Origin of the sequence: Leptospira wolffii serovar Khorat str. Khorat-H2, from assembly GCF_000306115.2 — a bacterium.
GTDB classification, from domain to species: Bacteria; Spirochaetota; Leptospiria; order Leptospirales; family Leptospiraceae; genus Leptospira_B; species Leptospira_B wolffii.
This window is the reverse complement of the sequence record NZ_AKWX02000004.1, coordinates 115344-173014: the sequence shown is the minus strand read 5'-3', so window position 1 is coordinate 173014 and position 57671 is coordinate 115344. Positions and strand designations below refer to the sequence as shown.

52 protein-coding genes and 2 tRNA genes (1 of these 54 only partly in view) are annotated in these 57671 nt (G+C 46.7%); 24 read left to right on the top strand and 30 right to left on the bottom strand.

Annotated features, from left to right (window positions below; genetic code table 11):
• On the top strand, positions 1–165 hold the end of the coding sequence (locus tag LEP1GSC061_RS00845) for a sigma-54-dependent Fis family transcriptional regulator (RefSeq protein WP_016543995.1). 1656 nt of this gene lie to the left of the window's left edge; the window shows 165 of its 1821 coding nt (coding positions 1657–1821); its start codon lies beyond the left edge, outside the window; the stop codon is at positions 163–165.
• Here the strand turns inward: LEP1GSC061_RS00845 and LEP1GSC061_RS00840 are convergent.
• The 4 genes from LEP1GSC061_RS00840 to purU all read right to left on the bottom strand — a co-directional run bounded on the left by LEP1GSC061_RS00840 (position 162) and on the right by purU (position 4684).
• The gene (locus tag LEP1GSC061_RS00840; RefSeq protein ID WP_040507520.1) at positions 162–1370 is read right to left on the bottom strand and encodes a CapA family protein; all 1209 of its coding nucleotides are present in this window, start codon (positions 1368–1370) and stop codon (positions 162–164) included. The two genes, LEP1GSC061_RS00845 and LEP1GSC061_RS00840, sit on opposite strands and share 4 nt — an antisense overlap.
• 579 nt (positions 1371–1949) lie before the next feature.
• Positions 1950–2198 carry a hypothetical protein gene (locus tag LEP1GSC061_RS00830; RefSeq protein ID WP_040507518.1) on the bottom strand — a complete coding sequence of 83 codons (249 nt, stop codon included), beginning with the start codon at positions 2196–2198 and terminating at the stop codon, positions 1950–1952.
• Positions 2199–2305: 107 nt separating this feature from the next.
• Positions 2306–3715, bottom strand: a complete 1410-nt coding sequence (locus LEP1GSC061_RS00825; RefSeq protein ID WP_040507516.1) for an SLC13 family permease — start codon at positions 3713–3715, stop codon at positions 2306–2308.
• Positions 3716–3820: 105 nt separating this feature from the next.
• Positions 3821–4684 carry a formyltetrahydrofolate deformylase gene (gene purU / locus LEP1GSC061_RS00820; RefSeq protein ID WP_016543345.1) on the bottom strand — a complete coding sequence of 288 codons (864 nt, stop codon included), beginning with the start codon at positions 4682–4684 and terminating at the stop codon, positions 3821–3823.
• Positions 4685–4919: 235 nt separating this feature from the next.
• On the opposite strand from purU, the gene LEP1GSC061_RS00810 reads away from it, so the two are divergent.
• The 4 genes from LEP1GSC061_RS00810 (at position 4920) to LEP1GSC061_RS00795 (ending at position 7584) form a co-directional block, all read left to right on the top strand.
• The gene (locus tag LEP1GSC061_RS00810; protein ID WP_016543533.1) at positions 4920–5327 is read left to right on the top strand and encodes an Hsp20/alpha crystallin family protein; all 408 of its coding nucleotides are present in this window, start codon (positions 4920–4922) and stop codon (positions 5325–5327) included.
• Between the two features lie 11 nt (positions 5328–5338).
• Positions 5339–5731 (top strand): Hsp20/alpha crystallin family protein, encoded by a 393-nt coding sequence (locus LEP1GSC061_RS00805; RefSeq protein WP_016544005.1) that lies wholly within the window; start codon positions 5339–5341, stop codon positions 5729–5731.
• Positions 5732–5824: 93 nt separating this feature from the next.
• A complete protein-coding gene (locus LEP1GSC061_RS00800) occupies positions 5825–6166 on the top strand; it encodes a DMT family protein (protein WP_016543899.1) in 342 nt (113 codons plus the stop codon).
• Between the two features lie 266 nt (positions 6167–6432).
• Positions 6433–7584 (top strand): integrase core domain-containing protein, encoded by a 1152-nt coding sequence (locus LEP1GSC061_RS00795; RefSeq protein ID WP_415751817.1) that lies wholly within the window; start codon positions 6433–6435, stop codon positions 7582–7584.
• 238 nt (positions 7585–7822) lie between these two features.
• Here the strand turns inward: LEP1GSC061_RS00795 and LEP1GSC061_RS00790 are convergent, their stop codons facing one another.
• The 12 genes from LEP1GSC061_RS00790 to LEP1GSC061_RS00735 form a co-directional block, all read right to left on the bottom strand.
• Positions 7823–8419 (bottom strand): SCO family protein, encoded by a 597-nt coding sequence (locus tag LEP1GSC061_RS00790; protein WP_016543614.1) that lies wholly within the window; start codon positions 8417–8419, stop codon positions 7823–7825.
• A 24-nt stretch (positions 8420–8443) separates the two neighbouring features.
• Positions 8444–9472, bottom strand: a complete 1029-nt coding sequence (locus tag LEP1GSC061_RS00785; RefSeq protein ID WP_016543699.1) for a multicopper oxidase domain-containing protein — start codon at positions 9470–9472, stop codon at positions 8444–8446.
• Between the two features lie 13 nt (positions 9473–9485).
• On the bottom strand, positions 9486–9800 hold the full coding sequence (locus LEP1GSC061_RS00780) for a PLDc N-terminal domain-containing protein (protein ID WP_016543556.1): 315 nt from the start codon (positions 9798–9800) through the stop codon (positions 9486–9488).
• Positions 9801–9845: 45 nt separating this feature from the next.
• Positions 9846–11849 (bottom strand): right-handed parallel beta-helix repeat-containing protein, encoded by a 2004-nt coding sequence (locus LEP1GSC061_RS00775; protein ID WP_016543477.1) that lies wholly within the window; start codon positions 11847–11849, stop codon positions 9846–9848.
• Between the two features lie 168 nt (positions 11850–12017).
• Positions 12018–13487 (bottom strand): Na+/H+ antiporter NhaC, encoded by a 1470-nt coding sequence (gene nhaC / locus LEP1GSC061_RS00770; protein WP_016543690.1) that lies wholly within the window; start codon positions 13485–13487, stop codon positions 12018–12020.
• Positions 13484–14383, bottom strand: a complete 900-nt coding sequence (locus LEP1GSC061_RS00765) for an RluA family pseudouridine synthase (RefSeq protein ID WP_040507851.1) — start codon at positions 14381–14383, stop codon at positions 13484–13486. The genes nhaC and LEP1GSC061_RS00765 overlap by 4 nt, the downstream gene beginning before the upstream one ends.
• Before the next feature lie 64 nt (positions 14384–14447).
• Positions 14448–15662 carry a PilZ domain-containing protein gene (locus LEP1GSC061_RS00760; RefSeq protein ID WP_016544034.1) on the bottom strand — a complete coding sequence of 405 codons (1215 nt, stop codon included), beginning with the start codon at positions 15660–15662 and terminating at the stop codon, positions 14448–14450.
• Between the two features lie 232 nt (positions 15663–15894).
• Positions 15895–18192 carry an alpha-hydroxy-acid oxidizing protein gene (locus LEP1GSC061_RS00755; RefSeq protein WP_332248689.1) on the bottom strand — a complete coding sequence of 766 codons (2298 nt, stop codon included), beginning with the start codon at positions 18190–18192 and terminating at the stop codon, positions 15895–15897.
• Positions 18168–19322, bottom strand: a complete 1155-nt coding sequence (gene mnmA / locus LEP1GSC061_RS00750; protein ID WP_016543359.1) for a tRNA 2-thiouridine(34) synthase MnmA — start codon at positions 19320–19322, stop codon at positions 18168–18170. Before mnmA ends, LEP1GSC061_RS00755 begins: the two co-directional genes overlap by 25 nt.
• Positions 19319–20335, bottom strand: coding sequence for a pepsin/retropepsin-like aspartic protease family protein (locus LEP1GSC061_RS00745; protein WP_016543566.1), 1017 nt, complete (start codon positions 20333–20335; stop codon positions 19319–19321). Before LEP1GSC061_RS00745 ends, mnmA begins: the two co-directional genes overlap by 4 nt.
• A 138-nt stretch (positions 20336–20473) precedes the next feature.
• Positions 20474–20704, bottom strand: a complete 231-nt coding sequence (locus tag LEP1GSC061_RS00740; RefSeq protein WP_016544052.1) for a hypothetical protein — start codon at positions 20702–20704, stop codon at positions 20474–20476.
• Between the two features lie 66 nt (positions 20705–20770).
• The gene (locus tag LEP1GSC061_RS00735; RefSeq protein ID WP_016544070.1) at positions 20771–21835 is read right to left on the bottom strand and encodes a sensor domain-containing diguanylate cyclase; all 1065 of its coding nucleotides are present in this window, start codon (positions 21833–21835) and stop codon (positions 20771–20773) included.
• Between the two features lie 199 nt (positions 21836–22034).
• Between LEP1GSC061_RS00735 and LEP1GSC061_RS00730 the strand changes: the two genes are divergently transcribed.
• Positions 22035–22107: transfer RNA gene (locus tag LEP1GSC061_RS00730), tRNA-Met, on the top strand.
• 123 nt (positions 22108–22230) lie between these two features.
• Here LEP1GSC061_RS00730 and proC read toward each other — a convergent pair.
• Genes proC through LEP1GSC061_RS00715 form a run of 3 tightly spaced genes read right to left on the bottom strand, consistent with a single transcriptional unit; the run spans position 22231 to position 24399 of the window.
• Complete coding sequence (proC, locus tag LEP1GSC061_RS00725; RefSeq protein ID WP_016544086.1) at positions 22231–23013, bottom strand: pyrroline-5-carboxylate reductase; 783 nt, start codon at positions 23011–23013, stop codon at positions 22231–22233.
• The gene (locus LEP1GSC061_RS00720) at positions 23010–23675 is read right to left on the bottom strand and encodes a YggS family pyridoxal phosphate-dependent enzyme (protein WP_040507511.1); all 666 of its coding nucleotides are present in this window, start codon (positions 23673–23675) and stop codon (positions 23010–23012) included. Before LEP1GSC061_RS00720 ends, proC begins: the two co-directional genes overlap by 4 nt.
• A gap of 25 nt (positions 23676–23700) precedes the next feature.
• A complete protein-coding gene (locus LEP1GSC061_RS00715) occupies positions 23701–24399 on the bottom strand; it encodes a hypothetical protein (RefSeq protein ID WP_016543877.1) in 699 nt (232 codons plus the stop codon).
• A gap of 115 nt (positions 24400–24514) precedes the next feature.
• Here LEP1GSC061_RS00715 and LEP1GSC061_RS00710 point away from each other — a divergent pair, with 115 nt between their 5' ends.
• The gene (locus LEP1GSC061_RS00710; RefSeq protein WP_135701571.1) at positions 24515–25240 is read left to right on the top strand and encodes a flagellar filament outer layer protein FlaA; all 726 of its coding nucleotides are present in this window, start codon (positions 24515–24517) and stop codon (positions 25238–25240) included.
• Here the strand turns inward: LEP1GSC061_RS00710 and LEP1GSC061_RS00705 are convergent.
• Positions 25212–25829 (bottom strand): HAD family hydrolase, encoded by a 618-nt coding sequence (locus LEP1GSC061_RS00705; protein ID WP_016543731.1) that lies wholly within the window; start codon positions 25827–25829, stop codon positions 25212–25214. The genes LEP1GSC061_RS00710 and LEP1GSC061_RS00705 overlap by 29 nt on opposite strands.
• A gap of 6 nt (positions 25830–25835) precedes the next feature.
• Between LEP1GSC061_RS00705 and LEP1GSC061_RS00700 the strand changes: the two genes are divergently transcribed.
• Positions 25836–27068 carry a 3-deoxy-D-manno-octulosonic acid transferase gene (locus tag LEP1GSC061_RS00700; RefSeq protein ID WP_016543580.1) on the top strand — a complete coding sequence of 411 codons (1233 nt, stop codon included), beginning with the start codon at positions 25836–25838 and terminating at the stop codon, positions 27066–27068.
• 252 nt (positions 27069–27320) lie between these two features.
• On the top strand, positions 27321–29219 hold the full coding sequence (nadE, locus tag LEP1GSC061_RS00695; protein WP_016543465.1) for an NAD(+) synthase: 1899 nt from the start codon (positions 27321–27323) through the stop codon (positions 29217–29219).
• 5 nt (positions 29220–29224) lie between these two features.
• On the opposite strand, the gene LEP1GSC061_RS00690 is transcribed toward nadE, so the two are convergent.
• Positions 29225–29935, bottom strand: a complete 711-nt coding sequence (locus LEP1GSC061_RS00690; RefSeq protein ID WP_016543407.1) for an LIC_20245 family lipoprotein — start codon at positions 29933–29935, stop codon at positions 29225–29227.
• A 124-nt stretch (positions 29936–30059) separates the two neighbouring features.
• Between LEP1GSC061_RS00690 and LEP1GSC061_RS00685 the strand changes: the two genes are divergently transcribed.
• The 6 genes from LEP1GSC061_RS00685 to recJ all read left to right on the top strand — a co-directional run bounded on the left by LEP1GSC061_RS00685 (position 30060) and on the right by recJ (position 35441).
• Positions 30060–30719 carry an LIC11073 family putative lipoprotein gene (locus LEP1GSC061_RS00685; RefSeq protein ID WP_040507846.1) on the top strand — a complete coding sequence of 220 codons (660 nt, stop codon included), beginning with the start codon at positions 30060–30062 and terminating at the stop codon, positions 30717–30719.
• Positions 30716–31465, top strand: a complete 750-nt coding sequence (gene rsmI, locus LEP1GSC061_RS00680) for a 16S rRNA (cytidine(1402)-2'-O)-methyltransferase (protein WP_016543742.1) — start codon at positions 30716–30718, stop codon at positions 31463–31465. The genes LEP1GSC061_RS00685 and rsmI overlap by 4 nt, the downstream gene beginning before the upstream one ends.
• A 12-nt stretch (positions 31466–31477) precedes the next feature.
• A complete protein-coding gene (locus LEP1GSC061_RS00675; protein ID WP_016543917.1) occupies positions 31478–31801 on the top strand; it encodes a flagellar biosynthesis anti-sigma factor FlgM in 324 nt (107 codons plus the stop codon).
• A 90-nt stretch (positions 31802–31891) separates the two neighbouring features.
• Positions 31892–33061, top strand: a complete 1170-nt coding sequence (locus LEP1GSC061_RS00670; RefSeq protein ID WP_016543874.1) for an iron-containing alcohol dehydrogenase — start codon at positions 31892–31894, stop codon at positions 33059–33061.
• Positions 33062–33214: 153 nt separating this feature from the next.
• Positions 33215–33535, top strand: a complete 321-nt coding sequence (locus tag LEP1GSC061_RS00665) for a bactofilin family protein (RefSeq protein WP_016543958.1) — start codon at positions 33215–33217, stop codon at positions 33533–33535.
• A 1-nt stretch (position 33536) separates the two neighbouring features.
• A complete protein-coding gene (gene recJ, locus LEP1GSC061_RS00660) occupies positions 33537–35441 on the top strand; it encodes a single-stranded-DNA-specific exonuclease RecJ (protein WP_016543360.1) in 1905 nt (634 codons plus the stop codon).
• 5 nt (positions 35442–35446) lie between these two features.
• On the opposite strand, the gene pcnB is transcribed toward recJ, so the two are convergent.
• Positions 35447–36913, bottom strand: coding sequence for a polynucleotide adenylyltransferase PcnB (pcnB, locus tag LEP1GSC061_RS00655; protein WP_016543644.1), 1467 nt, complete (start codon positions 36911–36913; stop codon positions 35447–35449).
• 59 nt (positions 36914–36972) lie between these two features.
• Between pcnB and LEP1GSC061_RS00650 the strand changes: the two genes are divergently transcribed.
• A complete protein-coding gene (locus tag LEP1GSC061_RS00650) occupies positions 36973–37989 on the top strand; it encodes a M23 family metallopeptidase (protein WP_016543459.1) in 1017 nt (338 codons plus the stop codon).
• A gap of 65 nt (positions 37990–38054) precedes the next feature.
• Positions 38055–39029 (top strand): prolipoprotein diacylglyceryl transferase, encoded by a 975-nt coding sequence (locus tag LEP1GSC061_RS00645; RefSeq protein ID WP_016544027.1) that lies wholly within the window; start codon positions 38055–38057, stop codon positions 39027–39029.
• A 71-nt stretch (positions 39030–39100) separates the two neighbouring features.
• Here LEP1GSC061_RS00645 and LEP1GSC061_RS00640 read toward each other — a convergent pair whose 3' ends face one another.
• Complete coding sequence (locus LEP1GSC061_RS00640; protein ID WP_040507844.1) at positions 39101–40510, bottom strand: protein-disulfide reductase DsbD family protein; 1410 nt, start codon at positions 40508–40510, stop codon at positions 39101–39103.
• A 238-nt stretch (positions 40511–40748) separates the two neighbouring features.
• Positions 40749–42695: an alginate export family protein gene (locus LEP1GSC061_RS00635; protein ID WP_016543736.1), complete on the bottom strand. Its 1947-nt coding sequence runs from the start codon at positions 42693–42695 to the stop codon at positions 40749–40751.
• A 266-nt stretch (positions 42696–42961) separates the two neighbouring features.
• On the opposite strand from LEP1GSC061_RS00635, the gene LEP1GSC061_RS00630 reads away from it, so the two are divergent.
• Complete coding sequence (locus LEP1GSC061_RS00630; protein ID WP_016543880.1) at positions 42962–43720, top strand: hypothetical protein; 759 nt, start codon at positions 42962–42964, stop codon at positions 43718–43720.
• 177 nt (positions 43721–43897) lie between these two features.
• Here LEP1GSC061_RS00630 and glnA read toward each other — a convergent pair whose 3' ends face one another.
• Positions 43898–45319 carry a type I glutamate--ammonia ligase gene (glnA, locus tag LEP1GSC061_RS00625; RefSeq protein WP_016543323.1) on the bottom strand — a complete coding sequence of 474 codons (1422 nt, stop codon included), beginning with the start codon at positions 45317–45319 and terminating at the stop codon, positions 43898–43900.
• A 319-nt stretch (positions 45320–45638) separates the two neighbouring features.
• Here glnA and LEP1GSC061_RS00620 point away from each other — a divergent pair, with 319 nt between their 5' ends.
• From LEP1GSC061_RS00620 to LEP1GSC061_RS00610, 3 genes are all read left to right on the top strand, one after another.
• On the top strand, positions 45639–46868 hold the full coding sequence (locus tag LEP1GSC061_RS00620; protein WP_016543389.1) for a hypothetical protein: 1230 nt from the start codon (positions 45639–45641) through the stop codon (positions 46866–46868).
• A gap of 124 nt (positions 46869–46992) precedes the next feature.
• A tRNA-Met gene (locus LEP1GSC061_RS00615) sits at positions 46993–47066 on the top strand.
• Positions 47067–47090: 24 nt separating this feature from the next.
• Positions 47091–47381 (top strand): Cys-rich protein, encoded by a 291-nt coding sequence (locus LEP1GSC061_RS00610; protein WP_016543438.1) that lies wholly within the window; start codon positions 47091–47093, stop codon positions 47379–47381.
• 4 nt (positions 47382–47385) lie between these two features.
• Here LEP1GSC061_RS00610 and thiH read toward each other — a convergent pair whose 3' ends face one another.
• From thiH to LEP1GSC061_RS00595, 3 genes are read right to left on the bottom strand one after another with little or no spacing between them, the layout of a single operon-like run.
• On the bottom strand, positions 47386–48531 hold the full coding sequence (gene thiH / locus LEP1GSC061_RS00605; RefSeq protein ID WP_016544090.1) for a 2-iminoacetate synthase ThiH: 1146 nt from the start codon (positions 48529–48531) through the stop codon (positions 47386–47388).
• The gene (locus LEP1GSC061_RS00600; RefSeq protein ID WP_016543558.1) at positions 48531–49334 is read right to left on the bottom strand and encodes a thiazole synthase; all 804 of its coding nucleotides are present in this window, start codon (positions 49332–49334) and stop codon (positions 48531–48533) included. The genes thiH and LEP1GSC061_RS00600 overlap by 1 nt, the downstream gene beginning before the upstream one ends.
• Positions 49335–49343: 9 nt before the next feature.
• The gene (locus LEP1GSC061_RS00595; protein ID WP_016543889.1) at positions 49344–52127 is read right to left on the bottom strand and encodes a chromosome segregation SMC family protein; all 2784 of its coding nucleotides are present in this window, start codon (positions 52125–52127) and stop codon (positions 49344–49346) included.
• 77 nt (positions 52128–52204) lie between these two features.
• On the opposite strand from LEP1GSC061_RS00595, the gene LEP1GSC061_RS00590 reads away from it, so the two are divergent.
• Positions 52205–54028 (top strand): motility associated factor glycosyltransferase family protein, encoded by a 1824-nt coding sequence (locus LEP1GSC061_RS00590; RefSeq protein WP_016543660.1) that lies wholly within the window; start codon positions 52205–52207, stop codon positions 54026–54028.
• 5 nt (positions 54029–54033) lie between these two features.
• On the top strand, positions 54034–55083 hold the full coding sequence (locus LEP1GSC061_RS00585; RefSeq protein WP_016543626.1) for a serine/threonine protein kinase: 1050 nt from the start codon (positions 54034–54036) through the stop codon (positions 55081–55083).
• A 26-nt stretch (positions 55084–55109) separates the two neighbouring features.
• Here LEP1GSC061_RS00585 and LEP1GSC061_RS00580 read toward each other — a convergent pair whose 3' ends face one another.
• Both LEP1GSC061_RS00580 and LEP1GSC061_RS00575 read right to left on the bottom strand, forming a co-directional pair.
• A complete protein-coding gene (locus tag LEP1GSC061_RS00580; protein WP_156844468.1) occupies positions 55110–55922 on the bottom strand; it encodes a TrmH family RNA methyltransferase in 813 nt (270 codons plus the stop codon).
• A gap of 28 nt (positions 55923–55950) precedes the next feature.
• Positions 55951–57009, bottom strand: a complete 1059-nt coding sequence (locus LEP1GSC061_RS00575; protein WP_156844467.1) for a hypothetical protein — start codon at positions 57007–57009, stop codon at positions 55951–55953.
• Between the two features lie 428 nt (positions 57010–57437).
• Here LEP1GSC061_RS00575 and LEP1GSC061_RS00570 point away from each other — a divergent pair, with 428 nt between their 5' ends.
• Positions 57438–57647 carry a hypothetical protein gene (locus tag LEP1GSC061_RS00570; RefSeq protein WP_040507506.1) on the top strand — a complete coding sequence of 70 codons (210 nt, stop codon included), beginning with the start codon at positions 57438–57440 and terminating at the stop codon, positions 57645–57647.
• Positions 57648–57671 lie beyond the last annotated feature (24 nt).

The following is a 57671-nucleotide window of genomic DNA, read 5'->3' as shown; positions in this document are numbered from 1 at the left end:
GCAACAAAATCCTGGGAGAAAAAAGCGATTCTGGAAGCCCTGGAAAAAGAAAATTACATAATCAGCAAGGCCGCAAAGAATTTGGGGATGGGAAGAAACACCTTATATAGAAAACTGAGAAAATATTCGATCGAACTTCCGAAATTCGGGTTAAAGGACGTTTAGTCCAGATCGATCCAGCCCCTTTCCCCTTCTATACGGATCTTAGTACCTAAATCCTGGGACAAAACCGCTATCTCATGTAAAAAGTTCTTAGCTTCCTCCCCCTTCAAAGGACGTACTAAATGATCTTCGTTTTGGAATTTTCCGAAGATAGGAACAAGTTCCGCTTTTAGAAGATTGCCTCGCTTGATATGTAAGATAACGATTATGTTATGATTCAAGTAAGCGTTTCTACTTCCGAAAATCAGATTTCCAAGAGAATAAAACACGAGAGTGTTTCCGATTCTTTCGATTCCTTGGGGAATATGCGGATGGTGGCCTATAATCACCTTCATCCCGTGATCGGACAGGCTCTTAGCGGTCTTTCTTTGTTCCGGGGTAGGAAAAGGAGAATATTCCACACCCCAATGCAATGAAAGAATTTTGAAAGGGCTTTCTTTAAAAAAAGCGGGAGACTTTTTCGAAGACTTTTTTCCGTTCTTGGTAGAATTTAAAATCGCATTCTCGGATTGAAATCGTTTCCCGAGTAAGTCCAGATCCAAGGGCATGACTCCAGGCTTGAGACTTGCATAATGGGATCTTCCCTCGGCGACATTGGTCGCAGAATAGACTCTTAGGGAAGTATTCTTTCCATCCCAGGTCCAAGGACGAAACGCAGCTTCCAAATTCTTGCCCGCGCCTATATGGGAAATATTTCTTTGGGAAAGGAAACGCAAAGTCTCCTCTAATCCCTCCGGTCCATGATCCATTGCATGGTTATTTCCCAAGGAAACGAGATCCACCCCCAGGAAAGACATGGATTCCAAATCGGATTCCTTGGCTTGAAAAACGTAAGCCTTGCCTTGGTCCCAAGCCTTCTCGGAAATTACTGGAGTCTCTAAATTCAATACTCTTAAATCCGCTTCCAGGAAAAGCTCTTGCAGTCCCTTTACGGGAGCTAGCTCGCCCTTGGATTTGATCGTATCTCGGATGCCCCAATTAAACATCACATCCCCGCCGAATAGAATCTTAACGATTTCAGGATCTTCTTCTTTACCTAAGAGTTTATCGATTTGGGATTCGATTTTTCCGACGAGTGCGGATCCCATATTCTGAGAAGAATCCGGTTTTTTTTCCGATATGCCCGCACAGCTAAATCCAAGGCCATTTAAGAATAATAATAGAGCAACTATTTGGAATGAAATCGGCGAGCTTCGAAAAAACCTCATGATTGGAGGACAGTATCGGAGCTTAGCTATAATTCGGAAATAAAATACTTACCTGTTCTTCTAAAACTCGCCCCCTCCTGAAATCGTATTTTTGCGCTCTTCATGAATTCAAGATGGTCCTGTAGAATTGACACCGGATCTATAATTTTCAGAAATTTACCGCCTCCTACGATTTGAGCCCAAGGGATCCCGGCATCAAAACTCACGAATTTACAGGAATGGCTTACGGCAAGCCCCAAGAAATGTAGATTTGTAAGGTTCTTAGAAAGAGAGAACCTCAAATCCGGAAAAATGGAAAGATTCGAAATAGAAATATCACCAACCTAAGTTGCGAAAGGAGTTCTCTTGCCTTCTCCTCGGAACCGGGACCGTTCGGATATTTTGGGCTTCCGAAAATACGAACAAATCCGTTTTTCGTAATTGGACAAGTAGCCCATGCCTCGGAAGATCTCTCTAAAAACCATTCCCAGGCGGCCTCATGGAATTCGTGATTCGAGTCCGTCAAAGCGATCAGCACATTTACATCCAAAAGGTATCCCATCGGTCCTTGGCTATATTTGTTAGAATTGAATCTTTGACCTATATTCTGATTTCTTTACGTATAGAATTTACCAAGTCGTCGCTGACCCGCATCCCGCCACGGGAAATCACAGGCCAGCCATACGAATCTTTATGCCAATCGAAGTCCACTTTTCGAAAGGCAAGTTTGACTTCTAAAGAATTTACCAAGGAGGTAAGAACCAATCCGGAAAAAGGAATCCCTTCTTCTTCAGCTAAAGCATTCGCTTTTTTGAATAATGTTTCCGGTATTTCCAAAACTGTTTTCATATTCCGAACCTTATTCAATCCATCGAAATTCTGAAGGATAATTTTTCGAAAATCAGGCGCGTTACCCGGAAAAGTGATTCCGGATAATTTATGTTTTTATAAAATATTCAACTAAAGAGAAGGAAACCCAAAAGAACCAAGATGAGCCCGAGAATTCCGATCTTCACTCCCACCTTTGCCATATCTCGGATCTCGAATCCCCCCACTGCATAGGCGACTGCATTCGGAGGAGTGGAAACCGGTAAGGACATAGCGAGAGAAGCTCCCAAGGCGGAACCTAAAACCAATTGTATCGCATAGGAAGAGTTCCCGGGTTGCAAAAGAGCGGCAACCGGTAATGCCAAAGGAACAAGCAAATTCGCAGTGGCCGTATTAGAAAGGAAGGTAGAAAGAAAAAGACCGATAGAGAAAAAGATCCCTAACACCCAAACGCTTTCTCCGGGACCCGTATTGGACCCGATGATTTCTCCGAACCAGATTCCCGCCCCGCTTTTTTCGATTCCGGTCCCTAAAGCGATTCCGCCCGCGACTAAAATCAAAACGTCCCATTCTAATGATCTCAAATCTTCGGATCCCAAGATCCCCAAAGAAGTGAATAATAATAGAGGAACTAGAGCTACAACTCCCGCCGGAATTCCATGCCAGGATTCGCTCAACCAAAGAAGAACCGTGAAAAAGAATCCGAACAAAACGAATCTCAGCTTCTTCTTAGAAACGGAATCTTCTGCGGAACCGTAATGTAGCGATATACTCAAACCCTCGGAAGCGGGAAAGGCCTTCAGTAGCCAAAACCAAGCAGCCGCAAGAAGTAACAGCAATAACGGAACGGCTACAAGCATCCAGGTTCCGAAAGAAAGAAATTCTCCATATCCCTGGTTCTTTAAATTGGCGAAAGCGATTACGTTTGGAGGAGAACCTATGGGAGTTCCGATTCCTCCCAAATTGGCAGCGAAAGGAATTCCTATCAATACGGCCTTGCGAAATTTTTCCTCCGAGTCCAGAGCGGATAAGAGAGGAAATACCAGCGCGATCATGAGGGAGGCGGTGGCAGTATTGCTCATCCAGAGAGAAATGGTCGCCGTAATGCACATGAGACCTAATAGAACGAACTGGGGCTTGGTTCCGAAATAAGGAAGTACCCGGTTTGCCAACCAGCGATCCACTCCTACTTTCACGCAAGCCTTTGCCAAAGCAAAACTTCCTAAGAATAGAATGACCGCCGAATCCGCTAAGGAAGAAAGAAAGATTCCGGGAACAGGATTCTTTCCGGGTCCTGGGTGATAAGGTCGAAGAATCTCCCATTTGCCCGGATTCGAAAAAAGGAGTATCTCTGCAAGAATGATGAGAATGGAGGTTGCATGCCCGGGAATGATTTCGAAGATCCAAAAGCCTGCGGCTAAAAAGAAGATGAAAAACATCCCTCCCACAGGAGGGGGCAAATATCCGAAAAAGGAAAGCAAAAGAGGAATGGAGGAAAGAAGCAAGGCAACGGGAAGGCGGATTCTTTTAAAACTCATGGGATTTCGAAACGATCGGAAATGATTAAAAGGCACTTAGATTCGGATTCGGTCAATCGGAATCGTTCGTCGATGGGTAAGGGAAATAAAAAATGAAAACCGGGATCATTCAAATATCACCGTACGATTTTGGAATACCATGACTCTGGATTCCAAAAGAAGGCGTAAAGCCTTGGCCAAAACCACTTTTTCCAAGTCTCTACCGTACAAAACCAAACGTTCCGGAGAATAACTATGATCCACATGGCTCACGTCCTGGACTAGAATGGGTCCTTCGTCCAAACTTTCGGTGACCATATGAGCCGTGCCACCGATGATCTTCACTCCCCTTTTGTAAGCCTGCTCGTACGGCTTTGCTCCTACGAAAGCGGGCAAAAAAGAATGATGGATATTCAGGATCCGATTCTCCCATTTCCGGACGAATTCCGGAGTAAGGATACGCATGTATTTAGCAAGAACGATCCAATCCGGTTTCAGTTCCGCAATCTTTTCGTTCAAGAGAGACTCGTGTTCCTCCCGATCCATGCCTTCGCTTGGAATGCAGTAAAATGGAATCCCGAAATCTCGGACGAGGTCTCCTAATACCTCGTGATTGGAAATCACTCCGGAAAGCTCCATAGGGAGTTCTCCATATCTCCAGCGCAGAAGAATATCTCCCAAACAATGGGGCTCTTTGGTGGCAAGTACTACGACTCTCGCCCTTTCCGGACGGGAGAGTCTGAGCTCGGCATCGGCAGGAAGTACCTTTCGTAGTTCGATAAAAAGATTCTCATCCGATTCTCCCCTGGGACAGGAATACTCGGTTCTCATGAAGAATACCTTCTCCAGAGGTTCTACGAATTCCTGATTACTCAAGATATTAGCTCCGATTTTGGCCAAGAACCCAGTAATTCGATGAATGAGGCCGGGTTCGTCCTTACACCGAATGAGTAGAATTTTCGTAGGATTTTTCGTTTCTTCCGATTCCAAGAATGCGCTCCGCAGTTCCAAAAGACTGGAAGAAACCCTACTTGTCCGATTCTTTTTTTGTCGGAAAGCCTAGGTTTTTAAGCCAGTTCTTCGGCCGATTCTCCTCGGAACATCAAAATCCCCCTCCCTGGCACTCGATAAAAAAGAGTGCTAAATTTTCAAAAAAGAGATTGAACTTTTTATCCTTTTTGGCACTCTATATATACGAGTGCCAAAAAGCAATGGAGGCAAAATCATGAGAAAGCACGACTTATTCAGCCAAGTTTTCGGACTACAACACCGGATTCATAATCTCTTCGATCCGATTTGGGAGGGGGGACATTCGTATCCGGCCCTAAACGTATATGCCGACTCGGATCATATCACGGTTACTGCCGAGATCCCTGGACTAGCTCCCGAGGACCTGGAAATTACGGTCGCCCATAACATTCTTACCATCGCGGGAGAATGGAAGGATTCCAAAACCGAACATCCTAGACGACAAGAAAGAGCTAGAGGAAATTTCAAAAGACAGTTGGAACTCCCCGTGGCGGTGGATTCCGAAAAAGTGCAAGCCAAGGTCCAAGATGGAGTACTAACACTCCGCTTGCCCGTGCAAGAGAGCGAGAAGCCTAGAAAGATCCGAATCGAAGCCAAGGCCTAAGGAGATTGAAGATGAGCACAACAGAATTATTGAATAAAGAGACGAATACGGAAACCACTAAGGAGAATAGGACTTCCAAACCTCTCTATACTCCGGCAACTGATTTATATTCGAACGAAGAAGAACATGTACTACGCATCGATCTTCCGGGAGTCAAAGAATCCGATCTGGAAATCTCCCTAGAGAAGAACGAACTGAGGATATCCGCTAAGACCACAGTTCCGGAAGTGCAAGGAGAACTCAGGTATTCCGAATACAGAGCCGGTGATTACAGAAGGAACTTCGTATTGTCCGAATCCGTGGAAGAGGATGGAATCTCGGCGGTATTGAAAAACGGAGTATTGGAGCTGAAGCTCCCTCGCAAAAAACCCCAGACCAAAAAAATCGAAGTGAAATCCGCTTAAAAGGCAATCGCAACAACCTTATCGATCCTAACCGGAGAAGAAGTTCTCCGGTTTTTTTTTGCCCTAAATCCCGAGGCTGGATTCTCTGGTCTTATGAGGACATTCGCTTTACTGACCCTATCCAATCTGTTCATGACCTTCGCTTGGTACGGGCATTTGAAATTCTTCAAGGATTTCCCATTATGGAAGACCATCCTCATCTCCTGGGGAATCGCTCTATTCGAGTATTGTCTTATGGTTCCAGCCAATCGGATCGGCTATGCGGAGGATGAACTGAGCGGCTTTCAGTTGAAAATTCTCCAGGAAGTCATCACGATCACGGTATTCATCGGCTTTGCCGTCCTGGTGTTAAGAGAAAGACTGAAATGGAACCACGCAGTTAGTTTCTTTCTTATCCTTCTCGCGGTCGCATTCGCTTTCTATGATAAAGATTGAAATCGAATTTAATCCGACCAAAATCATAGAGAGATCGCAAACATCCCCCCTAGCGCGCTTCACGAAGCAGTAGGTAGAGTGTAATTTTATTCAGGAAGGCCGCAGCCCGGCCGGCATCCCAACCAATCGTGAAAATTCTGAACGGAAATTCCGTTCCTCCGACCAGAACAGACGAGCCCCCGCCCGGGTACAAACCGGAGACATGGGTAACAAAATAGACCGGGAACATAGGTAACACTAAACGTATGCAAAGGAGGGCTAATCCTTTGCCGTGGAAAGAGGTGTCACCTATGGACGAGAAAGTAAAATTCATTGCAGCAGTCTGCGATGGTAATGTATCGATGAGTTCTCTTTGTGAGACATTTGGTATAAGTAGGAAGACCGGTTACAAATGGCTGGACCGTTACCGTAAAGAAGGTCCTGAAGGATTATTAGATAAAAATCGAGCTCCACATTCAAATCCGAATCAAGTGGGCTTTGCCGAAGAAAGGATGATCATAGGAATTCGTAAAGATCATCCAACCTGGGGGCCTCGAAAGCTTCTTGCGTTTCTGGAAAATTCTCATCCGGAGTTGGACTGGCCTGCTGCAAGCACGATAGGAATCATTCTGCAAAAAAGAGGTTTAGTAAAATCTAAAAAGAAACGGCAGGGAATGGCAAGATACTCTGAACCTTTCAAGGGGTATGATCATGCAAACGCAGTATGGTGTGCAGATTTCAAAGGAGATTTTAAGTTAAAGGATGGGATTCGTTGTTACCCGTTAACGATTTCAGACGGATATAGCCGCTTCTTACTCTGTTGCAAGGGTTTATCCGGAACAAGAACATATGAAACTAAAAAGGAATTCGAGAGATGTTTTAGGGAATATGGACTTCCTAATGCAATACGAACAGACAACGGGATCCCTTTTGCAGCAGGATTAGGAATTTCGCTACTTTCTACTTGGTGGATCAAATTAGGAATCTTACCCGAACGTATCCAGCCGGGCAAGCCACAGGAGAACGGAAGGCATGAGAGAATGCACAGGACCCTAAAGGCAGAAGCTGTTTATCCAATCCGTTCGAATATGAAGCAGCAGCAAAAATCTTTTGATAGGTTTAGGAAAGAATACAATAACGAACGTCCTCACGAAGCCTTAGGGCAAAAGACACCATCTCATTTTTATAAGGCATCTACAAGATCATTTCCGAATCGTATACCGGAGATTTCTTACCCTGGTCACTTCGAGGTCCGGAAGGTGGATGATGGGAATTTTTATTGGAAGAATAAAAGGTTCTTTGTTACTAAAAGTTTAGGGGGCGAGTATATAGGCTTCGAGCCAGTGGAGGATGGTATTTGGACAATTTATTTTAGCTTTGTTAAAATAGGAATATTTGATGAAAAAAGACAGAAGGTCTCTAGGATATTAAAAGTGTAACCCATGTCTCCGGTCTAAACTGTTACCTATGTTCCCGGACGTACAGAGTTTGGGTGGAGGGGGCGGGCTTAGTGGGAGAAAGGGACGGATTTCGCTATATCAGAAAAATCTAACTATTGCAAACAAAAAAGTATGCGTAGTATTCATGTAGGAACTGTCAATTTATTGACCAAATGATAGATTATTGAACGGAAATCCCGTTTCGATTAGAGTTAGCGAGTGCCCGCCCTTTTCCTATCTACAAAACTTTTCGGATCTCCTCGGCCAATTCTTCTCCCTTGATCCCTGTCGGAAATGCTTTTAAAATCCGCCCTTCCCTATCCACTAAATAAATGAAAAGACTATGATCGACTCCGTAACCGTCGGGAGCGTTAGGAGCCTGGACCTTTCTGGAAAAACTACCGAATCCTTTCTGGAGTCCTTCGATTTCCTCTTTCGTTCCGGTCAATGCCTCTAGATCCTTCCCGGGAAACCTCTCCACATATTTGCGCAAGACCTCCGGAGTATCCCTCTCAGGATCCACGGTTATAAAAATTGGCTTCGCATTTTGAGCATCATTTCCCAAAAGACTGAAAGCCTTTTCGATATCCGTTAAAGCCATGGGGCACATATCCGGGCAATGAGAGAATCCGAAATAAAGCACGAATATATTTCCGGGCAATTCTCCCAAACGAACGTCTTTGCCCGAGGTATCCTTTAAGACCGCGGTTTTCCATTCCGGCACCGGGTCCGAAGAGGCAAAATTTCCGTCTTGAGAGAATTTACGACCGAAATATCCGGCGACGAGGCCTAAAACCAAAATCCCCACGGGGAAAACGTATTTATTCAATTTCATAAATTATAATATTAGAACCACTTCTTAAACACCCACGATCCAACCCATGGCCCCTCTGTCCGCCATATGAGTCTGGTGGGGATGGAACATATATCTGCCGCGCTTGGTCAGAGTAAATTCTATAATTACCCTCTCCGTCTGTCCTAATGTAACCACATCCGTATGTTCGTCCGGAGTCAGTTTCGTTCCGGTTCGATATACGTCGAATGTCTGGGAATGAAGATGGAAGGATGCGATCGGATCGTATTCCGTCATATTCGCTATATACAAGCGAACCTTCTTACCCACCGGAACCTTGATCGGAAAGCGATCGTAAAAGCCTGCGATTCCGTTCCAAGCATAGATATCGTTTCTACCGACCTCTTTCAGATCCCAGCCGGCAAGTATAAGCATGAATTCCAATGCAGGAGGTCTGCCTCCGGGAGGATCCACTATGAATCCTCCGTAAAGCCCCTTCGCCATATGACTCGCCAAAGGAGGAACATGACAATGATAAGGATGGAAACCTATCGGACCCGCTTGGATCTTGTAAGTCTTTTCTGCTCCCGGAGCGATCGGTTCCCAACCGTCCTGCTGCGGATCATGGGTCCCGTGAAAATGAACGGAGTGAGGATGAGAAGAATGGTTTCTGAAAAGAATCTCCATATTCTGCCCTAGCCTCGCTCGTAGTACTTTTCCCGGAACGATCCCATCGAAAGTCCAAGCATTCATTACCGTTTCATGAGCCACGGTTAAAGGCATCTCTATGATATTCATTTCGGTTTGAAACGAATTTCCGGGAGGAGCCTGGGGAATGGAAGAATGCAGTTCCATGCGGGAAAGAAAGGATGCATCCGTATACATAGGAGGATGCACCATACTTCCGTAGGAGTTCCCTCCGATGGCTCCGGGAAGACGAACCGAAAGATTCGCGCCCTGTGCGGGAGCTTGAGGGAAGGTCCTACAAATCTCCCCTCCTTTTTTATCGGAGGAGACGAAGCCGGCAAGCCCGGTCCCGGCGGCAATCCCGGCTCCCCCTATTCCCAACCAGCGAAGGAAATCCTTCCGATTCATTTTTAACTCCCGATTAGAAACGGGCGATCGTAGAAATTACGAGCGTCAGCGCTAATAAACCTATACCTCCGTAAACCAAGCTAGTCTTGGCCCAGGAAGGAATCTTGGAACCCCCGGCGATATGATAGGCTCCCGCTCCGATCAAGGGAACAAGAACGATCGCCGCCGCCCAAAGACTGCCTTGTTTCGGGGTCACATCGTCCCTTTTGGAAAGGTCGATCAATGCCAAAGGCGCCCAAAGAGCGAAAAGGATATAGAAGATATAATATCCGTAAAAATTGAATAGAAGAGTGAAGAAACCCGGTTCTAAAATCTGAGTAGTTGCCATAAATAAACTCCTTAAATAAATTCTAATGTTCTATTCTGAGCCGGATCAACCGGCTCCCACGTTTCCTACGATCGTAAGTCCCAAATAAAGGATAAATGCGATCGAGACTCCAAAACCCGCAAAGACTACGGTAAAGCGTAGATATTTCGGATAGGAGGATTTACCGGAAAGCAGATACGCTCCTCCCCCCAGATAAGGGACGAGAGCCACAAACGCCAACCAAAGGTATTTTCCAAGGCTAGCCTGCGATTTGGATGCCAGGTCGTAAATACTCAAGCTCACAAGGCAGACGTAAAGTAGCATAGGAAGCAAATATCCCAACCAGCGGAAGAGAACGATTTGGATATCCAACGGTTTAGGAACCGAGAATCCTCCGAGAACGTCCCCGAATTTCGGTTTTCTCTCCGCGAGAATCTTCTCCGCTTCCTTAGGCAAAGCGACCTTATTCAAGTCCAAACCGAAATCCTCGAAAGGATGAAGCGCAGGTTTAATCGGGGCCCCGACTCCGCCGGGCATGTTTTCCTGTGCAAGAGGAATGGGTTGGCTCTTCCAATCACCCGAAGGATAATTTCCGTGGGTCGCATCCACCATCAAAGAGAGAGCGTTCAAAGCGGTAAATATCTCTCCCCCCATCGGCAAACGGAGTCCGGAACCGCATGAATTCGTTTTTTCTAATAAAGGAGGAACCGAAGTCTGGAATTTGTTTCCGGAGAAACAGTTACCCACAGCGATCGGACCCGCCTGAGTCAGGTCTCCGAAACCGGAAGAATGTACCAAATTCCCTTCGATCACGTTTTGGTGGGAGAACCAGAAATTCTCGTCCAAATTCGGGAAGATCGCGATTCCGTAATTATCATGACCGATCACTACGTTATTCTTGATGATATTTCGGAGTCCCCCTGCGATCAATATTCCGGTTCCGTAAGAAGGATATTCCAGAGGTTTGATCGGAGCGGTTAAATTATTATTATCGTAGATCAGGTTTCCTACGATCGTAGTTTCCCTTTCCGGAGGGAGAAGTTCTCTATCCAAGGAATTCGGCCCCAATCCCACGACATTGTTTCTCCAAATGGAGCTAATGATATATAACTCTCCACCGGCATTGGTTCCGGAATACCCGAGAGCGCTATTTTCCGAAATCAGATCGTAGAGAATGGCCTTACAAGGATAACATTGCCCCACGTATACTCCGGCATCCGGAGAACCGGACGCATAAGAATGTTCTAATACTCCGTTTACTGAGTCAAAGGAGTAGATTCCGTAGTCTCCGTTATTATACGCGGTTAGATAGGAACCGCGGTAACCTTTTACACCCGTCCAAAAGAAACCGTTCAATGTGGAGTTTCTAGCGGTCATATTCTCGACCGCTACCCCGTCCGCCCCGACTACGATGATTCCGTTTCCTCTTTGGAATTGCCCGTCTAAGATGACCTTATTTCTATCCGTTCCTCGGATCACTAGTGAAGGAGTCGTAACCACGACCTCCTCGTAATAGACGCCTTCGTCCACAAGAACCAGGTCTCCGGGAGAAGCTGCATCCACAGCGTTTTGGATGGTAGGATAAACTTGAGGAACCTTGCGAGTGACTCCGGAGAATTTATCGGTGGTTTTCCAGTTCTTCCCGGCTCTGGCGGCAGGGTTATAGGCAGCGTTACCCACGACTATATCGCCCACCATTCCGTTCTTTCCGTCGGGAGAAGCGTGGAAACTACAGTAGTAAGGAAATACTCCTTCCTTAGGATAACTGATCTTGATCTTGGAACCCCTAGGCATTACGATATTTCCGTAGGCTTTTTCGGTGGACCAGGACTTATCTACCGCAATCGCGTTATGCGGATTTGCTCCGGAGTTCACGAACTCGATCGTTCCCCCCACAGGAATTTTTTGCATAGGTGGAGAGAAGGCGTTATCTATCATGACCACATGCGCAAACCCGTCCGGCTCGTTTTCCTTGCTCCCGCAGGAAAAGGCCAGACTCCCGATCATCACTCCCAATGCCAGGAGACCTAGCAAGGAAACGTATCTCTTGAATATTTGGAATCTCGGCATCGGAGTCCTCTTATTTTGAACGTATATATCGAACCGGGAAATCGCTTTCCCAAAATGTGAGCTTTTGCTCACTTTTATCCTATTTTCGCATAGTTCAGAAGAAGCACAAATCTTTTTTTAAAACATATTCTTCTAACGAATGTTATGGAAACCGAAGTAGCTTCCAGCTTAAGAACCGAACCCTTCTTCCGACGGTTTGTCCGAAAGTCCATCCGATCTTCCCGCGATTCCCCAACCCGTAGCACCCGAAATTAAAGAGAAGACGGGAGAAAGTAAATTTAAAAACGCGTAAGGAAGATAAACGGCGGTAGGAACTCCTAGTGCCGCAGCCATAAACGCTCCGCAGGAATTCCAGGGAACCAAAGCCGAGGTCATAGTTCCGGAATCTTCCAGGCTACGGGAGAGATTTCTAGGATCCATACCTCGTCTGTGATAGGCTTCCTTGAACATCTTCCCCGGCACTACGATGGCCAAATATTGGTCTGCACAAAGCAAATTCACGCCGAGACAGGTAAATACCGTGCTTGCGATAAGCGAAGACCGCCCTCCCACCCACTTCAAGATGGAATCTGCGATGCTTTTCGTCATGCCTCCTCCCTCCATAGTACCCGCGTAAAACATGGCGGAGAGAATCAACCATACAGTCGGAAGCATCGAGGACATCCCACCCCTGGAAAGAAGACCGTCGACGATAGGTTCTCCTGTTTTCAATTTCGTTCCTTCCGAAGCGGCGCTGACTAGAATCTTGAATGCGGAGGTAACCGATTCTCTCCATTCCCCCGAAACGGAATAAAGATTGGACTGTGTGAAAAGCGCACAGATTCCACCGGTCACTATGCCGATGAAGATGGAAGGAATCGCGGAAACCCTCATATAGATCATACAGAAAGTGATCAAAGGAGGAAGTAGTAATATCCAGGAGATCGCGAATTCCGAACGTAAAACGGAAATGACGGGAGAAACTGCGGAAGAAGTTCCTTTCCATTCCGTTCCCATTCCTAAAAAACCGAAGGCGATGAGACAGATGCCGAAAGCAGGCAAGGTAGTTCTAGCCATATTACGAATATGCGATAATAGAGAAACTCCGGTGATCGAAGACGCAAGATTCGTGGTCTCCGAAAATGGAGAAAGTTTATCTCCGAAGTAAGCTCCGGATACGATGGCTCCCGCCACCATCCCCAAAGGAAGTCCGAGTCCCGCGCCCACTCCTACTAGGGCAACTCCCATGGTTCCCACAGTGGACCAGGAACTACCCGTAGCTAAAGAAACCACTGAAGAAAGAATAATCGCCGAAGGAAGAAAAATCTCAGGCTTCAATAATTCCAGCCCCCAAACGATCAAAGCGGGAACGATCCCGGAACGGATCCAAACTCCGATCAATGCTCCGATCAAGAGTAGAATCACGATCGGTTGCAGCACGTTCCTCATGGAATCCAAAACGGTTTCTTCGATTCGTATCCACGCGATTCCTCTAAGTCTGGAAATCCCCGCAGAGATCGCACCCGCGGTAAATAGAAGAATTTGAGCGGGACCTTCAGCGATGCCTCCTCCGAATAGTAGTCCGGCACTCGTCAAAGAAACGATCAAAAAGAAAAGAGGAACTAAGGAAAGCCAGAGGCCCGGTTCTGTACGACTCATACAGGGAAATCCTCCGAAAGAGGACTTCGGATCCGGATTCTTTTTCCCCGGAAAGGATGCAGAAAAGAAATAGAACTGGAATGCAATGCCTGTCTAGACATTCCTAATAGGGAATCCAGGTCCGGCTCCTTTCCTTCTATAAAATCCAAGAACACTTTTTCGTCGGACCCGTACATCTTGTCCCCTAACAAAGGAAATCCTAAAGAATAGAGAGTGGCTCGTATTTGGTGCAATCTCCCTGTTTGCGGACGGCATAACACTTTAGAGTAAGATCGTCCCTTTATACTACCGACTCCGATTTTACGAAATCGAGTATTGCAAGACTCCGACTCCGTTTCTTCTCCCGGTTCCGGGCCTTTTTGCGAATCGAAAAGGAACCTTCTCTTTTTTCGGATTGCGGAATGAGGATCCGATGTGAGTATCCCGCGGGCGGAAAGTCTCTTCGGAAACTCTCCCCAGACAAAGGCTATATAAGACTTATGCACCGTGCGCTTGGCGAATTGTTCCGACAAAAGGGAGGCGGCCTCCTTATCCTTTCCGAAGATCACAAGCCCGGAAGTTTCCCGGTCCAATCGATGTATGAGATAGGGTCTGGCAAAGCGAGGATCCGACTCGATCAGATCGACTAAATTATTTTTTCTATATCTTCCCGCCGCGTGAACCGGCAGGTCTCCCGGTTTTTCCACTGCGAAGTATCTTTCGTCTTCGTATAGAATCCGAAAATCGGTCCGCACGGGAGGCTCTGCGATTTCTTCGGGCAAATAGACGATCTCCTCCCCTTCTCTCAGAATATGAGAAGGCTTAGGCTTTTTTCCTTGAACTAGAATTTTACCTTCTTCTAATATTCTTCTCCAATGCGAACGGGATTGATAGGTGAAACGACCCGCAAGAAAAATATCGATCCGAAGCCCGGCTTCTTCCCTCGAAATTTTGGTCCTAAGATCGGAGAATTCCTTGGTCTTATCCAGTCTCTTCTTCTCCTCCGACGTCTTCCCCGAAACCCATATCCGGAATTTCCTCTTGGATCGCCTCTTGCGGCTCAGAATGAGCGATCGGCTCGGAAGATTCGATACTGGTTTCCGGAGCCTGTGCCCCTTCTCCCGGACCGAGTCTCGCATCCATGAATTGGGTCAGAATCTGTTCTTCCCTTTCGTTCAGGTTGAAGAATTGACAACCGATCCGAAACATCTTATCGGTATTCGTAATATTCCGTATCGCAGCTCGGAAGGTCCCCTTTAACTCTCCGTTCAATTGTAAGTCGAATAGTAGAACCTCTCCCACGGCAAAACTTCGTGAGAAGAATATGGACTGAGGATGGAAAAAACCGAGACCGTTTCTACTGATATCTTCCGCCTGGCATTTTTCCTTGGATTCCTGGAAGAATCCGGAAGCGATCACATCCCTGGAAATCGCCGCGGCAAACAAAGTGATCTTATTATAATCTTCCGTATCCAAAGACCGATCCGAAAGTACCTGCACATACCCGAGAGGGGTATAATTCTTGTATCGAATGAGGACGGAAATTTCGGAAATGAAACGCGACTCCACTTTGTTCAAGGAAATAAGTTTCAGATATTCCTCTACAGGAACGAAATCGGAACCGGATCCTCCCGAACTCCTATCCAATCGGTTCGTGATAAAAATGGACTGCTCGAAATTGTACATGATCCGAAGACGGTTATCCATTCTGTCGGAAAAATACACCAGGGAATCCGGATAGGTTTCTTTCATTTTTTTTGCATGCTTCTGGAGAATGGTCTCCACCCCCTTGTCTACGAAGCCGAGGGATCTGCGAAGATGCAATTGATTGATGATATTAGTGAGAATGATGGGCTCGGAATTCTGCCCGTCCAGATCCACGCGCCCTTGGGACCTCTGCGCCTCGGAGACCTTGACCGCCTGGACCCTCAGCAATTCCATTCCGTTACTCGGATTTCTCTGGGTAACGGTAAATACGCCGTGAAAGAAATGATTATTGTGGGTGAGAAATAGAATCCTGGTTTTTTCTCCTTCCGATTTTCCGGGAACGGAGACTAGAAGATAGAGACCGTCTTTGATTCCTACGACTTTTATAGGATAGGATCTGCCTTTGATCTCCACCGAAACGGGTAGTCTGGCAAATAAAGTCTGGAGGATTTTTGAAAGAGCGTCTGTTTCCTTAACGGTCTTATCCAAGCGTCCCTCCTCCGAATGATAGGCCGTTTCGGCGCTGTCCGAGTTTAACGCATCCCTACTTTAGGGAAAGGAAAAACCTGATTTCCGGCGGTTTTCCTTCCGAATCGGAAAAAAACCCGAGTTTTTAGCCGAATCGTCGCATTTGGTCTGTTTGCATTAGGTTCTACTAATGCGTTAGGGGGATTTTAGAAACGACCGATTTTCTTCGAGCTCATTGATAAAAGATGGATTTTTAGGCGGATGGAAGAGGACCCGAATCCTCTTTTTTTCTAAAAATAAATTCTTTCCTAATTTCCGACACGTTCGACACACCGACGGTGTTCATCGTCTGCAATAGACCTTCCGTGTATTGTCCGATTAGATAACGCACACCGGCCACACCTCCCCCTACGGCGGAAATCGCCATGGGTCTGCCGATTAAGACCGTATTCGCGCCTAAAGCGTGCATCTTGAACACGTCGGCTCCGCTTCTGACTCCGCCGTCTACCGCTATTGGAAAATGAGAACCTAAAGCCTCCCGGATTCCAGGCAAAACTCTCGCAGTTCCGGGCATATCGTCTAACACCCTTCCCCCATGATTGGAAACTACGATCGCATCGGCCCCCGCCTCCCTTGCAAGGAGGGCATCTTCCGGACTCATAATCCCTTTTAAAATGAAAGGCAGTTTTGTATAAGAACGAATCTTAGAGAGTGCATCCACTCCGCGAGTGACAGAAGGGATTTTTTTCTGAACCAAGGTTTTGAAATTCACAGCGTCTATATCCATCCCGAGTGCGAAAATTCCTTGCGCCTCGGCTTCCTGGAATCTTTCCCGGATGAGCCCCTCGTCTTCTCTAGGTTTGCAGATGAGAATTCCTTCTCCTCCGAATTTCTTCAAAGCTTCCAGCATGATAAGATACTTATCGGGACTCGCTCCGTCGCCTAACCATGCCAATGTGCCCGAAGCCAGACATCCTTCCAGCAGAACCGCAGCCAAAGTGTATTCGTCCATGGCTCCGCCTATATTCGTGATCGCACCCGTCATAGGAGCGCTCATGAAAGAAGTCGAGATTTCTTTGCCTAAAAATTTAGTCTTGGTTTCCGCTCTTACGTTTTCGCGGATGTATCTGGGAAGAATGGAATATTCCTCCAATGCTTTGGAATTGTCCTGGAAGGTGAGCATTCTTCCCACGCCGCCCATACCCGGAACTCCGGAAGCGCAATCCGTACCGTCGCAAACCTTACACACCCAGCAGATCTCTTTTCCGAATCGGGTCCTTGCGTTCGCGGCGATTTCTTTTTCGGAGATGGAATATAATTCGTCGGAAGTGAAACGGATCGTTTTCAACACGTCCGCAAAGATTCCTTCGGCTTGGGAGAGATTGTCCGCGGATATGATGACATGCCCGGTTTTTTCTATATTATTCGTGGGCTCTGGGATAATATCCCCGACTTTATGAAGAAGATAGATATCCGTGACTCCTTCTATCTTCTTTGCGTCTTCCAATCCGTCTATGGATAAGAGTTTTCCCTTGGGAGCGAGAAGAGATCTTTCGATCGACACTCGATGAAACAGAGGTTCCAGATTGTCCGGCTCCTCTCCTAACGCGATCAGGATCGCGGCACGATTCAGATTGATTCCGCTGGATAAGGGAAAAGTAAATGCGGACATGAAACCGCCGGAAAGACGTGCGGCGATTTCCCCCACCTTGACACCGGTGGGCGTCACTTTGATGTCTCCTTTTCCCGCGCCTATGCGTATCCCCAAGGCCTGCATTCCTCGGAACATCACGTCTTCGATCTCTTTCTGAATTTCGGGAGAAAGAGCGGAAGGCATATTATGGCCCATCTCTATGAAATAAGGTTCTCTTTCTATGATTCGGTCCGCGAGTCCGGTGATCATGAATTTCCCGTCCCAGGCCAAGGCGTCCACGGAGACCTCGGGACCGGGCATGTATTCTTCTAGAATCATCTCACCTGTGGGAGAATATTTCTTTGCGTGTTTAAAGGCGGCTTGCAATTCCTCACGGTTGTTTACCTTGACCACTCCCCTAGCACCCATATTGTCCGCGGGCTTCATGACCAGTGGAAATTGTAGGAATTCCAACGCGTCTCTCGTATCCTGAATGCTCCAAACCGGAGCGAAGCCCGGAATCGGGACCCCCGCTTTTTTCAATCTCTCCCGCATCTTGACTTTGTTAGAAGCGGCCTCTGCGTCCACGAATCGAATTCCGGGAAGATCCAAAGCATTGGCCACTGCCGCCACGGTCATACTGGCGTCGGTACCTGCGGTGATCACACCGTCGATTTTTATGGAAGAAGCGAGCTTTTTGGACTCTCTCACCATGCCTTCTATGTCCTTAGTGGACATGATCATCGGAATATCGCAGATTTTTAAACCGGGAGCCTCCGGGTTCATGTCGGCCACGACGGTGCGAAGTTCCATGGTCTTGGCCGTCTGGATGATGGGGACCTGCAATAGGCCTCCCCCGATAATGAGAATGGTTTTGCCGGAGATTTTCTTACTCACGGAAGAACGGCGGCTCCTAATTGAGAAATCTCCGTAAGAGAAGACTCGGATTTTTCATAGGTAACGATACTGCCTTTCCGGATAATGCCACCCGCCAAAAGATATTCCTCTTCCAAAGGATAGAAAACCGCCGATTGTCCGGGCGCGACCCCTTTGACTTCTTCCGAAGGAAATACTTGCGCGGTATTTCCGACTCGTATGACTCTCGCGCGGATCGGACGGGAACGGTAACGAACTTGCACTCTGCATTCGGTCTCTTCGGATTCGGAAACAGGAGCCCATGCTTGTAAGTTCAGATCGTCCACGAAAAAAGATTCCACGAAGGTTTGTCTCTCCTCCCCTAACACGACCGTACCGTCGTCTTGGATAGAGATCACGTAAAGCGGGGTTTTCCAAGCGATCCCCAGACCCTTTCTTTGCCCGATGGTAAAATTCTCTTTTCCCGTATGTCTTCCGATCACTTGGCCGTTCGATAATTTGAAATCTCCCGGAGTGAAAGTTATATTCTTCTTAGCCAGGAATTTTCTATAATCGTTTTCGGGAATAAAGCAGATCTCTTGGGACTCCGCTTTTTCAGCGACCGGCAGTCCCATTCTTCTTGCGATTTCCCTTACTTCCGGCTTGGTCATTCCGCCTAAAGGGAATAATGTGTTCTTCAAATTTTCCTGGGAAAGTCCGTATAAATAATAGGCCTGGTTCTTATTCATATCTTGGGCGTTCGAAACGGAATATCTGCCGTTTACTTCCACGATACGCGCGTAATGTCCGGTAGCTATTTTATCGATTCCTAATGCTTTTGCCTTTTCGAACAAGGCTCCGAATTTCACGAAAGTATTACATTCTACACATGGGTTCGGAGTCTTTCCGTCCCGATAATCGTCCACGAAACGATCTATGACCTTTTCCTGGAATAGCTTCTCCATCTTGATCACATAGAAAGGAATATTCAAGGAGAGACCCACATCCCTCGCATCGCGTATATCCTCGGGAGAACAGCAGGACTTTTTGGTGGTATCGCAGGCGGGGGCTTCGTATTCCCAGGTACGTAGATTGACCCCGATGACCTCGTAGCCTTCTTCCATGAGAAGACCTGCGGTTACCGCACTATCCACCCCTCCGCTCATAGCTACTATGATCTTGCCCTTCTTCACTTGTCCTCTACCGATTCCTTTCCTACTATACCAATAAGACTCCTTTTTGTGTCCAAAAGAATTCGATAGTTTTCCATCCAATTCCGTCCCAGAATACCTACGATACCCTTTCTATAGTCCGCATTCAAAGCATCGGCAGGAATTCCTCCGGGAAACGTCTCCAGTTCCGGAAGGCAGAAACCGATCCCTTCCTGGGAATTCTTCACAAAAACAGGACAAAAGGGTCGGATCCAACGTGTTTTGGCCTTTAAGATTCCCCCACCGAAATTAAAGACCCGAGTATCCTTTCCCTCCTGGTATTCCGGAGGATGATTTCCCTTGACGACCTCCCAATCCAGGACCGTATACTCCGCCCCCGTATCCAAAATCCAAGACTCCATACGATCTCCGGGAGGACGAATGAGAACCACCATAGGCTGTCCCGATTTTAAAACCAGGGGGAATAGATTCTCCTCCAAGTATCCCGGCGGAGTCTGGAAGGAATTTTTGGATTTCCAAATGGAGATTCTCTCCGGCAATTCCAAAGAAACCACGAGTCCTATAAATGCGTTCATCCCTAGGATTCCGTTTACCTTGAGTTCCTTAGGAAAATCATGGGAGAAGAATTCTGTTCCTTCCATCGTCTTGATTCCGTGAATGAACAGATCCGATCTAAGAGTCTTGCGGACGGACTGCACGCTTCCTCCGGGAAAACTGGCGCTAAGAAACTTCTTAGTAGAATCCTCCGGAAAATACTCATCTTCCAAAAAGGAGACAAAGGCACCGGTATCCACTAAAAAACGGAGAGGTTCCTTTTCGGGAGAGAGGGAAAGGTAAAGCACCGGCAATTGGTCCACCGATCTCAAAGGGAGTCGAATCCATAACCCGCCCGCTTCCCTTTCATATTGGATCGGCCCGGAGAATAAGTTCCTAAGATCGAAAGAGGAACAGGAGAGAGAAAGAAAGATTAATAAGAAAAAGAAGAAGCGAAGAATATTATTCTTTTTGTATATTCTAAAAGCACGCTTTTTCATACCGGCTCGATTGCAAGGGATCCCGTATCTTTCCCGGGATTTTTGGATCTAATATTGGGGAAAAGGATCCGACAAAATCGATCCTTTTTCGGAGGAATTCGGCCGGATCCCCGAAATTCTTCGGGAGTCCGGAAATTTTCAGATTAGCTTTTTGATACAGCGAGAATTCGGGCAGCGGGTATAATCGATCACGCAATCCCTGTATTCGATACCTGTTGATGCGTCCTTGGCTTTATATTCGATAAAGCAGGAATAAGGGGAAAAATCGAACTCTTCCCGTCCCAAAGCCCGGTTACGGATCCGTTTACCCAGTTCGGCCTCGTCGATCTGGCTTATATAATAATGGTCCAGCTCAAGATGTTTTTCCATGACTATCCTTTCGGCAGGAACGGAAAAACGGATAAGCTCGATTTCCCCTAAAATGGGTGCGGTTTTTTAATTTCTAACAGGAATTTCGAAGGATACAGTCCGGTTTTTGCCCGAATGTTTTGCCTCATAAAGAGCCTTATCCGCCCTTTCGATCAGATCCTTATTGTTTCTGTCGCTCGCCCAAAATTCCGAGACTCCTATGGATAGGGTCACCTTGAAATCCGGCCCTCCGTTAGGATTAGGAATGGAACTGGACTCCACCGCCTTACGTAGACGTTCCCCCATCTCAAAACCGCGTTTCAAATCCGCTCCGGGCATGACGAGGCAGAATTCCTCTCCACCATAGCGGGCGGCAATATCATGCTTGCCCGCGCATTGGATGAGCTGTCTTGCAACCTCTATCAGAACCTGATCCCCCGCTTGGTGGCCGTGGGTATCGTTGAATTTCTTAAAATTGTCCACATCGGTAAAGAGCAGAGCCAAATTGGTTCTCTTTTTGCGGCAGCGTTCCATCTCTTCCTTGAGTTTCGTTTGGAAATAATGATGCACCTTGAGTCCGGTCATCATATCCACCGTGGCAAGCTCATAGAGTCTGGAATTTTCCACTGCGATTCCTGCGAGAGTGGAAAGAGTGGTCAAGAAGTCCCTGTCCTCCTCCATCCATTCTCCCATGGTGATCTTTTCTCCCAGAAGAAGTAGACCGTTTACTTTTCCCTTTGCGTTAAGAGGAATGATCAAATCTCCCCCGATCCGTCTCAGGAATTCCAGCTCTGGACTAAGACCCATAGCCTCTTCGACCTGGTCGGGAGTCATCGCCTTTAATTTGGTCTCCAGGAATGTGATTAGGGGCGCATCCGTCTTGATTTTGAATCCGGAATCGTCTTCCGCTAGATCGAAACCTTTGAAGCTAGGCTCCAATTCGAAATAATTCGAGTCCGCTTCCGGCGCCAAGAAGATAGCTGCGCTCAAGGTTTGAAGCTGAGCTAAACAAATATTTAAAATAGCATCTATTAGATACTTATAATCTAATGTGGAATTAAGAGCTTTGCTGATCTCGAGCAGCTGTTTCTGATCGTAGATCTTCTTCTCATAATACTCGATCATTAATGGATCATTGTCTTTTCCGATCAAGTTCGAATCTCCCAGTCCTTAGTTGAAAAGATACTCATTTCGCAAAATCCGATCCTAGTTAAACGGACTATCGATCTATTTCCTGAAGTCGATCCGCACGAGGGTTATAGCATCAAAAAGCTTTCCTCGGGGAAATCAAACTCTTTTTAATTTTTCATTTGACTTTAAGCCTGGGCTAAGGAATCATGGTTCTAGACGCCGCGCGGTGGAGCAGCCGGTAGCTCGTTGGGCTCATAACCCAAAGGTCACAGGTTCGAATCCTGTCCGCGCTAGAGTGTCTTTCGTAAATCATTATCCCCAAAAGTAGACAAAGAGACGTATAAAAGCTACGATTTCTTACTTTTTCCTTTTATCTTACTGAAAAAAGAATTTCTACTCGTCTAAGGTAATCCTTTCTACTTATTTCCCAACTCTTTAGATCTTTCCGTCGCACGTTTTACTGCGGATAGTACCGCAAATGCGAACTGATTTTTTTCCAATTCTTCCAAACCGGCGATCGTAGTACCTCCGGGAGAAGTGACTCGATTCTTCAAAAGCTCGGGATGCATGTCCGCATTCTTATCCAATTCTCTTTGCAATAGCGTCGCAGTTCCCAATACGGTTTGGAGTGCAAGTTCCAGCGCTTGCGTATAAGCGATTCCGGAAGCGACTCCACCTTCTGCTAGACTCTGTATAAAGCGAAGTACGTATGCGGGTCCCGAGCCGGAAAGTCCCGTGACTGCATCCAATAAGGATTCGTTTGCAAGCTCCAAGCAATAAGAGATCGGAGAGAAGATTTCTCTTAGACTCTCATACAATTCGGAATCTCCGAAGTATCCAAGGGCCCCTTCTCCCACTAAAATAGGAAGATTGGGCATGATCCGGACCAGTCTGGATCCTGTGGGCGCGGACTTTCTCATGGTGGATGTAGGAATTCCTGCAGCCACGGATAGAAAATCCTTAGGGCCGTCCAAAGATTCCAAGGTTTTCGTGATTTCCCCCGGCTTCACAGCGAGTATAATTAGATCCGCAGCCTTCTGGAATTTCTTCCAATCCGTCTCCAACTCTATTCCTTTGGTTTTCTTGGGATCCAGGTACGGATCGAATCCGATCACAGGAACTTTTCTGGACTTCAAGGATTTATAAATGGCCCCGCCCATGTTTCCGCAGCCTACGATTCCTATGGTCTTGTATTTCATGATCTTTCTCCGAATATTGCGCTTCCGATTCTAAGATAATCGGTCCCTTCTTCCAAGGCTATTCTATAATCCCCGGACATTCCCATGGACAATTTTCCGGAAGGTAGGAACTCCTCTCGGATCTCCGAGAGTTCCCGGAACACTCTTCTGGTTTCTTTCGGCTCTCCGGAACTAGGACCCATTCCCATCAGACCTTCCAGCCGGCAGAATTCTCCCGAATATTGGGAAGACCGACCTAAAATTTCTAGGAGTTCCTTCCCGGAAAATCCGGATTTGGAATCCTCATCGGTTAGATTCGCTTGCAGGAAATAACGCAGATGCCAACGATCCTTTTCCATCCTTGAGATCAGTTCCTCTAAAGTTTTGAGAGAACCCACTCCGTGGGCAAAAGAAAACATTCCCGGGTATTTTCTGATATGTGCCGATTGCACGGGCCCTATATGATGTAGGAAGAAATCTTTTCCCGATTCTCCCAGATCCTTGAATTTCTCCAATCCTTCTTGGACCCGATTCTCCCCGAAATGGCGAATTCCTCCGGCCAGGCCTTCTTTCACCTTGGACTGAGGCTGGAACTTAGAGACCGCGATTAGGATAGGAATCCTAACCGGAGATAAGGATTCGATCTCTTGCATTATGGAATGATAATTTTCTGAGACTCCCACAGTTTTTCGAAACTTCGGAACGAAACTATTCAGTCTGTCTTTTTTTCTTCAATCCGGAGACTTCCTTCTCCAGGATCTCCACTCTCTTGGATAGAGGAAGCTTCTTCTTTTTAGACGGAGCGGCCTTGGTCGATTTCATTCCTAATTTCTTTTCCAATCGAACCACCCTTCTTTCCAAGGAATTCAGACGAGCGTCGGAACTTCTTCTTTTCTTGGACTTATACAGTTTGGATTTCCGAGACGATTTGGTCTTCTTGTATTTAGGAATATCGTCGTATTCTATTTTATCTTCCTTCACTCGAGTCTTGGGCTCGCGAAGCTCCTCTCTTTGTTGGATGGAAGAATCCGATCCGGTAGTAGTCTCTTTAGTTTCGGATTTCTCGGAATTACGGACGGATTTGGATTCCTTCTTTTCTTGGCCGAGTCCAGGCATCTCATAGTCGGTCTTTGGCAAAGGTTGAGAAGAAGGTTCCGAAGGAAGTTCCTTATTCTTAGGCTCCGAATCGAAATTTTGATTGGAGGGGAATTCTCCTCCACCGTTGGGGACCTTGTCCATGGACACGATCTCCCTTTCTTTGGAAGAGCTTTCTTCCACCTGGCTACCTTGTCTTTGCTTGATCCAACCGGAAATCTGGTCTCCTTTTAAGAAGATATAGATCCCTAAGATTCCCAAGAGAAGAATCAGAAGTCCGCCAAGTAGGATTTTGAGAATATCCCGGTTCATAAAATACCTTTATAAATATCGGCTTTCCCGACCCCCAAATTGGGCAAAAAACCCCCTTCCCCTCAGGGAAACGACGAAAACTACCGAAAGAACTAGGGTGGGTTTCCGACTTTCTATCCGAGTCTGTCTATTTCTAACCTTACTTTTTCCCCAAAAAGGCTGGGCTCCCCCCGTCACAAGAGACCAAGACGAAGCCTCCAGAGTCCAGCAATTGGAAAAAGTACTCGGTGATTGGAAGCATTACAATCTTTTTCTCGTGGACTCCTTCGAAGGAGAAAGACCCTGGGAGGTTTACCGGGGAGTCTCCTTCTTAAATCGCATAGATTATATTTCGCAAGTACCGAATTCTCCCGCCTTCCTGAAAGAGCGGGAATTGTACAAGGCCTCGCCTTCGGAAGAATATAGATCCATGATGGTCCAAACATTCTTCGAGAATCCGAAGCACGAGCATTTGGAGATCCGACCCAAAGAGCCCATCCGATTGCCGATAGGGATTCCGATCCGAGTCTTTTTTTGGGCCTATTCTTCCAATCATAACGTGGTATTAGAAATCGTATTCAAACAAAGAAGATCCAAAGAGATCGTACTTGAATTGGGCGATTTGAAATTCGACGGTTGGAAAAGGATAGAAGCTAAATTATCCGTTCCTGCCAAAAATATCCGTCTAAATCAGTCTTTACGTTTTCCTTTGGAAGTGCAGTCCATCCGGATCAAACCCAATCCTTTCCAGCCTAAGGGAGAATTCTTCTTTTACATGGATCGCTTCGGAATCCTGATAGATAGCAGAGAAGAAGCCTATCCGGGAGCGGAGATCAAAGACAATTGGGGTACTGCTCTGTGAGAAACTCCCTCAGTTCTTCGGGATTCTTAGGATTGAACCGGAAACTGTTCCAATTCATATAACCCGCGACTTCCACATTAGTGGCGTTATCATCTATAAAAACGTATTCCCTCTCCGGATAATCCGTCTCTATCCATTGGTAATATTCCTGGGCCGGTTTTCGGACTCCCATCTCACAGGAAAAATACATCGAGTTTAAAGAATGTAGGAGCTCCCCCACTTCCGGAGATTTCAGGACTTCCTTGTACCATACGGAGTAATTGCTGGCAAGTACGACGGAGAAACCCTTTTCCTTCAGTTTTTTTACGATTTCAAAGGTTTCGGGAATGGGCTCTATCCGGGAGAACATCTGCGCCTTCAGATCCTGAGGGCTCGGAAGACCTTGGTCCTTATGCGAGTCCAGATAGAATCTGCGAAAAAATTCCTCTTCTTCGATTCTTCCCATTTCGAAATCCAAGAAGGCTTGCCTTTCTCGGCCGTTCTTAAATGCTTCCCACTGATCTCTGGGAATCAGTTTGCCCAAGGCCAAATGGAACGGATCTTTGATCAAGGTGTCCATTAAATCGAAGACGAAGAGCGGAGATCTCATACCACTATGTTGATTATCTATCGAATTTTGACGATCCTTCTTTGGCCTTGGATTGGGGTTTTGTACCTTCTTCTCCCCTCCTTTCGGAATTTTCTTAGAACAAGAATCGAAGACAAGAAAAGGATCCGAAACTACGCCTTTACTGCGGAAGGAAGAAAAGCGGTTTGGTTGCACGCGGCTTCCGTAGGAGAGCTAGACCAATGCAAGGCCTTAGCACAGGTCTATAGAAAAAGAGAACCGGATACATTCTTACTCCAAAGCGCATTCTCGGATTCCGTCCGAGACTCCAGCTTGGAAGCCTTTCCTGCGGATCTTAAATTCAGACTTCCTCTGGATTTTCCGGGCGCTTACGATTGGATCTTGGATAAATTCAGACCTAAAGTTTTGATTCTCATGGCCTGGGATAGGTGGCCGAATCTACTCCTCGCCGCAAAGAAAAGAAATATCCAAACCGTACTTGCCTCCGCAGTAATCACGGAGCCTAAGGGATTTTTAAAGAAGAGATTTTATAGGGCCGTCTTTTCCCTATTCGATAAGATACTCACTTCTCATTCATCAGGAGAGGAAAAGTTCCGGAAATTATTAGGATCCGATTCTTTTATCAAGACCTTAGGTGATTCCCGATTCGATTCCGTGATCCAAAAAATAGAATCGGGAGGAAGAGAATTCCTAAGACCGGAAGAATATCCCTTCAAAAGAATCTTCCTACTCGCTTCCACATACAAACCTTGTGAGGATCTTTTGCTTCCTTTACTGAAGGATCCTAGATTGCAAGACACAGGATTCTGGATCTTCCCGCATAAGACGGATCCTCAAAGAATTCGTCTCTTAAGTTCCGCTATTTTAGGATATACTTCCGACTTCTCTCTATATTCTTCTTCACCTTTCTCTAAGAATCGGTCCAAGGTGATTCTATTCGATGTCCTCGGGATTTTAGCTCACGCCTACCGAGCCGCGGATTTCGCCTATGTGGGAGGAGCTCTTCATAACAGAGTGCATAACGTTTTAGAACCCGCTTACTTCGGACTCCCCTTACTTACCGGTCCGAGGATCCACCACGCGCCGGAGGCGACGGAACTCCAAAAAAGAGGAGGGCTTTTTGTAATCCGAACTTTAGAGGAAGTCCTTGCCGTTTTGGGCATGAGCGAGGATAAAAAGGAAGCAATCCGAAAAATCAATCGGGAATTTTTGGAAACAGGTAGAGGAGCCGCGGAAAGGATCTACTCCGAGTTAGTTTAAACGGAAACTTTTCGCTTCTCGATACAATTCTCGCTTTGCGAGAATCACTCGAGACCCACTTCGCAATTCGTATGATTGCGAGGCAATTCCCGAGTTCACGCAGTACAGGAACGGTTCCCGAGTTCATGCAGTACAGGAACGGTTCCCGAGTGATCGCAGTAGAGGGGCGGTTCCCGAGTGATCGCGTAGCGATTGTATCGAGGGGAAAATTCTTCTTTTCTAACAATTACCTGCGGTTAGATTAGGAACAAAATGTCATCCTATCGCTGCACTGCCGTGAGCCTACATACGACTCCCCTGGACTTCCAAGGAAACCGGGAAAGAATCCTTTCCGCTCTAAAGAATTGTGAGGATTCCTCTCTTATCCTATTTCCCGAACTATGTATCTCCGGTTACGGTTGCGAAGATTCCTTTTATTTTCCCTGGGTTTGGGAGACGGCTTGGAAAAGTCTCCTTGAGATCGCAAAACATAGCTCCGGAAAAACAGTAATCCTAGGCCTTCCCTTTTTTCAGAGTCCCTATCTATTCAACGTGGCCGCAGTTCTGCAAAACGGAAAAATCCTGGGACTCGTTCCTAAGCAGAATCTGGCCCAAACGGGAGTACATTACGAAAATAGATGGTTTGCCAAAGGAGAGGAGGCGAGAAACTACGCAATCACTCCGGACGGATCCGAACTTCCTTTCGGCTCTCTTTTATTCGAAAGTCCGGATTTCAATTTCGGAATCGAAATCTGCGAAGATTCCTGGGTGCAAACCAGACCGGGACAGTTTCTAATCGAGGCGGGTGCGGATCTGATCCTATCCCCGGGCGCCTCCCATTTCGCCTTGGGAAAACAAGAGACACGTAGAAAAATGTTCTCCGAATCGTCCCGCAATTCCTCCTCCGCACTTTTATATGCGAATCTGAACGGAAACGAATCCGGACGTTTGATCTTCGAAGGGGGTTGCCTGGGAGTATTGGACGGGAAAGTCCTAACCGAAGGGAAAAGACTCCATTTTACGGATTCCGAATATACTCATCTGGATCTGGATCCGACTCTTTTACGAAGCAGTCGTTCCCGCCATTTCCGTTCTTCCGGAACCAGGGAATTCCGGTCCGGAGGAAAAGGACTGCAGAGAATCGAACTATCTCCCCTTCTCCGGAAAGAATCGGTGAAAATTTCTAATCCTGCGGAAATCCGAAAAACGGACGATCAGTTTGCCGATTTCACTCGTGCGGTCTCTTTAGGCCTATTCGATTATCTTCGAAAATCCAAGACCAAGGGATACACGCTTTCTCTTTCCGGAGGAGCGGATAGTGCCGCCTGCGCTCTTCTGGTGAAAGCCGCGGTAATCGCCTCGGATTCCGAAAGAGGCGATAAGTATCTGGATTCCTTAGGAATAGATCGCAAAAGCGCGCTATTCACTCTATTCCAAGGAACGGAAAATAACTCGGACCATACCAAGAATTCCGCGGAGGAACTCGCAAAAGAATTAGGTTTTTCTCATGCTTCTATCGGAATCGATAAGGAAGTGGAATCCATGATAGAGAAAATATCCTCCGTGAAAGGTTTCGTTCCGAATTGGAAAGACCATAATCTTGCATTGCAAAACATACAGGCGAGAGTGCGCTCCCCTCTTATTTGGCTTTTGGCGAATCTGAACGGACATTTGCTTCTCTCCACGGGAAACAGAAGCGAGGCGAGCGTCGGATATACCACCATGGACGGAGATTCCTCCGGCTCGGTCGCACCCTTGACAGGAGTAAGTAAGGAATTCCTACTACTCTGGTTAAAGAACGTATACGAAGGAAAGGATCCGATTCTTCCCCGAGTCAAGGCCTTGTCCGGAATCTTGGAATCCAAACCGAGTGCGGAACTAAAACCCCTCTCTGAAAAGCAGGAAGACGAGAAGGATCTAATGCCTTACCCTCTATTACAAAAACTGGAAAGAAACTTCGTGTTCTTAGGGAAAAAGCCGGATGATCTTTTAGAATCCGGAGAATGGCCGGACCGGAACCAAGCCGAAGAAGGTAAGAAAAAATTCGTCCGGCTATTTGCCGCCAGCCAATGGAAAAGAGAAAGGCTCCCTCCCTCTTTTCATCTGGACGAATACGGATTGGATCCCAAATCCAGTTTCCGTTTTCCGATTTTGAGCGAGCTTACTTTTTAAAAATTTTACAAGCCAGCTTGTTCGTAGGCTCTCTGCTTATCCTTTTGCACCTGTTCTAATTGCTGGATCATCGTCTGCTGGATGGTTTCCAATTTCTTTTCCTGCTCGGGATCTCCGGATCCCTTCTGGATATCCACCAGATACTTTACGATTTCCAATCTGTCCTTGGATTGCTTTTCCATAAAATCGTAATAGGTTACGACTTGTTCCTTGGAAGCGGTTCTAGAAAGCACGGCTCGAGTCGCCTCGGAAACTCTTTGTTCCAACTGTTTCTTTTGCTCTTTTTCGGCAGGACTCAATTTAGTAGGAAGAAGGGAGTTATTCGGGAAACGTTCTTTCAATTGTTGGAAACGATCCATCTCCTCGTTGGTATAAGGCTTTCCGGTTTGAGGATTGACGGGATTATCCGAATCCGCAGCGTCCTGGGGCTTATTCTCTTGGTTGCCCCCTGCCGCCTGCTCCGGCTCTCTGTATTCTCCCTTACCCGCATTGAAAAAATCCGACTCGAATAGGGATTTGCCCGCGCTTCCCCTTCCGGAAGAATTGGAAGAAGAAGATCCGGATCCTCCCCCGAAGAGTCCCGCAAGTGCGTCCGCCTCGCTTCTTTTTGCATCTACTTCCGATTTTTCGTCGTCCGTCCAAAAAAGAAAGGGAAGGGAGGCGAATAAGACAATAACGATCCCCGCAATGAATAGAAGTTTACGCACGCTGATCACGAATGAGGACCTCTAGTTTTTTAGTTGTAAGACCGCTCCAAGGAGGAATTCTATCCTTGTGGGTTGTAAAAATAGAATCTTTCTCGCCCGGGAACTAAGCAACCTAAAAACCCGAGGCAAGAGAATCCTTTTTACTCTGTTTTTTCTTCTTTTAGGAGGATGCGGGACGAATACCGAAGTCACTCAATCCCCCTTTGTGTTTATTACTCCCGTCGCAGTCCCTCAAATTTTCAGTATCACTGCCATGTACGATAATTGGACCGACCATAGACCCGAATACGGTTTGAAATATTACGTTACGAATCTCGAACCCCAATTCGTAGGATATAATTTATATATTACATTCGCAATTCCTTCCGCCGGAGAAACGACAACTAGCTCCAATCTATATCTAGAAAACGGCGTACAACCCTCCTTTCCCCAGCTCGCAGTAGAAGCGTCTACCGCGAATACGGTCAGTAGAACGATCGTGAACTACCAACCTTATTCTCCCGTGCAGATGTTCCAAAAATGCGAAGTGTATACATTCACTTTACGAGCCTTGCTCAATACTGGAATCACATCCAATATGTCGGCGCCTGTAACTCGCTGCAGTTCCATTTATCCCGATCATTGCGCCTCGGATACAAGCTGTAATCCTTCCGCTTGCACAACCGCAAGTTGTTCCGCTGCGACCCAGGCCCTCTGTCCTGTCGGAACCGTATGCAATCCTTGTACAAAGGGAGTGGCGGCCACCGGTTGCGCCTGCCCTACCGGCCAATCTCCTCCCGGCTGTAATCTATGACTCCGGAAGGAGAATCCAAGTTTAAGATCAAGCCGGGAGCCGCTTATGTTGTTGCGACACCCATAGGTAATTTGGAAGACATCACTCTTCGGGCCCTCGAAGTCTTAAAACAATCGGATATCATATACTGTGAAAATTCCCAGCACAGTAGACGCCTTTTCCAAACCTACGGAATCCAAACCACCGCAAGAACCTTGTATAAGGACCATTCTTCCCAACCCTTTGCGGCGATTATCCAAGAACTCAAAAACGGGGGAACGCTTGCCTTGGTTTCGGATGCGGGAACCCCGGGAGTATCGGATCCGGGCTCTCAGCTTGTGCGTATCCTAAGAGAAGAGAATATTCCAGTAGTACCTGTTCCGGGAGCGAGCGCTCTCACCTCCATGCTCTCCGTCTCCGGTTGGCAGACCCATCCTTCCGTCTTTTTAGGTTTTTTATCCGAAAAGAAGGGGAAGAAAAGGAATCAGCTGAAGGAATGGGAAGAATTCCAAGGACCGATCACCGTCTTTGAATCGGTGCATAGGATCAAGGATACCCTTTCGGCTGTCCGAGAAATCTTCCCGGAGGCCCCGATCCTACTCGGCCGGGAACTCACCAAAATCCATGAAGAAATCCTAAAAATCTCCCCCGATACCCCCTTAGAATCACTTAAATTCGCGGAAAAGGGAGAATTTGTCGTATTATTCTACGCAAATCCTAAAAAAATGCTTAACGGACGTGTCGGGGATACCGATACTTTGGAGTGAGAGGGAAAACCAATGACTATCGATAAAATCGGCGGCATAGGTGGAGGATCTTACGAACCTCGTAAGACGACTCCTGTACGCAAAAACGAGACCAAGGAATCATTCGATAATATTTCCATTTCGGATACGGCCAAGCAAAAAGCTTCGGAAGCCCGTCTCCAAGCGGAAGTGCAAACGATCGCTCAAAAGATCGTAGCGAGCCCGGTGGATTCGGAAAGATCCGCTAAGCTCAAAGAGGTAAAAGAGAAGCTTAAGAACGGCGATTACGATAATCTCAGCCCGGAAATTCTGAATGCCGTGGCAGATCGCGTAGCCGAGTCCTTCTTAGGCCGTTAATCCGTAAACAAAGCCCGGAATTTTTTCCCTTGGTTCCGGGTTTTCTTTTCTCCTCCTCTCAATCCAAATACGAAAGGGAGACCAGCTCTAATGCCGATACTCCCTGATTGGATCAATTTCAGTTTTCCCACCAAGATTCACTTCGAAGCCGATTGCGGTTTCAAGATGGGCAATTTCGTTAAGAATATAGGAAATCGCGCGGTCATTCTCTCCACTCAAAACGAGCTGGAGAATATGGACGAATTCTCCATTATCAAAACATCTCTGGAAAAGCATATAGACGGAGTGATCCTCTACGATAATATCGAGAAGGAACCTACTCTCAAAGAATTGGATACCGCAGCTTATTTCGCGAGAATCTCCAACGCGAATTGCATCATAGGCTATGGTTCCTACGAGAGCTTGAACACCGCCAAGTTAGTCGCTCTTCTTACATCCAACGATTATTTCGCCGAGGACGTTTTCGTTTCCAAGAAATCCCTTCGCTTAAAAAAACCGGTGCCTCTGATTCTTATCCCGACTCATCCTGTCATGGGACTGGAATGCTCCCCTACTTCCACGATCTATCTGGACGAGGACAGGACGGTGCGTTATTTCAGTCATGAACTTCTTTTTCCGGAGATGGTGATCGCAGACGCTAAGATCAGCGCTTTTATGACTTCGGCAGACGTAGCAAAAGTGGGGGTGGGAATTTTAGCCGCAGCCGTGGACAGTATTCTTTCCAAATATTCCAACGAGCTAACGAACTCCTCTGCGTTACGCGCCATAGAAATCATTTACAAGAACCTGGTGCCCGCGATCCGGGATCCTAAAAACCTGCAATATAAGAATGCGATCTTCGGAGCGAGTCTACTCGTAGGCATGTCCCATTCTTCCAGTTCCTTGGGACTTTGCTACGCTCTATCTCTTGCCGCCTCCAATCTCACGAATCTGGACGTCTTCCAGGCAATGTCCATTCTTCTCCCCCATGTAATGGAATACAACCTGACCTCCTCCGCAGGTAAGTACGTGATGATCGCAAAGGCTTTGGACGAGGATATCACGAATATTTCCGTGATTGAAGCCGCCATCAAGGCTGTGGAAGGAATTCGTAAGATTTATATAGAATTGAAAATCCCCCAAAGGCTTTCCGAATACGAGGTGCGTAAAATCGACCTACCGGGAATCGCAAGCCTTGCCTCTTCTTTTCCTTTCTTGGATTCTCTTCCCCGCGATCTTCCTAAAAACGAGATAGAGACTATTTTAGTCGCAGCATTCTGACCTCCCTCGATACACCCCTTCGGGGCACTCCTCGGGAGTAGCTTAGGGTGAAGGGTGGTGGAAGGGAGATTTTATGCACTTCTCCCAAAAAAAGGATTTTATGTCGGGAAAAACATTTGAAAGAGGAGGATCGGCCTCGAAAATAGGAGAGGCATGAGCGAAGAATCCATCGACACCATCATCGGAGAAGATATCCAATTCCGAGGTAAACTCCGTTTTAATAATGCTCTTAAGATCAAGGGTCAATTCAAAGGAACCATCGAAACCACAGGCACCCTGGTCGTGGGAGAGACTGGCCGGGTCGAGGCGGATATAGAAACCGGAAGCCTGGAGATCGAAGGAGACCTAAGAGGCAATATCAACGCTTCCCAAAAAATCTCCGTTCGCAAAACCGGGAAATTGGTCGGAGACGTTCGCACTCCGGATTTAGAGATAGAATCGGGGGCCAAATTCAGCGGAAATTGCATCATGTAATATGCCCCAACACGGTCCGGAATTCCACACACTTCCTCCTTCTAATATCCAGGGCCTAACCGCCCTACAGTCCCATATATTCGGGCTCCGATTCGGGGCCTCTAAAAAGGATTCTAGGATCTTGTCCCAGAATCTAAAGGAACTTCCCTCTCCCTTCTTACTTCCGGATATGGAAGAAGCGGTCCGAATCCTGAGAAATGCGGTCCAAGAAGAGAGATCCATTCTTCTCTATGGAGACAGGGACAGCGACGGGGTCTGTTCCACGAGCCTACTTGCAACTTTCTTAAAAGGAGTCCATACGGGAAAACTCACCGTAAAAACTTCCAGCGAAGAAGATTACGGACTCTGCGCTCCTGCGATGAAATATGTGAGAGAGGTCAAACCGGACCTACTCGTCACATTGGATTTCGGAACAAGCAATTCCGCAGAAATCGAAGAATTGAACCGGGAAGGAATGCAAGTCATCGTTCTGGACCACCATGAAATTCCGGATAGGATCCCATCTTCCTGCAAATTAGTATCACCTAAAAGAAGCGATTCCGAGTATCCCACGCAAAAAATCTGCACCTCCGTCCTTGCCTGGAAACTAATCACCGCATGGCTTTATAGTACATTAGAAGAATCGAATCTAGTTATTTGGATTCCGGACGGAGAATCTTTCTTTAGTGGGACCCTTGTTCGAAAAGGAGTCCGTTTATTTCGGGGAGACAGATCCGAGGCGGAGAAATACTATTCCGGCGCAATCCAGGATTGGCCGAACGTCTCGAAAACCGAATTTCCCGAAAGAGAAGTATTCTATTCTCAACTTTCCTCCTATCCTGCGGTTTGGGACGAGGTACTTCGCACTTTGGATCTAGCTTCCATCGGAACCATCACGGACATGATGCCCTTACAGGGAGAAAACCGTATCATCGTTCAGGAAGGATGTAGGACTCTGCAAAAAATCAAAACGGGAGAATACAAGCACCGCCCCGGACTCACTCGACTTCTAATCCAATTGGATTTGGACAAGAAGAAGGTTCTCTCCCGGGATCTGGGCTGGAGCATAGGCCCGGCACTGAACGCGGCCGGAAGAATGCAAAAAACCGAAGCTGCGTTAAAGCTTCTTCTTTCGTCCTCTGAGTCGGAAGCGGAGGTTTTGGCATCCGACTTACTCAAATTAAACGAAGAAAGAAGAGAGAGAACAAAACGCAATCTATTCCGCGTGGAAGGTTTTCTGAAAAGAAAGCGGGAAAGAACGGAAAGATCCATTCTATTCTGCTACGAACCGGATTTCGAACCGGGAGTATCGGGAATCGTAGCCACAAAACTCGTAGAGCAATACAAACGCCCCGTCATCTTCATCGCTCCCGACCATGGCCATGCGAAAGGAAGCGTTAGAGCTTATGGAGGAGAAAACGTTTTAAATCTTCTCAAAAAAGCGGAGAATATCTTTCACCAATTCGGGGGCCATAAGGAAGCAGGAGGATTTTCCTTAGCGCTGGATCAGATTCCCAGTCTCGCGGAGATTCTTTTTCAAGAAGCGGACGCTTGGCTCAGAGAGGAAAAGTCCAGGGATAGTGCGGAGGATTCCCGAAGCATCGTAAGCCTAAGAGCCCAGGACTTAAAAGAAGAGATCTACGAACAGATAGGAATCTTCGAACCTTTCGGTCAGGAAAACCCTTCTCCTCTTATCTCCGTTCGAGAAGCGAGGATCCTATCCTATCGTCCGCTTTCCGACGGAAAACACGCACGCTTTAAAATTTTAGCCGCATCGGACTCCATCCAATGCATCGTATGGAATAAGGCGGAAGAATTTTCTAGAGCGCTTCGAGAAAAAGGAAGCTTGGATCTTTGGGGACAATTGGAAGAAAACACTTTCCGGGGAAAGACGAACCTACAATTCGTAGTAGGCTCTTTCGAATAATCGACTCAATCTTCGGAAGAATCCGAATCGTTCTTACCGGAGTCATCAGAAACGGAGGAACCTGATTCTTCGGAGTTATTTTTAGGTCGATTCCGGCGATCCGGCCTACGCCCTCCTCCTCCGCGTCCTTCCCTGTCCCTACGATTTTTAGGACGATCTCCGCGCTCCCGCTCCCCTCCTCCTTCTCTTTTGGAAGAAGGAAGCACAGGTCTCTTACGCAAAGAAATTTCCCAGAAGAATGCGGATTGTAAAGCCTGGTCGTTGTTTTCCGCGATCGCATTGATCTTAAAAACGTAAAACGCGTCGTAGAAAAAGTCTTTCTTGCGGAAGAAATTATTTTGAGAAGCCTTATCGTCCTCGGTTCTATAAAAACGGTCCTGGGAGGCAAATACTTTGATCAGCCTTTCCTTGTCCTTTTTAGGAGTCCCCAATCTCTGGAAGATGGGCTCCAAGGAAGTTTTGAGAGAGGCGACCAAATGCCCCCCTTTTTTGGAGATGGCTTCTTGGACCAAATCCGTGAATATCAATGCGTAGAAAATCTGAGGAGTGAGTTCCTCTCTTTCCGACAATAACTTGTCGGCGATAACCAATCGCTTTCCGATACGTGTCTCAAGAAAGTCCTCTCCGAAATTCGGATTTTTCTTTCTTTCCTTTTCGAAAGCTTCCTTAAACAGAACTTCTAAGAGATAATTCTGGGCCATCCCGTTAAAGATAAGGGACGTTCTCCAAGTGCGGAAGATCTTATTGTATTCCTCCAACATTCTAGAGGTGGAAGCTTTCTCCAATTCGGATACGTTCTTCTTTATGGATTTCGAAGTTCCCTTGTCGATCTTGAGCCCTAGAAGAACCGCGAACTTAACCGCACGCAACATTCTTACAGGATCTTCTCGAAAGGAGATCTCCGGATTTCCGATCACTCGGAGTTGGCGGCCGGTAATATCTTCGAATCCGCCCACATAATCCACGATGGAATCGTTTCTGATATCGTAGTATAACGCGTTGATAGTGAAGTCGCGACGAGCCGCATCCTCTTGAGGAGTTCCGAATTTATTGTCTCTCTTGATGAGATAATCCTGATCCTCTACCGGCTTTCCGAAACGATGTTCGGGAAGAGAACGAAAAGTACTGACTTCGATCACCTTCCCTTTGAATAGAATATGGACGATCTTGAATCTGCGTCCGATGATCCTACAGTTATTAAAGATTTTCTTAATTTGATTCGGAGTCGCGTTCGTAACGACGTCGAAATCCTTCGGCTTTCTTCCGAGAAGAAGGTCGCGAACTCCTCCGCCCACGATATAGGCTTTGTATCCGAATTTATGGAGGCGGTGGATGATTTTCACCGCGTCCTCGTCGATCATATTCTTACGAATTGGATGCGCATCCCTGTAGTATCTCCGTCCCTCCGGATAAATAAGAATGTCGTCGACGGATCCTATTTTTTTCTTGAAGAGATTGGACAGGAATTTCATATGATGGGATAGTTAAGTCCTATAATCCCGCTCGGACCCCTACCTGCAAGTAAAAATCTATGACGATCGAGGCAAAGTTCGAAGACCGCCCCAGCGCCCGAGAAAGGCTGAAGATCAAGTATCTTCGATTCCGCTCGGCTTGGTTCAAAATCAAAGAAAAAGGGTCTAGAAAAATTTCTTTCCTACTCGTTCCCCACGATAACGAGGCAGTTTTGAACGTGGAACTCAGCGTTTTTATGGCTCTCTTTCTGGGCGCGATCTCTGTGCTACTTTTCGTCTTGGCCAGCGCCTTCGTGGTGTATATGAATTTCTTTTTCGTGCCGAATCGGGAACTAATCCGAGAGACGGACAATAATGTGGGTCTGTTTCTCTATTATAACTCCCTTCTCAAAGACGCGAAAAAAGAAATTTCAGGTCTGGAAAAAAAGACGGAGCAACTCAATCTAGTTGCCTGGGACGAAGTTCCTTGGAAAAGAATTCTCACATTCGACTACGTTCCCGAATTCAGTCTTCGTAAAGATATTCCGGAATCCTCCACCAATATGAACCTATATCAGGATACGGTCGAAGGTTTTGCGGAGAGAAACATAGAATTATACAAGATCAAGCATGCCTTCCAAAACGCATTCGACTATCTGGAAGAAAGAGAATCGATTCTATATGCGATGCCTAGAGGTCGTCCTCTCAAACCGGGAGTCGGATTCGTGACCTCCACTTTCGGAGGGCGAGTGGATCCATTCGGTCTGGTGGAAATGGGCGAGTTCCACTCCGGGATCGATTTTGCCGCAGGAGAAGGAACTCCTATTTATGCTACGGCTCCGGGTATAATCGAAGACAACGGTCAGTCCGCAGGGGGACTCGGAAAAAGCATACGAATCAATCACATGAACGGATTTTATACCGTCTACGGACACTGTTCCGTAGTCTTGGTCACCAAGGGTCAAATCGTGAATCGAGGAGAACTCATAGGACATGTGGGCTCCACAGGAAAAGCCACGGGGCCTCACGTACATTATGAAGTGCATATCGGCTACGATCCGCCTATGGATCCCGCCGAATTCGTGAATATGGAGTAATATTTCACCCGAACGATCCCGGTTCGGGGAACTAGAATCAGGGAAAAAAGTTCAAAGAAGGAAAGATGTTAGACGCAATCAAAATTCCGGGACTCTACGAGTTCGTCAGGAAATATATCAGCAGTGATTGGCAGGGCCTATCCACATTCAGTATATTAGTGGTCATAGCGTTTCTCTCCGCCTCGTATTTATTGCCTAAAGAATTGGAACGTAAGAAATTGCAGCCGGAGCATGCGGATTGGCTTCTTATCCTCGGAGTATTCGGAACCTTGGTAGGAGCTAAGATCTTCTTCATCTTCGAAATCTGGGATCAGATCTTCGTAGAGACTCCGGGCTTTGACGGCAAATACCTTTACCCTCTAACCCATAAAAACGGATTTCCAGGGCGTCCGGGTCTTTGGTCTAGCTTATTCTCAGGAAGCGGGCTTGTCTTCTACGGAGGATTTCTCTTCGGGATCCTATTCATCACTCTGTATATGATCCGTTATAAACTGGATGTGAAGGCTTATTTAGATGCAGCGGTTCCCAGTATGGCGCTTGGTTATGCTATCGGTCGTTTAGGTTGCTTTGTATCCGGAGACGGATGTTACGGTTTCTCTACGGACGCTCATATTCCGCTGCTTGTTTGGACTTACGGGCCGGAAACGGCTCATCCTTCGGGAGTCCCGGTCTGGAATACACCCGTGATCGAAGCGGCGGTTTCCTTCTTATTCTTCTTATATTTCCAAAAATGGGCCAGATTCCAGAACTTCCGTAAATTCGGACTAGGCGCCCAATATCTGATTCTTCACGGGCTCGCTCGTTTAGGAGTGGAATTTCTAAGGGTAAATAAGGCGGTGATCCCCTTCATCGATCCTCCGGAACTAGTGAATATCCCCGCGAAGGACGGAAACCCTGCGTTCCTAAGCGGATACTACTGGCACGGATTCTCCCAATCCCAGTACGTATCGATCGCGATCATCCTGGTGGGACTTTACTTTTTCGTAAAATGGAAACTTTGGGAAAAGGAACCGGCAGCTCCGGTAGAAGCGAAAGCTTAGGGAAGAATTCTTTTAATGCGGAAATAAAACCGCAAATATTAGGATACCAAGGGGAAGGAAACTTCCCCTTTTTAATCCCCTACCGCGTGAATCGTTTCTCCGCGTAGAGTACGAACCATATCCGCAGTATTCAAATAATTGGTGGTCTTGAACAAAACCTTTCCCTCGGGAGAGAATATCACGAAGAAAGGCAATCCTATCTTGAGTTCGGGAAATCTAGGATCCCCTTCGTATCCCAAAAAATCCTTATCGTCGTCCCTAATCTTTAAAAGCACTGCCTTACGAAGAGTTTCATTCAAAGAAGGATCCGAAAGAGTCAAGTCCTCAAATGCCTTACAATTGGAACACCAATCCGCATAAAAATCGGCGAATACGAGCCTATCTTCGCTTTTTGCGAGTTCGAATGCGGTTTCGGAAAGACGATGCCATTCCAGATTACCGTGCTCTTCCACCACGTCTTTTTTAGGAGCGAGACCCGCGCCGCCCCAACCCACTAAGCGAATTAAAATTGCTGTACAACAAACGAATCCGGTAACGAGGAGCGCACGTTTCATTCTCTCCGTCTTATGCGACTTTTTGGACTGGAGAAAGAAAATAGTTCCAACGATACCTAAAATCGCCGCCAAGATTCCGAAAGACAATTCGGAGGAAACGGACCAGGATTCCATCGCTTTTTTATAATATAACCAGGCGAAATAGAAAACGAAGAAGGCTAGAATTGCCTGCATCCATCTGGTCCATTTGCCCGTTTTAGGTAGGGAAAGACCAAAGACACCCAGGATCAAAAAAGGAAGCCCCAATCCGAATCCGAAAAGAGCCATCTTAAAGGCGGACAAGGCTAAGGAGGAAAGTGTCACGGACTGGACGCCGGCCGTAACTTGGATGAGAATTGCGACTACCACGGGTCCCACACAAGGAGAAGAAAGCATCCCGGCACCCATCCCCAAGGCGAATGTGCCTTTCCATCCCTGCCCCCCTTTTACTTCCTTGGGAGGTACGATAGGCAAATGGAGCAAACCTACGGAAGCGAGTCCTAAAAGAAAGATAATACCTGCGAGAGCCAAATTCGTGGTCGGGTAACGGAGAATAGTGTTGAAGGCTCCTCCCGAAAGTCCGGCCAAGAAACCGAAACAAAGATACATGAAAGACAGGCCGGAATAATAGACTAGAGGATGAAAGAGCTTACTCTTTGCGCTCTCTCCCCGCGCTTGGATAATACCTACAGTGATCGGATACAGAGGATAAACGCAAGGAAGAAGGCTCGCTAAAAGCCCGCCCGCAAATAGAAGGAAAACCGTTTGGATGGTGAACTCAGGACCGGAAATTCCGAGTTCGATCCCTTTACTGATTTTTTGGAACCAGGAGTCGGATGCGCTTGAAGATTCCGCAAAGACGGAAGAAGAAATTAGAAAGACAAGAAGAGAAAGAACTCCCTTGGATAGCTGGAACCTTTTCGTATTTAAGATCCGGATAATGTTCATGAACGGACCATTGGACCAGTCGGTGCCTTGTTTCTCCTCCCTTTGAAGATCGGACTTCTTGTTTTTAGTCCTGGAACCGAGCATTGTCCTTCCTGAACATCGGTCAATCCGGAATCGCTCTAGGGCGAAGAGCTACCTTTTCCTTTGGTATAGGTTGGACTTGTGGAAATCGAGGCGAGACGAGAAAAAGCCCGGGCCTGGGAAAAAAAGCCCGGACTTCTTTAGTAAATCGTTGTGATTAGATGGCGAACTGGAGAGTCACGGAGAAATACGTACTCTTATTGTCGAAATTACTGCCTTTCTGGTTCCTGATCGCGTCTCCCGCATAAAGAACGGTGGCGCCAGCCCAGATCGAGAAGTACTGATTGATTTGTTTGATATAAATCAAATCGTATTCTAAGAGCAGCCTATGCCCCGGTTGCCAATTTTTCAGGAAGGGATTATTGCCCGGGTTCTCCGTGCTTCCCGTTACGGTCTTACCTGTCACGTAATTGCCGTTCGCGTCGTAACCGGAAGAACCGGTAACTGCGGTCCTGTTTCCGTCATACCATGCGTCTTGGGCCTTGTCCTTACGAATATCGTAGATTGCGAATATAAAACGTCCCCAAGTTTCGTCGTAGTACTGGATATGAACAGAGGAAGTTCTCACGTTCGCCCAAAAGGCGGCGTTCGCAATCCCGTTTCCCGAGTCGAAGTAAGGGAATCCTCCCGATCGGGTCGCAAACATGGGATCCCAGGTAGCGCTTTTTCCGTCGGTTCGATTAGGGTCTCCGGAAGCACGAGCGTATTGGACACCGACGCGGAATCCCTTATAGGTGTATCCGGTTTGGGCCACGAAGAAAGAAGCATCGTGCTCTACGGTCTCTTTATAGGCTGCCTGTTTATTCTTTCCCGAACCTATGGTTTGGTGCAAAGGATCCCAGGAGGCGGCAATTTGTTGTCCCGTGCTCCCGGTCTGGGTTGCGAATTCCAATCCCCAGTCCCAGGATTTTCCTGCAGGTAAACTTCTTCCCGAAGCCGTCCGATTGCTCAAACGAACTCCCGTGGTAAATAGATTGTCCCGGCCGTTGGTTCTCAGATTCGGATCCGCCGTAGCGACCGTAGTAGTATTGTATTTTTTGATCACCCCTACTTCGTATAAATCGATTACGATATCTTCGGAAGGCTTCCAACTATTGTATAAGAATGCGAGATAAGTATCGTTTAATGCACCGGCGCCGGATACTTTCTGGCTGTTTGCGGTATTGAAACCGTTCGGACCGTTACTCTCCTCCGCTAAGATCCCGTAGCCCGCATGCGTGGACCAGGTCTTGGTATCGTATGCGACACGGATCGCGTCGAAGGAATTCCCCAACTGGCTATCGTTCCGGGCTCCGATGATCCTGGAATCTCCGTAAGAAAAACTCTGGCGTCCTATATAAACCTTGGTGGATGGTAGGAAGTCCTTCCAAATCACGTAGGCTTCTCGGATATCCGTATTATTCTTCACGGGAACCTGATTGCTCGGGGCCTTTGTGGTATCGTAAGTGGTTCCGATGGAATTGGTAAAACTTGTGGGACCGTAACCGCTTCCGCTCGGATCCTTATATCCGCCGTAAAGTCTGGAATCCTGGATCGTCAATTTCATGGCGAAGGATTCGTTGATATCCAAGAGGGTCCAAAATTGGGTGTTCTGAGTGACGTAATTCTTGGAATCGCTGGTCGATCGATCGAAGTCTTGGTTATTGAAATTCTCGAAGCGAGGGCGGACTTGAAATCCGAATCTGAGATTGTCGGTCAGCCAAAGATTCGAGTTCTTCTTCACGGCCTCTTGGTGCTCCGGAGTCAAAAGTAGGTTGCTCAGCAATTCTCCATCCAGCTTTCCTTTCCAAGGACTCTTATAGGGAGGCGGAGGATTCTTATCCTTATCTTTAGCATCCGTAGGAGGGGGAGTTAAAGGAGTCGTAGTACCTGTTTCGGCAGGCTTTACTTTTTCCTTATCCTTCTCATCCGATGCGGCAGGTTTCACATTAGGAGTCGGTTCGGGCGCCTGGACTACTTCGCTTTTCTCCGCCTTGGGAGGATCTTGGGATTGCCCCTGGAGGACTCCAAGACTCAAAAACAAAGAGATGAGCAGGAAGCCAAGGGAAAGGGAGGAGTTCCGCTTTCGCGGGAATAGGTTCGGTAATGCATTATTTTTTAACATAGGGGCAATCCTCTATTTTGGATGATTATCCAATATAGCGGACATATGGGATTTTTTAGCAGATTCTGTAAAGGAAATATTTAAGATTTTGCTCGAAATTTTACTCTGATTTGAGGATTGAGCCCGATTTTTTAAGAGAGTTCTAGGTTAGCACATTCTATTGGTTTTATTCCGTTCGCTAAAGTGGAATTCTAAATGTAGAGAATCTCAGCTCTATTCTACGAGACTTTCAGCTTTCTCCAAAATACGCCGATAGGTAGAGTAGAATGCACGGAAACCTTTTTCGAAAAATCCTACTCGCCCTGTTTCTGATACAGGCGTTTCTGCATTTTCCCGGACCTTTGGAGTCCCGGCCGGTTTCCATCAGTGCGGAGACGGACATAGATTATAATTACGAATACGAGAAGAATGGTCCGTACACTAAATTCTCCGACTGGGTCCCCTACAAATTGCATAAATGGGACCCCAAGTTCCTGGAAGATTATTACGAATTATACGGTTTAAAGCTACATTACAAAGAGAATGAACTTCGAAGGAATATCTTCTTCCTCAAGGCCGGCTTAAAGAAACGCTTCCGCCACCCTCGAAACGCGCTCTGTAGAGTGACGAACGAGGAAGAATACCACAAATACAGACTCTTGGTGTTCATGCATATGAATCTGCAAATCATGCGTTCTTATATGCGTATCGCTTCCCAGTTCGACAAAAGACATTTATATTTTTATAATTTAGATTTCGCCCATGAACTAAAGCAATCCTTCGAAGTCGCGGACGGCTTTTATAAGGAAGCGGTCCCCTATTGGGAAGCGGCGAGAAAATACGCGGACGAGGCCTCGGAAATAGACTACGATCTGGACCTAGGCACCATGGAAACGGAACGTTACGAGATTATCACCGGGAAACTGGATTTCGGACAGATCATCTCCGACCATAGAAGCAGACTCACCAAGAAAAGAGAAGTAGTGGGCGAATACCTGGCTAAATATCCGGAAGCGGATAAACCGAATCTCGACCAGATTCCTTGATCCCTCGATACGATTCTCTCTTCGAGAGAATCACTCGGGACAAAGCCCTGATGCAAATTCCCCCTTATTCGTGAACAGCGCCGGATTCATCCCGAGTGTGCAAAGCACGTATCGAGGGAATAAAAAACCCCGGAGATAAATCCGGGGTTTTTCTTTTTTTCCGACTTAGACTTGCTCTTAGCAAGAGTAAGTAGTAAGGAATTCGAAAGGATGCGGACGTCCTTCCCAAGGCCAAATCTCGGTTTCGAATTTGTAAGCCTTGTAAGTTTGAATGAAATCTTCGGTGAATACATCGCCTTTCTTGAAGATTTCCTTTCCGGTAAGCATATGCTCCACAGCTTCTCTAAGAGTGTGAGGCATTTGCTGGATTCCTTTCTCGCGGATTTCGTCCAAAGAAAGCTCGAAGAGGTCTTCCTCACGAGGACCACCCGGATCGATCTTGTTCTGGATTCCGTCCAGTCCTGCCATCAACTGAGCCGCGAACGCCAGGTAAGGGTTAGCGGAAGAATCTGGGAAGCGGAACTCGACTCGTTTCGCTTTTTCGCCTTGGACGAAAGGAATGCGAGCGCAAGCCGAACGGTTCTGAGCGGAATACGCAAGAATCGCAGGAGCTTCGAATCCGGGAAGAAGTCTCTTGTAAGAGTTAGTGGAAGCGTTAGTGAAAGCAGCGATGGTTTTACCGTGCTTCAGAACCCCACCGATATAGTGAAGAGCGGTTTCGCTCAATCCTTGGTATCCGTTACCAGCAAACAGGTTTTTACCGTTTTTCCAAATGGATTGGTGGCAATGCATACCGTTTCCGTTGTCTCCATAAAGAGGCTTAGGCATGAAGGTTGCGGTCTTTCCCCATTTGTGAGCTACGTTCTTAACTACGTATTTCAGGATTTGAACGTTGTCCGCTGCTTGGATCAAGGTTCCGAATTTAACTCCGATCTCGCCTTGTCCTTGAGCTACTTCGTGGTGAACCACGAAAGTCTCCAGACCTACTTTGTGAAGAGTCTTAACGATATCCGCACGAAGGTCTACTTGGGAATCCACAGGAGCTACAGGGAAGTAACCTCCTTTGGTTCCAGGACGGTGTCCGGTGTTAACGGATCCCGGCATATCGGTATGAGAATTCCAAATACCTTCGGAAGAATCCACTTCGTAGTATTGGATATTGATCGCGTCACGAACCTTAAGGCTGTCAAAAATGAAGAACTCGTTTTCCGGTCCGAAATAAACGGTGTCGCCGATTCCGGAGGTTTCCAGATACTTAACCGCTTTTTTCGCGATAGAGCGAGGGCATTTTTCGTAAGGTTGATTTTTATAAATGTCCCAAACGTCGCAGGTAACGACCAAAGTAGGGTCTGCGGTGAACGGATCGACAAAAGTAGCGTCCAGATCGGGAATCAACTGCATGTCCGATTTGTGAATCGGCTGCCAAGCGGGAATAGAACTTCCGTCAAAAGGAAGGCCTTTGAGAGTATCTTCGGAAACGGAATCCACATGGTAAGACACGTGATGCCAAGCACCTTTGATATCTGAAAAACGGAAATCGTAGAAAAGAATATTATTCTTTTTTGCGAAAGCGATCAATTCTGCGGCAGATTTAGCCATCGAAATTTTTCTCCTATGTTTTTATGCTAAGGGTCTCTAATTTACACGCATAGAGCGTGGTCCTGCATTGAATTATGCAAAAGGCGTACCAACTTAACGATAACTTTCCTGAATCCTTCCAAATCCTTGGACAATCCATCATACGGTCCCAAGAAAGCTAATCTGCTCAGGCTAAAAATCCTTGAACCGGAGGCAATCAGGAAAAAACTCCATCCCGAGGGATTCTTAGGATTTTTGAAACCTACCCGGTGAGAAAGACAAAAACAGACCTTGCGTTAGATTAGTACACTACGCTCAAAATATAATCATGGGAGAAACCATGCAATCCATTCCGCTTTGGCCCAGGCCGAACGAGCTTTCTTTTTCTAAAGAACCGATCCAACCCGATGAATATTTTCGGTCGGTTCTTCTTTGGGCCTCCGAAAAAGGCGCAGAAGAATATACATTCCTCTCTTTAGAAGAATGGCCCGGGAAGAACGAAAGCCTAAGCGACCTAGAAATATTTTCCCTTAGGCCGGATTCTTCTCTTTCTAAAGACAGGGAAATTTCCCTTCTAGTTCCTCCCCTTCTCTTTCAAAAGACATTGGTGTTTTGGGAAGTAGCACCCAAGAGTCTTTCTCATTCTTTCTTTCATATTGCGGAAAAGATTTCCCAATTCCGTAAGCAAGCCTCCGAATTCTTCGGCTGCGATTTTTCAACCGAACCGAATTTCGTATGGAGAGAAAAACTTTCCCTGCCTTATTCCGTTCTAACCCGGGATAAACTTTGGGAGAAAAAGCACCGGGGAGAAAGGATCTCTTTGCCCCTTTCCTTATCCCAAGTCTTTTTTCTAGGGTCTCTTTTCGGGATAGAAAATATCTCCTCTTTGGAATGGGTCAGAGAAGAAGGAACCGAACTGGAAAGCGTCGTCTCCGATTTCATTCGTGTTCGCATGAAATCCAAATTCGGAAATCTATTCAGCGCCTTGGGTAAAATCTCCGAAGACGAAATCGTAAAATACGAACCCTACCCCTTCTTCTCTTTTTCTCTGCAAATCCTGATCCAAGCATGTATTTTAGCCGAAGCCTGGGACGAGCTCGTTTCTCGTTGGATCGAAGAAAGACCGAGGAGAGAAGAAGCTCCGACCAAAATTCGAGAATGGACCGCGAAAGAAACTCACGCTCATGCGGAAGAAGGCTTCGAAATTCTATTCGAAGAAAGAAGCATTCTACTCTTGGATAAATACGCCGATCGAAGCGATCGCTTTCTTTTGCAAAGATTGGAAAAAGAATACTCCGACGCTCGTAAATTTTTCGAATTAGAATCTTATAATAAAAAGAAGGAACTGGACGAGATCCGAATCCCGGAGGCCTTATCCAAAGTTTCCGCCCATTCTTCGCTTTCCTGGCCGGAAGACCTGCAATCCGTTTGGTCGGAAATCGGAGAATCCTACAAAGAAAATCTGGAAAACCTGCTTCAGGAACGAAAAAAAATCACTTCTTTAGTTCCGGAACAGGGAGGAAAAACCGCGGAAAGCTGGAACATACTCCTAACTTTTAGGTCTGAATAAGGAAATCGAGGAATCCCGGCCCGGGAGAGGTTTTGGGCCGAGCCAAAGAGAAATCTTTGACAAGGCCGAGATTCCGGAAAACATGACTCTGGAAGTCCTTAGAGGACTGTTTCCAAGGATAAACGGCGACGTAGCTCAGCTGGTTAGAGCAACGGAATCATAATCCGCAGGTCCGGGGTTCGAATCCCTGCGTCGCTAGATTCCTCGGGAGAAGACACACCTATGAAAAAAACAATCCTAATCTCTTTCTTTCTAATCGTTGCAAGTTTTATAGGCGCTTCCGGCCTCGGAGCTCAAAGCCAAGCCTGCACCCAGATCTGCGATTTCTATTCCGGTTGTGTAGAGACCAAGAAAAAGCTGAGCGCAGACGAGAAAAAGAAAGTCACCGCGGGTTGCTTGAATACTTGCCGTAAAAATTATAGCGCGGTTACCGCATGCTATGAAACTCATTCCGGCCAATGCACCGCTTTCAATAGCTGCTTGATGGATACTTACAAATCCAAAAGTAAATAAAAAACTAAGCCTTCGGGAGGGCCGATCTTGGCTCTCCCAAAAATGCCGGATCGAAATCCTTTCTTACCGGATCCAGTCCCTTACTTCTTAACATTTCTACGATTTCCGAAACGCTTCTAGAATCCTCTATTTCGAATTGTTTGAGCTCTCTTCCTCCGGAATACCCTCCCGGATCCGTCCTGGATTCCACGGACATATGAGTGATCGGCATTCCCACAAGATGGTTCCGAAGCTTTTGCGTTTCCCTAGTGGATTGCACGAGCCCCGCATCGGGAAGAAAAAGACGAAGCGCGAAAAGAAACCGGACGTATTCCCGATCCTTCACCGGAATTGTCCGATCGAATTCACCCTCCGCAGGACGCATCCTAGGAAGAGAGATTTGGATAGTCGTCCTCCAATATTTTTTGGAAAGATATTCCGCGTGCTCTCCTAGTCGGAACATTTCCCCGTAAGGATTCGAAAGACCGAGAAGAGCGCCGATTCCTATCCTGCGAAATCCCGCCATCCCTCCCCGGTCCGGCGCCTCCAAACGGTAGCGCATATTCTTCTTCATTCCGCGTAGATGATAGAGAACGTAGGTCTCCGGATCGTAGGTTTCCTGGTAAACGGCCAGTCCTTCCGTTCCGGATTGAATTAAGATTTCATAATTTTCTTTTTCCATGGGATAGATTTCCACTGAAATAGAATCGAAGTATCCTTTTAAAATTCCGATCGCCGAAACCAGATACGAAACGCTTGTCTTGGAATAATCCTCTCCCGTTAGCAAGAGTATATGTCGGATCCCCTTGGCTCTTACCGCTTTCGCTTCCGCGTGTATCTCTTCTTCGTTAAGCGTCTTACGAGGAATCTTATTCTCGAAACTGAATCCGCAATAAACGCAGGAAGATCTGCATTCGTTGGAGAGATAAAGAGGCATATAAAGGGATACCGTCTTTCCGAATCTCTTCCGAGTCCAGGAAAGCGAGAACTCCGCCATCTCCTCCAAATATGTGTCCGCCTCAGGAGAAAGAAGGGAAAGATAATTCTCGAAATCGAGAGGCCTGCCGGAAGCGGAAAGATCCAGAGCCGCTTCAATGTCCTTCTTGTTTTTGGAAAGTACCCTTTCGATCGCCTCTTTAAAAGAAAGGCGTTCAAAGACTTCCGTATACATCAACGGGTCTCTTCTTCCAGGAACCCTGTCAAGGGGCTGGAAGCTCTTGCCGTTCGGAGGGAAGCCTTTCTTCCCGCTCCGTTCTTGTAGGAGATCCTACCCGCTTCCGTCGCTAAGCGAAAAGCGTAAGCGATCTGCCCAGGATCGGAAGCGATTGCGATCGCGGTGTTCACAAGAACCGCATCCGCTCCCATCTCCATCGCATCGGCGGCATGAGAAGGTTGCCCGAGCCCGGCATCCACCACAACGGGAATATTAGATTGTTCGATTATGATTTCGAGGTTCGCCCTGGTGCGGATTCCTTGGTTCGTTCCTATAGGAGAACCTAGAGGCATAACGGTGACGCAACCGACTTCTTCCAGATGTTTACATAGAATCGGATCCGCGTTGATATAGGGAAGAATATGGAAGCCCTCTTTCACCAAAATCTCCGCGGCTTTCAGAGTTTCCACCGGATCGGGAAGAAGGTAGACCGGATCCGGAGTGACTTCCAGCTTTAACCAATCTCCTCCCCCTAGTTCCCGGGAAAGTCTCGCCAACCGGACGGCTTCTTCCGCATTTCTCGCCCCGCTCGTATTGGGTAAGAGTAGGATCTTGTCTCGATCGATCCGGGAAAGAATATCATCCTCGGAAGATTCCATATCTACGCGGCGCAATGCGACCGTGACTACCTCCGTTTCGGAGAGCCGAATCGCGTCGGCTAAGAATTGTCCGGAAGGAAACTTTCCCGTTCCCAGAAATAAGCGGGAACCGAATGTCCTTCCTCCGATGATTAAGGGATCCTGGAAATTTTTCGCTTCCATTCCAAAATTCTAAACCGCTTCGGTGACCTTGCCGGAGAAATCCCTGGCTTGGTCCAATCTAAGACTGATGATCTTAGAAATCCCAGGCTCCTCGTTCGTGACTCCGAAAATGGAGTTGGCACGATGGATGGTGGACTGGGCGTGAGTGATGACCACGAACTGGGACTTGTCCTTGAACTTATCCAGGATCTGGCAAAAGCGAAGCTTATTTGCCTCGTCCAGAGCCGCATCGATCTCGTCCAGAAAGCAGAAAGGAGAAGGTTTCACCATATAAATCGCGAATAATAGAGCGATTGCAGTTAAGGATTTTTCTCCTCCGGAGAGTAGCCTTAGGTTCTGCACATGCTTGCCGGGAGGTTCCGCCATGATCTCAATGCCCGCGTTCAAACTATCTTCCGCATCCACGAGTTCTAAAAGCGCTCTACCCCCGTTGAATAAGGTGGAGAAGGTTTCCTGGAAATTCTCCCGGATCTTTTCGAAGGTCTCCCGGAAAAGCTTTTCGGATTCCTCGTTGATGTTCTTTAGAATCTCCGCGATATCGTTTTTGGACTTTTCGATATCCTCTTTTTGGGTCCTATGGTGCTCGTAAATTTCCTTAACGTTACGATATTCTTCGATGGAGAGAGGATTGATGGAACCGAGTAGTTGGATCTCGGATTTCAATCGTTTCAGTTTGCTTTCGCTTTCTCCCTTCTCTACTTTCCTGTCCTTGAATTCGTCGGACAATTCCTGTTCGGAGATGGAATAATCGTTATAGAGTTCTTCGGAGAAGGATTCCAATTGCACCTTGAAGACGGAAACGGCCTTTTCTTTTTCGGTGAGAATGGGGAACAGATTCTTATAATCTTCCTGGTTTCTTTGGATCTCGTTTTTGAGTCCTTGGATTTCCTTTACGATATTGCGCAGTGCTTCCTTTTCCGAATCCAAAGCGCGGCTCATTTCCAAGAATTCGTTGTAACGATTCTCGATTTGCTGCTCTAACTCCGCGACTTCCTTTTCGAACTCCGATTTTTTGGAGTTATGATTCTTCTCGGACTCTTGGGCCGTAAGAATTCTTTTTCTGGCTTCTTCTATTCTTTCCGATAGGGACTTGGCTCCCTCCACCTTGGAATTTCGTTCGGAATTCAATTCCAGGATTCGTTTTTCTAAGAATACGATTTTTTCCCGGATACTTTCCACCTCTTCCCTAAGGGTTTCGATGGTGATTCCGGATTCTTTGATGGAGCGGGTATGATTCTCATTTTCCAGAATCAAGTCCTCTATCTCCTGATCCAAGCCTTCCTTCTGAGAAAGGAAGCCGTCCCGATCGAATAGCATGCTTCGGATACTGTCCTCTAAGGAGAAATATTCTCCCAAACGGGCGCGGAAAGGTTCCGTTTGCAGAGATTCGACAAGAACCGAGGCCTGGTTTGCATTTTCCTCGTGATAGGACCCGCTTAAAGTTTTTCGGAGTTCCTCACTCACGGAATGGATACGGTCCGCTTCGGAAAGTAGCACGTCCTTTAAACGATTTCTCTCCTCTTCGGTGGCGAGAGCCTCCTTTTTACGGGACTCCAATTGGCTGATAAGATCGTAGATGACTTCTTTAAGTCTATCCCGGAGTTCCACATGACGTTTGTCGTTGGATTGGATCCGTATTTCTTTTTCCTGGATGGAGGTATTTTCCCCTTCGATCTTTGCCTCTAGAAGAATTTTATTTTTTCTTAATTCTTCTATCCCGACTTCCAGGCTCTTGATTTCTCCCTCTAGATCGATCGCTTCTTTTTCCAGCTTTTCTTTTTCGATCTGCAGGATGCTCTGGGAGGATTCCTCTTTGGAAAGAGTCTCTCGGATCTCGGCGATCCGATCCACATAATCCTGGATAATGCCCTTATTGCTTTCGACCTTGTCTTTTTGGATCTGAGTCTGAGTCAGGTGGTCCAGGAGTTTTTTGTCGATCTCCGCCACCTTCTTCTCTAATTCGGATTTTTGAGAATCCAGGAGCTCGATCCTTCCCGTCTCGGAGGAGATTCTCTCCAAGAGAACACGGTTCTTCTCCTTGATCTCTTTCAGTTCGTTCTCGGAATTGGAATGTTTACGGGTAAGAGTATCGAATTTCAGAAAACGGATCACCTTATCGGTCTCGTCCAATTCCTGCTTCAATCGGAAATATTCCTCCGCTTTTTCCGCTTGCTTCTCCTTGACCTCCATTTCTTTCTTCATGGTATTCATGATGTCTTGGATGCGAAGAAGGTTCTGGTTGGTGTCGGAAAGTTTCTTTAAGGCTTCCTGCCTTTCCATCTTGAAGCGGGAAATTCCGGCGGCTTCTTCGAAGATCAGCCTCCTTTCCTCTGGCTTGGAGTGAAGAATACGATCCACCTTACCTTGCTCCATAATGGAGTAACTGGATTTACCGATACCGGTATCTAGTAGAATCTTTTCGATTTCCTTTCTTTGTACTCTGGAATCGTTGATTAGATATTCGTTATTTCCGTCCGCGTACAATCTGCGGGTCAATTTGATGGTGGGATAATCCATCTTAATGAGTTTGGAAGAATTATCGAAGACCACGCTGACTTCGGCGTAGCCCGCGGGCTTGCGAGCTTCGGAACCGTGGAAGATGACATCATCCATCTTGTCCCCGCGGAGTCCCTTGGCGGATTTTTCTCCGAAGACCCATTTTAATGCGTCGACTATATTCGATTTACCGGAACCATTAGGTCCTACGACTGCGGTAAATCCCGGATCGAGAATGACTTCCGTCTCGTCCGCGAAGGTCTTGAATCCAACAATATTCAGGCTTTTCAGATACATATGGTTTTTTGTGTTTCTATGGGAAATTGATTGCAAGTGACCAGAATCGGGCAGACTCTGGAATGCCTAGGAGTATTATGTCTCACGATCTCCCGGAAAAAACAAGAGAAATATTCGGGAAAAAACCCTACCTCCGTCTATATTTCCAGGAAGCCCCTGCGGATCCTTCCCGCTTTCGCTTAGAGGCGGCAAAGAATCCGAAAGAATTTTTTCTTTCTAGAGACGGACGTGCTTTGGCAAGTTCCGTAGCGCCTTTCACTCAAGCAAAAAGGCAAACCGATTCTGTTTCCATCCAATCCACGGATTTAGTGGCGATACTAGGCCTCGGGAACCCTCATCTCATCCGAGAAGTACATTCCAAATTGGAACCGGGGCAGATCCTACTTCTCATCGACCGGGAAAAAGATCTTCTATTTCCACTTTGGAACGAGTGGCTCGAGCCTGTTATGGAAATTCCGGGAAGGCATTTGTTCTTAGGAGAATCTTCTCTCCCTCTTCTTTGGAATTATATAGAATCCCTACCCGTGGAAAGAGTTTCCGGAATCAGAGTGTTGCGAAATGCCGCAAGCATTTCCACGGACGAAGTATTCTACGCCGAGATAGATATACGTTTGAAAAAGATTCTGTCCTCTAAAATGAGCGATCTACTCACCAAATTCGAATTCGAAAGAATCTGGGTAAAAAATTCCTTAGTGAATACCGCAAATTATCTTTCTTCCTTCAATCCCAGGACGAGAATCGAATCCTTAAAAGGAAAATTCGAAGGGGTTCCTTCTCTTCTCGTTTCGGCGGGACCGAACCTCAGACGACAATGCGAATGGATCCGGTCCGTACAAAATAAAGTTTTCATAATGTCCTGCGACACTTCCCTAAAAGTATTGCTAAAACACGGAATCGTTCCGGACGGAGTCATGACTCTGGACGCCCAAACCCATTCCGTATTCCATTTTTTAGGAGAGGATACCTCCGAAATTCCTCTTTTTGCGGACTTAGTTAGCTCTCCTCCCATATTAAGAAATTTGAAATTTAAATCCGTGGTGCATAGTCTTACCGCAAAGTATCTTGTGGACGCATCCGGAGAATTGAAGCGGGAGGCGACTGCGGGAAGCCGTAGCGCGGAGACATTACTAGGGCCCATCGGGGACGTGCAATCGGGAGGAAGCGTCGCCACGACTGCATTCGATCTTTTGCGGGGATTAGGCTGCAAACCTTGCTTTTTAGTCGGACAGGATCTGGCCTATTCGGGTAGGGAGATCCATTCTACTGGAACCCACCATAACGAGAAATGGCTGACTCTTCTAAACCGTAGGACTAGTTTGGAAAAGATCAACGAAAGTATCGTCCGAAAAAGGGACACCCGATACGTGCCTGCCGTCACAGGATCCGAAGTGCTTACCGATTACGTTCTGGATTTATATCGCCATTGGTTCGAAGAATCCGCTAATTCCTTGGATTTTCCGGTGTATAACGTGAACACCCAAGGCGCAAAAATAGAGAATGTGAAGAATATTGGACCGGAAGAAGCGAGTCGGATTCTATCCGGCTTTCCGGACCATGGCAGCTTTTGGAAAGAATTCCCAGCCTGGACACCTGAAAATCTGCAGGAGACTCTTGTAGGATCTCCTACCAAATTTAAGAAAGAGTTACTGGACACTCTGGATAGAATCCATTCCGAGTTCGCAAAACCTGAGAGAAAAGAGAATAGTTACGCGGATCTTTTGGAACTCTTTAGAAAAGAGCTGGGGAATTGGGAAGACCTACGCTATTTGATTCGAAAAACGGAAGTTTACATTCTTCGACATAAGGACAAATTGGACGAGCCTCGCAAGGTGCAATTATTCTTAGGAGCAATCTTAAAGGAATTTTCCAGCTTGAGAAGAAAACTTCTGGTAGGAGACTAGCTGCCATGGAGATCCCCGGAAAAGAATTCTATAATCGATTGGATATAGATTCCGTCCTGACAGCGGTGGAAGACGCGGGCTTTCCCGTTTCCGGTCATTGTCTGGCACTAAACAGCCTGGAAAATCGCGTTTACGATGTGGGACTGGAAGAAGGCGGACGGATTATCGTAAAATTCTACAGACCGGGACGTTGGACTCTGGACCAAATATTAGAAGAACATGGTTTTCTAAAAGAGTTGGAGGATTCCGAGATCCCCGTAATCGCTCCTTTACAGTTGGAAAACGGGGTCACGGTCCGGGAAACTAAGGGAATCTATTATACCTTATGGCCCTTGCAGAAGGGAAGACTCGTAGAAGAACTTAGCCAAGAGAACCTTCCCATTCTGGGAAGGTTACTAGCCAGAATCCATAATATAGGAGAATCCAAACCGTCCGCGCATCGCTTAAATCTGGATATCCGCAATTTCGGAGAGATTCCCCTCCAATTTCTGAAAGAGAAGGAGTTCCTTCCCAAATTTCTACATTCCAGATACGAAGCCGCAGCGAGAAGAATCTTCCAGACCTATTCCGAAATCTCCTGCAACGTCCCGGTGCATAGGATACACGGAGATTGCCATAAGGGAAACCTTATACTGACCGCAAACGGATTCTGTTTCATAGACTTCGACGATTTCGTGACCGGACCGGCCATCCAGGATCTTTGGATGCTTTTGCCGTTTGGAGACAAAAGAGCGGATTATGAAAGGCAACTTTTTCTGGAAGGATATAGGGAGTTTCGGGAATTCTCTGACTCCTGGTTCGATCTTGTAGAACCTTTAAGAGGGCTAAGATACATTCATTATTCCGCATGGATTGCAAAACGATGGGAGGATCCCTCTTTTCCAAACGCATTCCCTCATTTCGGGACGGACGAGTACTGGGAAAAAGAAACGAACGACCTGGAAAGACTGGCTTACGATCTTCCGGAAACCAGGGAAGAAAAAGAATCCGACACAAGCTTCGCCCGGGAAGAAGAACTTACGAATAAGGACTTTTTCTGGGATATGGAGGACTAAGGTTCTTCGGCGCCACCCGATTCCCCTTAAGTCCGGCTATTCCGAAAAACGTCCCACATAAAAATCGAAGCGGCAGAGGCCACATTCAAAGAATTCACGTTTCCGTCCAAAGGAATGGAAACGATTTCGTCGCATAAGGATTGTAACTTCACGCTCATACCCTTGGCCTCGTTACCGAGTATCATACAAATCGGCCTCTGCAATTTCGTTTCGGAAAGAGAAACAGAACCTTTCGAATCCGTACCGATCACTCGTAAAGAAATCCTGGATTTCTCCTCCGAAAGAAATTTTTGTAGGATCTCGAAGGATTCCAAGGAAACGATCTTCTGATGAAATACGCTACCCAAACTGGATCTTAATACTTTCGGTTCGTAAATATCGATCCCATGACCCATTACGAAAATTGCATCCACTCGGAAAGCGTCAGCCGACCTAAGAAAGGATCCGAAATTTCCCGTATCGCTCGGTCTATCGAATAGAACGTAAAAAGGATTTGCAGGAAGAACCAAATCCTCCAGCGCAAGAGAAGAATGAAACGCGGTGACGACGAGTTCCGAAGGCTCGGATTTATCGCAAAGCTCATTGTACAACTCAGGCGCCATTTCTATGATTTTTGCGTTTTTGTGCGACTCGATCAGGTCCTTGGCCCAATTCGAAATATTCTCCCTATCCTTAACGATGATTCTGGTGATTTTTCGATCGGTTCGTATAAGTTGTTTGATGACCTCGATTCCTTCCACGAAGATTTCATGGGATTGGCTTCTCTTGACGCGATTCTCTTTCAAGGCCTGGATTACCTGAAACTCCGCGTTTTTCTTGGTGATCTTTAAGAAGGGCATATACATTTACGAAAGAGATGAGGGAAAACTAACACCCAGTCCAATATCTTTTCCCCAAAGGTAGTAGCAGGTCTTTTTCGAGTAGAAAGAATTTCATAATAAACGATTCTCCTTGGGAATTTTCATCGCTCAACCAAAGTTCAGGAACACCGTCCCCGTCTATATCGGTCAGACGACTAAAAAAAAGAGCCTTGGTTTCCGAACCTTGATCGAAATGATAAAATATCACCTTCTCGATTCCTTTCTCTATCGACACGATTAGGAATAAGGACTGAACGCCGGGACCGGTCCTATTCTCCAAGGTCACAAAGAGATACGTTTTATTCGGAAGTTTCCAGATAGCCGTATGGCAATGGTCGCTCTCGCATTTCCAAGGACGCAAATCGTCATTTCGTCTTATTTCCTCGATCTTCGAATACGGTCTCAATTCTTCCGCAATTTTGAGAATCCGATCGATGAGTAATTCGTCCTTAATCGAAAATTGCAATTCGCCGGTTATCAGCTTAGGTTGGATGTCGCCTTTATATACGATGTCCTTAAGGCGGATCTCTTCCGGAGGAATTTCCGATTTAGCACGGTATTTATACCCGAACCAACAGCCCAGATTTCCGTCATCCTTTTCGCCCAATCGTCTAGCTTTCGCTATGTCTAAAACGGCATTCCTAGATTCTGAAAAGTATTTGAGCTTCTCCTTGGAGCCTACGGAAAATTGCCTGTATTTTTTCTTTTCCCAATGGCCGAAAGAATAGATCTCCCCTTTTTGGAGGAAAAATTCCAGCGTCAATCCCAGATTCTCCCCCGGATGCGCCGATTCTGAACTTCCATCATCGAAAACTCTTCCCGGAGAATAAATTTCTCCGATTCCTTCGTTTGATTGTAACCTTGCTCCGATCGATTCTCTCCGAATCCAGGATTCTTTTCCGAACTCATCCTGTACTAAAATCCAACCGAAAAGATTTCTACGTGGATCCGTGAAAGATTCTATAATTTTAATTTTTTGATCTTTATGAAAATGGGAAACGACGGGAGCTTTGGGGTCCGGAGTCTCGAAGCCGTTTCCTTCCTTACCGGAATAAAAGGTAGTCAAAGAAGAAAACTGTTTCTTGCGAATTTCTTCGGGGGTTTCCTTTTTGTTAGAACTACAATGGAATATTCCTTGGGAAATTAGAACTAAATAGAACGTCGAAAGAAACATTCGCATCGTAAAGGAACCTCTAATTCAAATTATTCGAAATTCCCGGAGGAAGGACAGAAAAAATAAGATCCCAAAGATAGTCATCCAACGGTCTCGCCAGGAGAGCTATTCGAAGCTTCCACAATAGAACCTTCGCTAGAAGGAATACGAAAATTCCGCAAAAAATAGCGGAACTTTCATCTACCCGCACGATTTTCAGATCCCTTGCACAGGAGACCGTTTAGTAGAAGTCCTTTTTGTCCCTCTTCCGCAAATTTTCGAAACGAAGCATCCGATTTCTCCGGACTTCCGAGTAAGTCCGTCAACCGAAACAGACCTCCATGTCTGCAACCTCCCAAATCGGTTCCTTACATTTACATTCACGACCAGAATCGTCGGTAATTCTCTCGTCTTGTCCGGAAAACAGAGGCAAAGGAAAGGCCTCCCTTGTATCCATCCGTTCCTTGGTAAAAGTAGGTAGCGTATTCTCCCTTCTTCTACTCCGAAACGGTTTTAGCGGAAACGAAGCTATTCGAGATGAAAACGAATAAAATTAGGAAGGAGAGGCGGATAGC

Bases quoted from the DNA above. Each gene is read 5' to 3' on its own strand.
- LEP1GSC061_RS00840 (WP_040507520.1), bottom strand. From the start codon at position 1,370: ATGAGGTTTTTTCGAAGCTCGCCGATTTCATTCCAAATAGTTGCTCTA.
- LEP1GSC061_RS00830 (WP_040507518.1), bottom strand. From the start codon at position 2,198: ATGAAAACAGTTTTGGAAATACCGGAAACATTATTCAAAAAAGCGAAT.
- LEP1GSC061_RS00825 (WP_040507516.1), bottom strand. From the start codon at position 3,715: ATGAGTTTTAAAAGAATCCGCCTTCCCGTTGCCTTGCTTCTTTCCTCC.
- LEP1GSC061_RS00810 (WP_016543533.1), top strand. From the start codon at position 4,920: ATGAGAAAGCACGACTTATTCAGCCAAGTTTTCGGACTACAACACCGG.
- LEP1GSC061_RS00805 (WP_016544005.1), top strand. From the start codon at position 5,339: ATGAGCACAACAGAATTATTGAATAAAGAGACGAATACGGAAACCACT.
- LEP1GSC061_RS00800 (WP_016543899.1), top strand. From the start codon at position 5,825: ATGAGGACATTCGCTTTACTGACCCTATCCAATCTGTTCATGACCTTC.
- LEP1GSC061_RS00790 (WP_016543614.1), bottom strand. From the start codon at position 8,419: ATGAAATTGAATAAATACGTTTTCCCCGTGGGGATTTTGGTTTTAGGC.
- LEP1GSC061_RS00785 (WP_016543699.1), bottom strand. From the start codon at position 9,472: ATGAATCGGAAGGATTTCCTTCGCTGGTTGGGAATAGGGGGAGCCGGG.
- LEP1GSC061_RS00780 (WP_016543556.1), bottom strand. From the start codon at position 9,800: ATGGCAACTACTCAGATTTTAGAACCGGGTTTCTTCACTCTTCTATTC.
- LEP1GSC061_RS00775 (WP_016543477.1), bottom strand. From the start codon at position 11,849: ATGCCGAGATTCCAAATATTCAAGAGATACGTTTCCTTGCTAGGTCTC.
- nhaC (WP_016543690.1), bottom strand. From the start codon at position 13,487: ATGAGTCGTACAGAACCGGGCCTCTGGCTTTCCTTAGTTCCTCTTTTC.
- LEP1GSC061_RS00745 (WP_016543566.1), bottom strand. From the start codon at position 20,335: ATGAAAAAGCGTGCTTTTAGAATATACAAAAAGAATAATATTCTTCGC.
- LEP1GSC061_RS00740 (WP_016544052.1), bottom strand. From the start codon at position 20,704: ATGGAAAAACATCTTGAGCTGGACCATTATTATATAAGCCAGATCGAC.
- proC (WP_016544086.1), bottom strand. From the start codon at position 23,013: ATGAAATACAAGACCATAGGAATCGTAGGCTGCGGAAACATGGGCGGG.
- LEP1GSC061_RS00715 (WP_016543877.1), bottom strand. From the start codon at position 24,399: ATGAACCGGGATATTCTCAAAATCCTACTTGGCGGACTTCTGATTCTT.
- LEP1GSC061_RS00705 (WP_016543731.1), bottom strand. From the start codon at position 25,829: ATGAGATCTCCGCTCTTCGTCTTCGATTTAATGGACACCTTGATCAAA.
- LEP1GSC061_RS00700 (WP_016543580.1), top strand. From the start codon at position 25,836: ATGTTGATTATCTATCGAATTTTGACGATCCTTCTTTGGCCTTGGATT.
- nadE (WP_016543465.1), top strand. From the start codon at position 27,321: ATGTCATCCTATCGCTGCACTGCCGTGAGCCTACATACGACTCCCCTG.
- rsmI (WP_016543742.1), top strand. From the start codon at position 30,716: ATGACTCCGGAAGGAGAATCCAAGTTTAAGATCAAGCCGGGAGCCGCT.
- LEP1GSC061_RS00675 (WP_016543917.1), top strand. From the start codon at position 31,478: ATGACTATCGATAAAATCGGCGGCATAGGTGGAGGATCTTACGAACCT.
- LEP1GSC061_RS00670 (WP_016543874.1), top strand. From the start codon at position 31,892: ATGCCGATACTCCCTGATTGGATCAATTTCAGTTTTCCCACCAAGATT.
- LEP1GSC061_RS00665 (WP_016543958.1), top strand. From the start codon at position 33,215: ATGAGCGAAGAATCCATCGACACCATCATCGGAGAAGATATCCAATTC.
- recJ (WP_016543360.1), top strand. From the start codon at position 33,537: ATGCCCCAACACGGTCCGGAATTCCACACACTTCCTCCTTCTAATATC.
- pcnB (WP_016543644.1), bottom strand. From the start codon at position 36,913: ATGAAATTCCTGTCCAATCTCTTCAAGAAAAAAATAGGATCCGTCGAC.
- LEP1GSC061_RS00650 (WP_016543459.1), top strand. From the start codon at position 36,973: ATGACGATCGAGGCAAAGTTCGAAGACCGCCCCAGCGCCCGAGAAAGG.
- LEP1GSC061_RS00645 (WP_016544027.1), top strand. From the start codon at position 38,055: ATGTTAGACGCAATCAAAATTCCGGGACTCTACGAGTTCGTCAGGAAA.
- LEP1GSC061_RS00640 (WP_040507844.1), bottom strand. From the start codon at position 40,510: ATGAACATTATCCGGATCTTAAATACGAAAAGGTTCCAGCTATCCAAG.
- LEP1GSC061_RS00635 (WP_016543736.1), bottom strand. From the start codon at position 42,695: ATGTTAAAAAATAATGCATTACCGAACCTATTCCCGCGAAAGCGGAAC.
- LEP1GSC061_RS00630 (WP_016543880.1), top strand. From the start codon at position 42,962: ATGCACGGAAACCTTTTTCGAAAAATCCTACTCGCCCTGTTTCTGATA.
- glnA (WP_016543323.1), bottom strand. From the start codon at position 45,319: ATGGCTAAATCTGCCGCAGAATTGATCGCTTTCGCAAAAAAGAATAAT.
- LEP1GSC061_RS00620 (WP_016543389.1), top strand. From the start codon at position 45,639: ATGCAATCCATTCCGCTTTGGCCCAGGCCGAACGAGCTTTCTTTTTCT.
- LEP1GSC061_RS00610 (WP_016543438.1), top strand. From the start codon at position 47,091: ATGAAAAAAACAATCCTAATCTCTTTCTTTCTAATCGTTGCAAGTTTT.
- thiH (WP_016544090.1), bottom strand. From the start codon at position 48,531: ATGTATACGGAAGTCTTTGAACGCCTTTCTTTTAAAGAGGCGATCGAA.
- LEP1GSC061_RS00600 (WP_016543558.1), bottom strand. From the start codon at position 49,334: ATGGAAGCGAAAAATTTCCAGGATCCCTTAATCATCGGAGGAAGGACA.
- LEP1GSC061_RS00595 (WP_016543889.1), bottom strand. From the start codon at position 52,127: ATGTATCTGAAAAGCCTGAATATTGTTGGATTCAAGACCTTCGCGGAC.
- LEP1GSC061_RS00590 (WP_016543660.1), top strand. From the start codon at position 52,205: ATGTCTCACGATCTCCCGGAAAAAACAAGAGAAATATTCGGGAAAAAA.
- LEP1GSC061_RS00585 (WP_016543626.1), top strand. From the start codon at position 54,034: ATGGAGATCCCCGGAAAAGAATTCTATAATCGATTGGATATAGATTCC.
- LEP1GSC061_RS00580 (WP_156844468.1), bottom strand. From the start codon at position 55,922: ATGCCCTTCTTAAAGATCACCAAGAAAAACGCGGAGTTTCAGGTAATC.
- LEP1GSC061_RS00570 (WP_040507506.1), top strand. From the start codon at position 57,438: ATGTCTGCAACCTCCCAAATCGGTTCCTTACATTTACATTCACGACCA.